Genomic DNA, 56227 nt, shown 5'->3' with positions numbered 1-56227 from the left:
GTATGAGCATGGCGCCGCCTACGCGCAGGTCAGCGTCGCGGGCCAACAGACGATTCTGCACAAGGCTGCTGCGCTGCTGGGCCATCTGCCCCCCGGCTGGTCCGCTTTATCAGCCGGCCAGTTGCCGGGATGGGCGGGCTGGCGGGCAGTGCTGCCGGGGCGTCTTCCGGCCGTGGGTCCCGTGGGCCATGCTCCGGGCCTCTGGCTGGCCGCCGGCTATGCCTCGCGAGGCCTTACGTGGTCGGCACTGGCGGGCGATCTGATCGCTGCGTGCCTGCACGACGAGCCTTTGCCGCTGCCGTCCGACCTGCTGGCGGCGGTGGCGCCCCGGTAAGACGGAAGCCGCCGCGATGCCGGACGATGCCCGGGAAACGGCGTTTTAACGGTGGCGTACGCCTCAGTGCGTCCGCGAAGTAAGTGGTTGCTGCGCTTCAAACCGCGACCATTTGCCGATAATTGCGGGAACGAATTCGGTGCAAAAACAGGGACCGAGTTTATTTCGGGGGCCAAATCCGTCAAAATAGCGTCTTTTAATTGGTTTTGGCTTAAGCCGGGGGATGCTCTGTGCCGCCCAATTTCGACTATGCCCATACTACCCAGCTCGAATCTGTCGAGTTGTTGACGTCGCGCCCGAGCCGCATTGACTTCGATGCTGGCGACGGGCTGCGCCTGGTAGTCGAGGCGCATGCGCCTGGTGTGTTTCGCCTGCGCTGCGGCGAGGCGAATCTCCTTACCGACGACAAACTCGGTGCGCGTGCGCGCGCCATCACCGAAATGCTGTTGGCGCGCCAAGAGGCCGTCGGTGAATGCACCATCGTGCCGCGCGATGACGGAAACGGCTGGCGAATCGCCCAAGGCGACGTCACGCTCGAGGTCCAGTCCCATCCGGTGCGCGTCGCCTTGTATCGTGGCGAAGCGCAGGTGCTGGCATCCGACGTGTCGGCGCATGAACCTGCCTTCGGCTTCAATGCGCTCGATGAAATCGAACACGCCGTCTGGAATGCCAGCTTTGCACTCCAGTCCGGCGAACGCGTCTTTGGCCTGGGCGAGACACCGGGCGACCTGAACCGCCGCGACGAAACCGTCGTGTCGGACGATCCCGAGCATCGTGCGCTGCCGCTGGCCTGGAGCCCGCGCGGCTGGGGCGTCTACGCCAACACGTTGCATCGCGTGCAGCATGCCGTGGGCGTGGCCCCGGTCGATACCGCCTACCACCTGTCGGTCGAAGACCCGGTGCTCGACCTATTCCTGTTCGCAGGTGAACCCTGCGAAGTGCTCAACCAGTACACCGCCCTGACGGGCCGCGCTGGCCAACCTGTGCTGTGGGCCATGGGCGCGTGGCTGCAGCAGGCCGATGGCGAGATGGCCACGGATACCGCCGCGCTGGTGGCACAGATGCGTGAGCTGCAGTTGCCGCTCGACGCTGTCCGGCTGGCGGGCCCGGCGGCCTGGGGCTTCCAGGCCGACAAGCCCGTATTTGAATGGGACGCCCAGCGCTTTCCGGATGCGCGTCAGATGCTCGCGCTGTTTCACAAGCACCACGTGCACGTGGCAGCCATCGGATTTCCTGGCGTCATCAAGTCCAGCCCCCTGTTCGAAGAACTCGAAGACCGTGGCTGGCTGCTCACTCGCGAAGACGGCAGCGCGCAGGTCTTCGATGGCAATGCCGCTTCGGGGGGGCGCCCTTATGGCCTGCTCGACCTTACCTACCGCGACGTCTACAACCTCTGGATCGAGCGCCACCGGCAACTGCTCGAAGACGGTCTGGACGCGCCGATCTGTGATACGCAGATTGCCATTCCCGACGGCGTAAGCGCCCGCAATGGCGAAACCGGCGCAGCGCTGCGCACGATGTATCCGCTGCTGGCGCGCCGCGCGCTGTTCGATGCCGTGGCCGGCCACAAAGTCCCGCCCGAAGGCGTGGTGCCCAGCACCGACCTGTTCCCGGCCGCGCAGCGCCTGCCTTGGCAGACCGGCCCGCAAGTCACCAATGACTGGGACGGCCTGCAGCACACCCTGCGTACCGCGCTCTCCATAGGGGCGAGCGGTGTGCCGGTTCAGGTGCATTCCATCGGGTCGGCCACCGCGCCGCTCGACAGCATGACGTCCGAGCTCTACCTGCGCTGGCTGACGGCGGGCGTGTTCTCGGCCAACTTCTGCTTCCAGGGTGTTCCCGCGCTGATGCCATGGTCTTTTGGTGACGCCGTGCTCGAACAGGCTCGCACCTGGCTGCAGTGGCGTTACCGGCTCATCCCGTACGTGCTGGGCGCGATCGAAGACTCCGTACGCACAGGCTTGCCGGTACAGCGGTCGATGGCCCTGAGCTTTCCGCATGATCCCGACGCCCACGACTGGGACCTGCAATATCTGTTGGGCCCTGCGTTGCTGGTTGCGCCGGTGACACAGCCGGGCGACAGCGTGCGCGTATACCTGCCCAAGGGCGATGCCTGGTGGGATCTCAACACGGGGCATCGTTACGAAGGCGGCACCACCTGGACCATCGAATGCGGCACCGACAAGTTCCCGGTGTTCGGGCGCGAGGGCCATATGCTGTGCCTGGGGCCGGTGGCGCAACATGCGGGCGAATTCAATTCGGCCCGCATTCTCGACGAGGTCTGGATGTTCGGCATGCCGGTCCATAATCCGGTCGTGATGCGCAACAAGATCCGCGTCATGCAGATGCAGGGGTCCAGCTACATCAAGGGGTTGGAAGGGCTGCGCATACTTCCGTCCGAGGGTCTCGAGGTCAAGCGGCGCGGCGCCGAGGTGCGCATTTCGCGGGCACGGTAAGCCTCGATTCAAATCGCGCCGCGCACATTCCCGGATCGGGGAAGCGCGCTGCCGGGCTGGCCTCGGCGGCCCCGCCTGGGCAGTGCTGCCTCGGCGGCCCCACCTAGGCGGCCCCACCTGGGCGGCCCCACCGCGTTGCTGCTGCCGTGGCGCGTGGACAATTCGGACGTGCCCCCGTATTGTCGTTTTATATAACCGGCGGTTATTAAAAAGAGAGCAAACAGTCGTTCTCTTTGGTTGGCCGGTCCCCCACAATCGCACCGATCATGATTCACATCGAAAACCTCTCGAAGAGCTACGCCACTCCGACTGGCCGCTTTGAGGCATTGCGCAACATCAATCTGCAGATCGAGCAGGGCGAGGTGTTCGGCATTATCGGCCCCAGTGGGGCCGGCAAAAGCACACTGGTTCAATGCATCAACTTGCTGGAACGACCCGACAGCGGCGAGATCACCATCGGGGGTACTTCCCTGACCGGGCTGGACGAAGCGCGACTGCGCAGCCAGCGTCGCCGCATCGGTATGGTGTTCCAGGGATTCAACCTGCTGGCACGCCGCACGGTGTATGGCAATGTTGCGCTGCCGCTGGAAATCGCCGGCGTGTCACGTGCACAGATTCCGGCCAAGGTGGAACGCCTGCTGGCGCTGGTGGGGCTGGAACACCTGCGCGACCGCTACCCCAGCCAGATCAGCGGAGGCCAGAAGCAGCGCGTGGGCATTGCGCGTGCCCTAGCCAACGACCCCGACGTGCTCCTGAGCGACGAAGCGACGTCGGCGCTGGACCCGGAAACCACGCACAATATTCTGGCTTTGCTGCGCGACATCAATCGGCAGACCGGTATTACCGTAGTGATGATCACACACCAGATGGAAGTGGTGCGCGAGATCTGCGACCGCGTGGCAGTGCTGTCGCACGGCGAAGTGGTGGAAATGGGCCGCACGCAGGAAATTTTTGCCAGCCCGAGGCATGAAGTCACGCGTTCGATGGTGTCGGCCGCTACCGCTTCCGACCTGACCGACGCAACGTTGGCCGCCACACGCGAGCGCATCGCCGCATTGCAGGCGGCAAGGCCGGACTCTACGGTGCGCCTGCTCCGGGTGCGCCTGGCCGGCGGTGCATCGGCGGGCACGCTGCTGTCCGACTTGACTCGTCAACATGCGTTGGACGTCAGCCTGATCCAGGCGCGCGTCGAAGATATCCAGGGCGTCGCCGTCGGCACGCTTTTCCTGCTGGTGCAAGGCAGCGCCGCGGCGGTAAGCCAGGCCCTGGCCGCGCTGGCAGCCCAAGACATACCTGTAGATGAAATTGCCCATGAACCCGCAACTGATCGAACTGCTCGCCAACTCGCTGCTTGAGACCTTGCTGCTGGTGGGTGTGCCCAGCCTCATCGCGGTGCTGGTGGGCATACCCATGGGCGTGGTGCTGGTCGTTACTGCGCGTGGCGCGATGCTGCAGAACCTGCTCGTCAATCGTCTGCTGGGGGGCGTGGTCAACGTGACCCGGTCGATACCGTTCATCATCCTGATGGTGGCCATCATCCCGTTCACGCGGCTGATTGCCCAGACCTCTATCGGAACCACGGCAGCGATCGTTCCCCTGTCGGTGGCGGCCATTCCCTTCATGGCGCGCATCGCCGAGAACGCGATGCGCGAGGTCGATGCCGGCCTTATCACCGCGGCGCGCGCCATGGGTGCCAGTCCGCTGCAGATCATCATGAAGGTGTTGCTGCCCGAGGCCCTGCCGGGCCTGGTGGCGGCCACCATCGTCACGATCATCAGCCTGATCGGCTATTCGGCCATGGCCGGCGCCATCGGCGGCGGAGGCCTGGGCGACCTGGGCATACGCTATGGCTACCAGCGCTTCCTGCCGGAAGTCATGCTGGCCGTGGTGGTCGTGCTGGTCGTGCTGGTGCAGGTCGTCCAAGGCCTCGGCGACTGGCTGGTGCGCCGTATGTCGCATCGTTGAGTTTTACGCGTACGTCTCTTACCGGAACCCTAGCAACATGAGCATCACATTCATCAAATCGCTGGCCGCGCTGACGCTGGGCGCCGCCATGTGCGCCCAGCCCGCGCTGGCGCAAGACAAGCCCTTGAAGGTCGGCGTGACTGCCGGGCCGCATGCGCAGGTGTTCGACGTGGTCAAGCAAGAGGCTGCGAAACAAGGGCTGAAGATCGATATCATCGAATTCAGCGACTATGTGCAGCCCAACGCCGCGCTGGCCGCCGGTGACCTCGACATGAACAGCTACCAGCACCAGCCGTACCTGGACGCCGCCAACGCCGATCGCGGCTACAAGCTGGTCAGCATCGCCAAGACCGTGATCTTCCCCATAGGCATCTATAGCAAGAAGGTCAAGAGCCTGGACGAGCTGAAGCAGGGCGCGTTGGTCGGCATCCCGAACGACCCCACCAACGGCGGGCGCGCGCTGCTGCTGTTGCAAGAGCAAGGTCTGATCAAGTTGAACCCCGACGCGGGCCTGAAAGCCACGCCCATCGATATTGTCGAGAACCCTCGCAAGCTGCGCTTTGTGGAACTGGACGCCGCGCAGTTGCCCCGATCGCTGGACGACACCGACGCGTCGGCCGTGAATACGAACTTTGCGCTTGAAGCGGGTTTGGATCCGAACACCGACGCGATCGCACGCGAATCCTCGGAATCGCCGTATGCCAATGTGCTGGCCATCCGTGAGCAGGACCAGGGCCGCGCCGACCTGCAGAAGCTTGTCAGCATCTATCAGAGCCCCGTGGTCAAGGCTTTCATCGCCGAGAAGTTCAAGGGCGCCGTGGTGGCCGCCTGGTAAGGCGATTTTGACAACCCGGCCGATGTGCGTCATAATTTCGCGCTTCGGTCGGGTCGTTAGCTCAGTTGGTAGAGCAGCGGACTTTTAATCCGTTGGTCGCGCGTTCGAGTCGCGCACGACCCACCACGAATACAGCGGTAAGAAAAGCGCCACCTTTGGGTGGCGCTTTTCTTTGGCGCTTTTCTTTGGGGCTTCGCTTCGAAGCCGTTTCTGGACTGTAGCGGCCGCGTACTACGAAGATTCCTGGCACCGGCGGCCATGATTGCCCCAGTGGGCATGGACGCAGTCCGGCCGGTGATGAGGCGGGCGGGGACTATTCCCCGCTCGTCGTACTACTTGATGTCGCGCAGCAACTGCACCAGATCGTCGGTCGGCATGACGTCGGCGTATTTGCTTGCCATGTCGAACAGATTCACCGCGTGCGACACCTGCGAACGGTCGTAGACCGCGTCTTGCGGCACCACGACTTTGTAATTCAGTGCGCAAGCGTCCACCACGCTGGCCCTTACGCAACCGCTGGTGGTGCAGCCGGTGACGACCACGGTGTCGATGCCGCGACCCACCAGGTAACTGGCCAGACCGGTGCCGTGGAAGGCGCTGGCCTGGTACTTCGGAATGCGGATATCGCCTTCCTGGGGGCTGACTTCTTTCACGAAGTCGTAGTCCGAGGCGGACACGGCCATCACATTGGGAACCTTGGCTTCGAACTGGCCGCGATCATGCGACTGCTTCGGCGCCACGTAGGGGTAGATGACCGGCGCGCCCATGTCATGGAAAGCGCGCAGCAGCTTGGCAATATGCGGCACCGCGCGCCAGCCGTGTTCGCCGCAGCTGGTGGGCATGGTTTCGATGGCCTGTTCGACAGGCTTGGGCTCGTAGCCCATCGAACGGTACTGCACGTCGATGACCAGCAGCGCGGGGCGGCGGCCGATACCGGCGGGGGCGCCCCAGCCGGCTTTCTGATAGATGGCGATCTCGCTCTCGGGAATGATTCCGTCCCACGGCCGCGGACGCTTCGTCTGGACTTGGGTCATGGCGTCAGATCTCCACCGTGGTGGCGTCGTACTGCAGCAGCCAGTCGTATCGCTCGCGCACGGCAGCGGTGGACCAGTTCTGTTCGATATACGGCCATGCCGTTTCGGGTTCGTTCAATGCCGGGCTGTGGAATATCTTCAACATCTTCAATGATTCTGCCTTGGTGCGATTGGCGCGCTCGATGCGCGCGCGGTCATAGCGTTGCAGGGCTGCCGGAATGTCGTCTCCGCCGGCCTCGAGGCAACGGGCCAGGACGTAGGCGTCTTCCATGGTCATGTTCACGCCCATGCCCAGATATGGGGTCATCGAGTGGCAGGCGTCGCCGACCAGCGTGACTTGGCCCTGGGACCATGCGTCGAGCGGGTCGCGTACGAACAAGCCCCAGCGGAACAGGTTCTCGGATCCGATGAAGAGATCGAGGATGTCCTGATGCCAGCCTTCGAAGTCTTTGAGCGCATCGGCCAGTTCGCCCTTCTCGGACCACGACTCGGTATGCCACGTATCGCTGTCGACTTGCGCCGAGAAGCTGACGAACATTTCGCCGTTGCGCTGTACCGGGTACGTGGTGACGTGGGCGGTGGGGCCCACCCAGGTCGACGCCAGCGGTTCGCGGTGTTGCGGCTTGAGCTTGCTGATGGGAGTAAGGCCACGCCAGGCCAGCGCATCGGTGTAACGGCTCGGTGCGGGGCCGAACAGCGATTGGCGCACGCGCGAGTGCGCGCCGTCGCAGCCCACCACGACGTCGCCCTCGACGAACTGCCCATCGTCCAGCAGCAGCCGGGCGCGTCCTTCGACGGTTTCGGCGCCGGTGGTCCGCATGCCGAAATGAACCGCGCCGGGCTTGATGCTGATGACGGCCTCATACAGTACGCGCTGCAGTTCCGCACGCAGCACCTGAACCAGCGTGTGGTCGGCCTTGGGCGAGGCGTTGGAAGGAACCACGGATTTCGATTCGCCGGTTTTCCAGTAGCGGATCAGCCGGTCGCGGGGCGGCAGATTGATCTTCTGCAGCGACTCGGACAGGCCCAGTGCATTCATGACCTTCGAACCGTTCGCCGAGATCCACAGGCCGGCGCCCACTTCGCGAAGTTCTGGCGATTGCTCGTAGACGTCGACGTCAAAGCCCTTCTTGAGCAGGGCCAGGGCCAGGGTAAGCCCTCCCATTCCCGCGCCCGCGATAAGCACGTGGCGGCGCCCTTGAGTACTTCTGGAATCAGACATGGGTACCTCTATTGATACTTGGATGGGTTATGGATGAGGTCCATGATGGCCTCGAGAATCTTCACGTACCCGGTGCAGCGGCAGATGTTGCCGCGCAGGTAGTGGCGCACAGTGTCTTCGGACGGCTGCGCGTGGCGTTCAAGCATGGATTTCACGGCCAGGATCATGCCGGGCGTGCAGAAACCGCATTGCAGGGCGCCGTGGGCGATGAACGCGCGTTGCACCGGATGCAGCTGCTTGCCATTGGCCAGGCCCTCGATGGTGGTGACTTCGCGTTCGTGGGCGTCGGCGCACAATGTCGTGCAGCTGGAGGTGGGTTTGCCATCCACGAGAACCGTGCACGCGCCGCACACCTGCACATCGCAGGACCGTTTCGTGCCTTTCAGCTGCAGACGGTCGCGCAGCACGTCGATCAGCATCTCGCGCGGCTCGACTTCGACGGAAGCGGGTGCGCCATTGAGCTTGAAGTCCACGCGCATCAGGGGAACTTCTTGAGAATTCTGGCTCATGATATGCATGCTTTGATAGCCCGTTCGGCAAGCACCGAAACGAGATGGCGTTTGTAGTCGGCGGCGCCGTGCAGATCGTCGTGGGCCTCGATGCCTTCGGCATCCGCCGCAACGGCTGCCTGAAGGTGGCTCCACACCTGTGCCGCGTCGTGTACGCCGGTGAGGGCGCCGGCGGCCTCTTCAGCGCGCTCGAGCCTGACCGGCCTGGACGAAATTGCGCCCGCCCACAGCTGCAGGCGCTGCGGGTTGTCGGTAGACCAGACCGCCGCAACGCCCACCGCCGGACGCTCGGTATGGCCGAAGGCGCGATAGGCGGACCGCGTGCCTGCAGACTGCGGGGCGATGTTGATGGAAACAAGGATCTCGTCTTCGCCCCGCGCAGTGGTGAACTCGCCGAGATGGAAGTCGCGGGATGGGATTTCACGCGTGCCGTCGGGCCCCGCCAGGACCAGCCAGGCGTCCAGCGCGGAAAGCATGGTCGGGGCGTCGGCATGCGGTTCGCCGAAACACAGCACGCCGCCCAGCGTGCCGGCAATGCGCACGCGGATATTCGCCACGTTTTCGCTCAGTTCGGCATAACCCGGCAGGCAGGCGCGCACGATGGGATCGTTGGCGATCGTGTCATGCGAGGTCAGGGCTCCGATGACGATGGAGTCATCGCTCGCCCGCCGTACGCCGTTCAGTTCCTTTATGCGCTTCAGGTCGATGACATGCTGATACCGCAGCACATGGGCTTTCAGCGCGATCAGCAGCTCGGTTCCGCCGGCATGGAAGGTGGCAGAGTCGCCGTGTTCCGACTTGAGCGCCAGCGCTTCTTCGAGGCTTTCGGGGCGGTGCAGGAAAAACCTTTCAGGGCGCATCAGGCACCTCGCTTGCCCAGGCTGGCCGCCACGCCCAGAAGCGGCGCGGCCAACCACCACCAGGGCGATTGGCCCAGCGCGACGGCGCCGTGGGCCACCCCCACGGCAACGGCCACGTTGATTCCCAGCCGGGGCCACAGGAAAACGAGTTCGGTGGCGCCGCTCTTGCGCGCGGGCTCGGGGGGCGGCACGTGACCGTAGACCGCTTGCGGCGATGCGGCAGGCTGGGGGTGGGCTGCAGGCTGGCCCGGTTGCGCCGGTGCGCCGGCCGGTATGCCCGCGACCGACTGCGCCGCGCCACCCAAAGGTTCGGGCGTCGTCACGCCGGGCGTCGCCACGGCGGGCGTCGATGCGTTGGCCTCAGGCGCTGCGGCCAGCGCCCGCGGCCCGCCCACGTTCGCCAGCTCGTTGCGCAGGCGCTGTTCGAACTCGGCGAACAGCTGCTCGGATCGTTTGCGCACGATGGGGTAGCCCAGGGACGCCAGCCGGCCAGCCACCTGCATGCTGGCACTGACGTCCAGCTTGCACATGACGCTGTCGCCCTGGCGCAGTTCTTCCAGGTTGACCACCATGCCCACGTCTATGGTGGTGCCGGTGGCCTTGTCGCTGCCCATGGCCTTGAGGGCCACCTGCCGTTCAACATCATGAGAAGTGATGTGGATGACGGTGGGCACCTCGAGCTTGAAGGGGCCGATTTTTTGCCGCATGACCGCCGAGAATTCCTTGAGCTTCTCGACCTCGACCACGTTCTCGCAACCGGGTATGAGCGAGGCGACGCGCTTGACGTCGAAGAAAATGGCCCACAACTGCGCAGCGGTGGCCGGGAGCAATGCGTCGATTCTGAAATCCATGGCGTCGTGTTATCGGTTCGTTGAGTTTTTGTCGCGTAGCGCGCGCCAGACGCGCTCCGGCGTGAGTGGCAGCTGTTTCACCCGGATGCCCCATCCCTTGAACAGGGCGTTGGCGATTGCAGGTGCAGCGGGAAGAATCGCTCCTTCGCCGCCGCCGCGTGCGCCAAACGGGCCAGGGCCGTCGCCGCTTTCGATCAGCGCGGTGCCGACGTGGTGCGGAACTTCATCAATGGTGGGCACCTTGTAGTCGAACAGTGTGCCGTTGACGACTTGCCCGTCTTCATAGAGGTATTCTTCAGTCAGCGTATGCCCCAGCGCCATCACCATGGCGCCTTCGTCCTGGCCTTCGGCGGCCTTGGGGTTGATGACGCGACCCAGGTCTGCCGCGCCGCCCACGCGCAGCACCTGGATGGCGCCGGTGTCTTCGTCGAGACCGATTTCAAAGGCTCCCGCGCCGGTTTCCCAGAACAGCGGCTGCAGTTTGAACTGGCTGTTCTTGGTATTGGGGTTGACGCGGCCCACTCCCAGGAATTCGCCCGCGGCCATGCCGTTGAAGCGGCGCAGCAGTTCGATCAGTTCCAGCGAGCCGTCCGGGCCCGCCACCGCGTTCTCCACCAGTTGGTAATCGGCCGGCGAGCCGCCCAGCACTTGCGCGGCGGTGTCGCGCACCTGCTGCAGAATGTCTTCACAGGCCAGCTGCACAGCCAGGCCGATGATGACGGTAGACCGGCTGGCGCCGGTGCCCCAGTCGTACGGGGCCTGCAGTGTGTCGGGTTCCGCCACGGCGATCTTTGCGAGCGGCTGGTTCAGTACCTTGGCCGCGACGATGCGCAGCACGCCCCGGCTGCCTTGCCCGATTTCGACCGTATTGGCCGATACGCTGACCGAACCGTCGGCGCGCAAGCGCACGATGGCGCCGCCTATGGGCATGATGCCTGGGTCGGTGGCGCCAACGGCCACGCCCACCGCACGGCGCCCTTCGTGGCGCGGTTCGGGCAATTGTTCCAGCGTGTCGAGCGCGGCCCGCAACGAGCGGCGCATGTCGACGTCGATGGGCCGAAGGTCATGCTTGATGGTCTGGCCTTTCTCGGCCAGGTTGCGCATGCGCAGCTCGACCGGATCGATGCCGAGTGCGTCCGCAATGATGTCCATCTGGGATTCGGTGGCCCATACGGCCTGCGGACCGCCTATCGACCGGAATGCCGCGCCCGGCACGGTGTTGGTATATACGCCAATCGCTTCGAGCTTGAGGTTCGGAATGTGGTACGGGCCGATGGCGCGTATGGCAGCCTTGACGGCAATGGCCGGCCCCGTGTCGGCGTAGGCGCCGCCGTTCAACACGGCGCGTATCGACTTGGCCACGATCTGGCCCTGGGGATCGACCGCGGTTTTGAGTGTGATCTCGGCGTCGAGGCGGCGACAGGTAAGCATCGATTCGGCGATCGTCAGGCAGACCCGTACCGGCGCGCGGGCCTTCCAAGACAGAGCCGCCACCAGGGGGTCGATCTTGACTGATGCCTTGCCGCCGAAGCCGCCGCCCACATACGGCGAGTGCACGCGCACGCACGCCAGCGGTACGCCAAGGATTTCGGAGCACACTCGCTGGATGGCGGTGGGAGTCTGGCCGCCGCTCCAGATTTCCAGCGATTTGGGTGTCCAGTGCGCAATGCAGACGTGCGGTTCCATGGCGTAGTGAAAAACCATAGGGAAGGTGAAGGTATCTTCGAAGATCTTCACGTCGCCCTGGAATGCGCCGTCGACGTCCCCGCTTTCGTAGTTCCATTGCTGGAACTGGTTGGTGCCCGCGACTGGGGTGCAATGACCCCTGAAGTAATAGTCTTTCAGGACATCCATGTCGTCATGGACCAGCGCAGCGCCTTCGGCAAGCGCCTCTTGCGCCGTCGTTGCATAGGGCAGCGGCTCATACGTGACATGGATGGCATTGACCGCTGCTTCGGCAGTGGCCTCGTCTACCGCCGCCACGGCGGCGACAGGGTCGCCGACGTAACGGACTTTTTCCAGCGCAATGACAGGCCGGTCACGCAGCGAAAGACCCCAGCGGATTTCCGTGCCCGGCAGATCTTTGAGATCGTCGCCGGTGAGAATGGCTACCACTCCCGGCATGGCCAGCGCCGCGCTGGTATCGATGCTGACGATACGGGCGTGCGGCACTGTGCTGCGCAGGATCTTCCCGTGCAGCATGTTGGGCACCGTGATGTCGCTAGCATAGACCGCGGTGCCGGTGACCTTCTCCAGGTAATCGGCACGCGGTTCCTTGCTGAGTGAAAGAGGGGGCGTCGAGTGCATGACCAGGCCTGGTGCTTCAGTTTTCGAGCGAGATGTTCGAACGGGTGATCACGTCTTTCCACATGGCGGTTTCAGCAGCCTGGCGTTGGGCGACTTCCTCCGGCGTGCTGGACGTGGGTTCAACGCCCACGGCGCCCAGGCGGGCTTTGACGTCCTTCGAGGCCATGGTCTTGGCGACCTGCGGCACTACCTTGTCGATCACCTCTTTCGGCATGCCCTTCGGGCCGTAGAGCGCGAACCAGGTCACGGCTTCGAAGCCGGGCAGCACGGTCTCGGCCAGGGTGGGCACGTCGGGCATGGCTTCGGACCGCTTGGAGGTGGTAACGGCCAGCGCCTTCAGTTTTCCGGCCTTGATGTGCGACAGCACGGCGGGGCCCTGTTCGATGGCCATTACCACGCGGTCGGCTATCAGGTCGATGACCATGGGGCCGCTGCCCTTGTACTGCACGGGGAACACGTCGACGCCGGCGCGCTGCTTAAACAGTTCCATGAAAACGTGCTGCGACGTGCCTGCACCCGCCGAACCGTAGCCGAACTTGCCCGGGTTGGCCTTCAGGTACGCGATCAGTTCCTGGATGGAGTTCACCGGTAGCGTCGCGGGCACCACCACATACGACGGGTTGAAGCCGAGCAGCGACACCGGTTCGATCTTCTCGTAGACCTTGTTCATGCGATCGCTGAGCAGGGGCAGCACGGAGAACATCGACGACGCACCGATAAGCATGGTGTGGCCGTCGGGTTCGGCGCGCGAGGCGTAGTCGGCCCCGATGATGCCCGATGCGCCTGCGCGGTTTTCAACGACAACGGGTTGCCCCAGTGCTTCCAGGCCGGCCGCGACGGATCGGGCGTAGAGATCGGTTGCGCCACCCGGAGGGTAGGGGGCGACCAGGGTGATGGGCGTGCTCGGATAAGACTGGGCCTGAGCCCCGCCGACAACGCCCAGCCCGCAGACAAGCGCGGCGGCAAGGCTCTTCCATTTGACGTTCAGCATTTGTGTAACCCCTGTGTTTTATGAAAAAGGAAGGAAACCGTTGGGCAGCATGACTTCAGCTGCGTTCTGTTCGTAGGAACGCTATTCTGTAGAGCAGTACGCTACAATGTCAACTAGTAAAAGCACCAGACCGAGACAAAAATGTCGGAAGCACCGGATAGCGATACGAAATCGGGCGGGGGAGTGGCCGCGGTAGAGCGCGCTATCGCCGTCCTGAACGCGTTCCAGGCGGGCGACAGTTCGTTGTCCTTGAACGAGCTCGCGCGCAGGACGGGGATGTACAAAAGCACCATCCTGCGGCTGTTGTCGACGTTGGTTCAAGAGCACTGCATCGTGCGCCTGGACGACGGGACCTATCAGCTGGGCTCGATGCTGCTGCATTGGGGCGGTCTTTATCAGGCAGCCCTGCGCCTGGACGACCACGTGCCGCCGATCCTGCGCAGACTGGTGCAGGAAACCGAAGAGGGCGCGTCGTTTTTCACGCGCGAGGGCGGCCACCGGGTCTGCCTGTTCCGGGTCGATTCACCGCGCTCCATCCGCGACCACATCCGTACCGGCGATCTCGTGCCGCTCGACAAGGGCGCGGCGGGGCGCGTGCTGATTGCCTTTGACGCGGCCACGTCGCCCGAGGCGCAGCCACCGGTGCAGCCCTACATCATCACCATAGGCGAGCGCGAGCCCGACATCGCCGCGATAGCCGCGCCGGTGTTCGGGCCCCAGAAACGCCTGCGGGGCGCGTTGGCGCTTTCAGGTCCGGCGGCCCGCTTTTCCGCCGACCTGATACCCGCGATGTCCGCCAGCTTGCTGGCGGCCGCCGCCGACCTTACGCGCAGGCTGGGCGGCGATACGTCATTGTTCGAAGCCTGGGAGGCGGCGGGCCGGAACGCCGCCTAGAGCGACGCGGCCCCGCCTGCATCAGGCGTGGCGTTCGACGCGCATGGCGGGGTGGATCACTTCTCCGTTCTGCAGTATCTGCGTGCCGTCCAGCCATAGATTGCACAGGCGCATGGGCAGGTCCAGGTGGCAGGCCGTATCGTTGTCGCCGCCCACTTCCAGGTTGGGCCCGAGCGAGAACAGCACGTTGCCGTAGAACGACAGCGCATTCATGACATGTTCGGACTGCAACTGGCGCGTCACGGCGAACTGATACCAGCGCGCTTTTTCATTGAGCCCCCAGCCAATGTGCGAGATCGCGTAGGCACGGTCATCGTTGAAGCTCTTGATGTAGCTGTCGATCAGGGCCGCATCGACACCAGCCCCGGAGATATCGACAACGTAGCCATCTTTGATCTTCAGGGTGACGGGGGATTCCACGTAGCGCTTGAACGCGCACAGAATGTCGCCGGGCTGCAGCACCACGGTGCCGTTCACTCCGCCGTCGTTGCCCTGGGTAAAAGCAAAGCCTGATGGGAAGTGATCCCAGCGACCGGGCTCATACGTGTATCCATACTCGGAGATCACCGGATACTGGCCCAGCTGATACGTGACATCGGTTCCGGCGTCGGACGTGAACCGCAGTTCCCGGGCCTGTTCGAGCATCCCCTTGGCGTGCTCGACGCGCCGCCGCAGGTCTTCGGTGGGAAACATCTGCTTCAGTACATGGAACGGTTCCATCACTCGCAGGATGCGCACGCCGGCCGCCTGGATTTCAGCTTGCTCGCGCGAAAACAACAGGCCCACCATGTCGATGACCAGGTGCGCGGATTTCAGCGTGCGCATGGCCAGCTCATTGCCCACCAGCGGATGCCTGCCCTGCACGCCTACGGCATTCTTCTGTCCGCGCCGTACGTTCAGGTTGAACGTCGTGGCGCCCAGGCTCTGGGCGGCAGCCATGAATGCGTTCGCGTTCTCTTGCCATTCGTCGTCGGCCGTCAGCACGACGACAGTCTCGTCCGGGGTGACCCGGCAGAGTTTCAGTTCTTCTATGAACAGGTCCAGTACTTCGGCGTCGGTTTTCAATTGCGGTGCCTCTCGATGTCCTGCGGTGGGGCGGTGAGAATTCCGTCCAGCGCCTGTATGAATACGTCGAAACTCTCTGCCTGCATCTGGTGGCCGACATCCGGCAGGCGCGTCACTGCCATGTCCGGCCGCGACTGCCGCATTTCAACCAGGTCTGCATCGGACACCACATCGCCCTTGCCCGCGCAGAGCAACGCTATGGGTTCGGTCGTGCGTGCCAGGTCGGCAAACATGTCCCGCTCGTGGAAATCGTCGTACGTAACGTGCACGGCGCGTTCGTCGCACGTGCTGAGCCATTGGGCGCGCAGCTGCTGAAGGGGTTCTGGCCACGGCGCGGCACTGCTTTGCCGAATGGCTTCGAGCGCTTCGCCGCGATGCGCGGCACGCAGCAGACCCAGCGTTCGCGCCTTGGGTACGGGATAAGGCCTGCGGCCAGGGCCGCTGGTGGGCGGGTCGACCAGCACGATCGAGCCTATTTTCCCAGGCGCCAGCGCGGCCGCGCGCAGCGCGATCCGGCCGCCCATGGAATGACCGATGACGATGGGTGATGCCAGCCCGGCCTGCGCGATGAACGCGATGACGTCCTGCGCGCAGGCGTCTACCCCGTAATCGAGATGGGCGCCGGATTCGGACAGGCCCCGGCCGCGGACGTCGAGGATGTAGCAGTCATAGCGACCGGCGAGCCATTGCCCGACATGCTGCCACAGCGCCGCCGGACTGACGATTCCCGGCACGATCAGTACGCTGGGGCCGGGGCCAGGAAAATGCAGATAGTGCTGGCGTATGCCGTTCGCGCGCAGATGCGATCCGTATCCGGGTTTCACGCGGGCTCCTTGAAGCGGGCATTCATGAGGGGCGAATTGTTTCGTCTAACAGAATCGTATTCTATCAAGAAGAACGTGACGGTCAAGCCTGCATTACGGAAGAGTACAGGCGAGGGCGCCGGCGAGCGCCTAGAGCGGCGTCAGCATGCGGCGATAGGCATCGTGCCAGGGGTGCCGGGCCTCGAAGATGGCGGCGGCTTGATAAATCGACGCCTCTGCAAAGCGCCTGCCGATGATCTGCGCGGAAAGGGGCATGCCCGTCGTGCGCGAGAAACCGGTGGGCAGGACGAGCGCCGGATGTCCGCTCATGTTGAAAGGCATGCGCGCCTGGCGATGGTAGGTGGCCAGGAACCCAGCGTGGTCATCCACGCGTGGCGTGGCGTCGTATTCCGACGCGGTCACCAACAGATCGGCGGGTTCCAGCAGCGCGTCGATTTCGCGGACGTAGCGGTGCCTGAGTTGCTGCAGCCTGGCGTAGTCGGCAGCGGACAGCAGGGCGCCCTGCAGCAGGCGGGCCAGGCACCGGCTGCCATAGCGCCCCGGCGTCGACTTCAATAAATGCTCATGGGCGGCATAGGCTTCGACGCTGAGCAGCAGCCGCGAAAGGCGGTTGTAATGGTCCAGCGCATCGATCCGTACTTCGTGAACGCTTGCGCCGGCGTCTTTCAATACCGATACCAGGGTTTCGATGCCTGCGGCGTGTTCGGGATCGCACCCCGGGTTCTCGGTATAGACATTCCGAGCCACGGCAACCTTGACGCCCTGCAGGTGCGAGGAATATTCCAGGAAGTCGGGCCGGGGTTGCCCCAGCGTGGCGGGGTCATCCGGGTCGGGGCCTGCAATCGCCTGCAGCACCAGCGCGTTATCCCGCACCGTGCGGGTCATGGGGCCGACGTGATCCATGCTTGGCGCCAGCGGAATCACTCCCGCGCGGCTGACGCGCCCGTAGGTCGGTTTCATGCCCACCAGCCCGCAGCGGGCGGCGGGGTTGCGTATCGAGCCTGCCGTATCGGTGCCCAGCGAGGCGGGCAGCATGCAGGCCGCCACCGCCACCGCGCTGCCGCTGGACGACCCGGCCGTAATGTAATCGGCATTCCACGGGTTCACGGGCATGGCCCATGCGCTGTCCGAAGGGTGTCCGCCGCAGGCGAATTCATCGGTGGCGAGCTTTCCCAGTAGCACGGCGCCTTGCGCCTTCAGCCGCTTGACCACCCCGGCGTCGCGCGAGGCGATGTGTCCGTCGAGCAGGCGAGACTGCGCGGTGGTGCGGACCCCGGTAGTCGATGATGTCTTTCAGACCGTATGGAACGCCGTGCATCGGCCCTTTCCAATTGCCGGCGCGAATCTCCCGCCCGGCCTCCTCGGCCTGCTCAATGGCGAGGTCAGCCGTGAGCGACACGAAGGCATGCAGCTGCGGGTCGTGCGCCGAAATATGGCTCAGCAGCGCCTGGACGTAATCGGCAGGCGCAAGCGCTTGCGAGCGGATCATGCCGGCGGCGTCGGCAAGCGATAGTCCCGCCAGTGGGTGGCCTGTCATGACAGGGGCCAGCCGGGCTTCTGCGCGTCGTCCGCGGCCTGCAGCTCGGCGCCGAGCTCCGCCAGATGCGCGCGCGTAATGCGGGTGGCTTCGATGAGCTCTTTCGCGTGGTGTTGCGCCACCAGGTCCAGGCCCGATGCCCTGGCCTGCTGCAGGACCCATTCGGGCAGTTCATCTTCGGGCGGGCGCAACACGGAGGGGATCATGGTGTTCTCGATGGGGGACAGGCAAGGCGCAATGGAGCCGCCCGATGCCGGCCTTGCGAAGGGGGCGCCGGGCGGTAGGGGGAGCTCAGTCAGCGCTGCTGGCGCCGGACGCCTTCACGACCTTGCCCCAGGTATCGACCTCGGCCGCGAGGAATTCGCCGAACGCCTCGGGCGACATGGGGGCGGGCACCGCGCCCAGGCCTTCGAAGCGCTGGATGACCGAGGGCATGGCCAGCACTTCGCCAATGGCCGAATTCAGCGTGGCGATGACCTCGTCGGGCGTGCCCGCGGGGGCGACCAGCCCGAACCAGGCCGACACGTTGAAGTCAGGAAAGCCCGACTCTTTCATGGTGGGCACATCGGGGGCGCTCTTGGAGCGATCAGCCGTGGTGACGGCCAGCGCCCGCAACTTGCCGCTCTGCACGTGCGGCCATGCCGACGGCATGTTGTCGAAACTCAGTTGAACCTGGCCGCCTATCAGGTCTGTCATGGCCGGCGCGCTGCCCTTGTACGGCACGTGAAGCATATCGATGCCGGCTTGCAGCTTGAAGAGTTCGCCCGCCATATGCGTAGAGCCGCCGGTGCCCGCCGAAGCGAAGGCGAGTTTGCCCGGGTTTTTCTTGGCATAGGCCACCAGTTCCTGCACGTTGTTCACCGGCAACGACGGGTTCACGACGAGCAGGTTGGGCGATTGGATGAATCTCGCTACCGGCTTGAAGTCCTTGACGACGTGGAAATCCAGGTTCTTGTACAGCGTCTGGTTGATGGCCAGCGTGACCGGGATGACGAACAGGGTGTAGCCATCGGCTGGCGCCTTGGCCACGTAAGAGGCCGCGAGGTTGCTGCCGGCGCCAGGCTTGTTCTCGACCACGAATGAACGGTTCAGCTTATTGCTGAGTTCGCTGGCAACGATGCGCGCCGCGACGTCCGTGGTGCCGCCGGGCGCAAACCCGACCACGAGGTTGACCGGTTTTTCGGGGTAGGCCGCCAGCGCTGTGCCGGCACAGCCAAGGGCAACCAGGGCGGCGCCAACGCAGCGCATAATCAGGGAAGAGCGGAGTCGAGCAGAATGGAGCATGGTAGTTTTCCTGTTTGTTATTGCCACCGCGAGGAGTACTGCTGAATCGGTTCGAACAATCTGTACTGATCATTCCTGCAAGGCGCAAAGCGCCAGGCATTTGCAGGCTTCGATGAAGTCGGCGGTTTCCATCGACTCCTGCGTGTTGTGACTGCCGTGCTGGTTGCGCACCAGGATCATCGCAGACGGAATGCCCAGCTGCGCAAACATGGCCGCATCATGTCCCACGGTGGGCATGCGGTGGCTGGCCAGCCCAAGCGACTGCGCGGCGTGTTCGGCGCTGCGCATCAATGCATCGTCGAGCGCCACGGCGCGCGTGCCTACCTTCTGGCCGAAGTCGAACTTCACGCGGCACGCAGCCTCGATGGCGCGAGCCTGCGCCATGATGTCGTCGTAAAGGCGTTCCAGCACCTCGTTGCGCGTCGCGGCCAGCACGAAGCTGAACCCGACTTCGCCGGGCACCTTGGTCATGGCATGTTCTTTGGGGTTGGTGCAGAAGATGCCGAAATTGGCGATCACATCGTCGTTGCCGCCCTGGTCGATCAAGTCGCGCCACCGTTCGTCGGCGTGCACCACCAGCCTGGAAGTGGCGGTGACCGCGTCGCCGCGCAGATGTCGCGGACTTGCCGAAGAATGGCTGTAGGCGCCCAGGCACTTCGCGTAGGGGTGGCGGATATTTCCTCGTACCGCGGTTGCGATGCCGATGGGCACCCCCATGGCTTCGAGCACCGGCCCCTGTTCGATATGCAGTTCCAGATAGGCGTGAACCTGGCGGGGGTGCAGCTTGCGGGCCTGTATGGTCCGATCGTCGGCGGCCGCGCCGATATCGTGCAGGTGGTCGGCCAGTGAGCGCCCGTTGTGGACATGAACCATGCTTTGCAGGGCGTCATTGGCAAGCAGGCCCAGCGCGAGCTTGCTGCCCAGGTAGGCGGTGCCGAACCAGGGGCTTTCTTCGCCCCGGAAGCCATAGGTGCGCAGTCCACGCGGCGGGGTGACGCCGGCGCGACGGCAGGCCGCCTGCACCACCACGCCGGCGACGACGCCTGCCAGGCCATCGAAATTGCCGCCCAGCGGCACAGAATCAAGATGGGACCCCATGACCACCAGCCGCTCGTTGTCGTGGCCCGGCAGGTCGTAGCGGAAGTTGCCTACGTGGTCGGTGCCGGCTTCCAGCTGCTCCGACCTTGCGAAGTCGGCCAGCAGCCTGCCGGCTTCGGTTTCCTGGGCTCCGTACGCCGAGCGGGTAATGCCATCTCCATCGCGCGAGGCGTTGGCGATGGAGGCGAACAACTGGTCGACCGCGCCTGCCATGCGGTCGATTTCTTCCATCAGCCGGGGCGCCGGCATCGGGCCAGTCATGGCGCACTCCCGGCCTGGACCAGGGCGCGGTCGACGGCGTCCAGGATCTGGGCCACGTCGTCATCGTTCATGGGACTGGACAGCGCCATCAGGCCATAGCCCGACGCGAGTACGCCGTTGGCCAGCAAGGCATCGTTGAATCGCTGCAGCCTGGCTGATTCGGCAGGGCCGGGGTAGACGCTGCGATAGTTGGTGGGTTCACCATCGGTGAAATGCACCTTCACGAGCGAGCCCATGCCCACCGCCTGGCCGGGCAGACCCAGCCGGCGCAATGACTGGTTGATGCCCGCCCTGACTTGGTCGCCGATTTCGTCCAGATGCCGGAAGCAGGCGTGATCGAGCTTTTCCAGGGCAGCCAGGCCCGCATGCATGGTGATAGGGTTGGCGGTGAAGGTGCCGCCGTGAGGCAGTGCCGGCTTGCCGCGCGTGGGGTCGAACACCGCCATGACCTCGCGCCGGCCCGCCACGGCGCCGACCGGAAAGCCGCCGCCGATGATCTTGCCCAGTGTCGTCAGGTCGGGCTGGATTCCGAAGACGGATTGGGCGCCGCCGTAGGCCAGGCGGAAAGAGATCACTTCGTCCAGGATCACCAGCGCGCCCGCCTTGCGCGCGCCTTCGGTCAAGGCCTCGAGATATGCCGGCGTCGCGGGAATCAGCCCCACCCGATTGGGCAGCGGATCCAGCAGAATGGCGGCCAGTTCGTCGGCATGTTCAGCGATCAGCGCGGCGGCCTTCGCGGGATCATTGAATGGCAGGATCACCACGTCGCTCAGCACCGTGGCGGGCGTGCCATGCGCATACGGTACCGATGCAGGCGTTTCTGCGCCCCACTGTTCGGGCGTGGAATCCAGGCTTATCTCGGCGTAGTCGTAGCTGCCGTGATATGCGCCTTCAACCTTGGCGATCTTGGGCCGGCCCGTGTACGCGCGAGCGGCCTTGATGGCCATCATTACCGCCTCGGTACCCGAATTCGTGAAGCGCACCTGGTCGGCCCCTTCGATCCGTCGCGTCAGTTCCGCAGCCAGCAGCACCTCGGACTCGGTGGGCATGCCAAAGCACGTGCCGCGGCCCAGTTGCCGGGTCACGGCCTGAGTAATGTGCGGATGCGCATGGCCGTGAATCATGGCCGTGAAGTTGTTGATGCAATCGATGCGCTTGTTGCCGTCTTCGTCCCAGATGTAGCAACCCAGGCCCTTCGACGCGTACAGGGGGTAGGGCTTCTGGAATACCGTCGTGCGCGTGTTCCCGCCCGGCAGCACCTGCCTGGCCTGCTGGTAAAGCGCGTGGGATCGGGGGTAGGTGGATTCATCGAACATAGGGGCTGGTTCCGTGTCGTGGCGTGTGTCGGGATACGCGTGGGCTGGCCGGCTCAGGACGCCCGAAGCCGAAAGGCGGGGTCTGACCGGGCGGGCGTCGCACAAAGATGATCCACCGCGTTCTTCAACAGAGTGGAAATGCTGTTGTCGTAATTGTTCCAAGGCAGGCTGCCGCAGAACGTGATCGAGCCCACCGAGAACACGGCGCCGCCGCGCGCGTTCTCGTAATAGACGATCTCGGCCCGCACCAGGGCGGCGGCCTTGTCGCCTTGTTTATAGGCGGGCGGCGCAATCAGCTCTTCGAGTGTTGCGCCGAAAGTCGACGAATGCCCTTCCGAACGGCAGAGTATGGTGGTGTTGGCCGGCGTACCCAGCAGCGGCTCGGCCCGATCCAGTTCGAAACCGGCCGCGCCCCCGCCGGAAAAGCCGAAATCGCCCAGAATCTCCTCGGACTCGACTCCCTTGAAGAGCCAGGCGAATTGCGGGTCATAGGACGCCGGCAGGCGCCGGTAGTAAGACCCCTCGAACTTGCCTTGCGCGCAGAAACCGATGCCCACCAGGGCCTGTGGGGCTCTTCCCTGGTTGCGCCACAGCCCGCCGTAACAGCCGTCGAGCGCGTGGTAGTACTCGCCCGGTGGCGCCACCCAGGAACGCACGCCGTTTTCAGCGCGGCGCACTTCGAGCATTCCCGGAACTTTGTCGCTACGCGCAATGCGCCAATAGAACCCGTTGCCCCCCAGGTAGATGAGCCGTCCGCCATGCGCCACATAATCACGATGCGTTCAGGGTGGCCAGGGTCTGGTATTCGGGATGCGAGCCCGTGAGCACGACGGCATACGGTTCGAGCGCGGCAAGGCCGGCGTGTTCGATATAGTCGTCCGTGATCACGTCGTAGTCGATGCCCTTCGCGTCCATCCAGGACAACAGATGCATGTCGGCCGAGAAATGACGTATGCCCGAACCCCTTTGATCGACGTAGGCGAGCGCGCCGGGACGCATGGTCAGTATCGGCCGTTTCGCGGAAGAAAATGCGACGCCGCTGCCATCGGCATGATGGTCATAGCATGAAAGGCCGAACTGCTTGTTCTCGGCCGGATGGTGCGGGTAGGCGTTCCATTGCGCGACTCGCGCGCGGAAGGCGTCGTCATGATTGTGGCGATCGTAGTTGGCGTAGATCTGATAGGTGTACGTGGACATCACCACCGCGACGCGCGGGGCCGGGGCAGCGGGGTCGCGCCGGATGAAAACCGGTATCACGTCTTCCGCGCCGCCGCCCGTGCCGGGGTGTTCGCGCAGCCGGATTCCATAGACGCCGCTCGCCAGGCCGGCCGGAACTTCCATCACGAAGTCGTCCTGCCATGCGCAATCGTAAAGATCATCGGCATGGAAATGCACGGCCGCGTATTCGTCGGGCGCATCTTTCCAGCGCATGGCGTGGCCCGTCCAGGACGGGCCCCTGACGCCGCGCGTGGGCAGGTTGCGCATGACGCCATGCCAGCCATAGGGCCCGCGGTCGGTGATGGCAAGCGAGTCGATGTCCAGGCTGAAGTCCCACCATGCGAGCAGCGCCGGGCGCGCGATTGCGGCAGGGTCCAGCAATTTTGCGGCATCATGGATGCCCGCGAGAAAGCAAGGGTGCTCGAGCCGGCCATTGAAGTGGGCGGCATACTGCCCGGGCAGGGCGCCCGGCGTGGCAGCCAGCACCACATCGCTCAGGTGGGTGATCGGTTCGGCCAATTGAATTTCGGCCGTGGCCGCGGCGGCGAGCCCGCTGTCCGCGAGTGCCGCTCGCGCCGTGCCCGCCGTGCACGCCTGATCGAGCGGCAACTGCATGATGCGCATCGTGGTGCCGTCTGCCACCAGCCGCAGCTCGTACCATTGGCGTTCGATCATCCCGGCCTGCACCCGGCAGCGAGCACCGCCGACGCGTAGTTCGCAGCCGTGGCGCGACACCAGCAATTCCAGCTGCAGGTCCTTGCCAAAACTGAGAACTGCCTGCCCTTCGTCCAGCAGCCAGGGCTGCACGCGCACGCTCGCGGTCCAGGCGTGGCCCAGGGTCAGTGTGCGGCCGTCGATGACGCCGCAGGATCCCGAATGGACAGCCTGGGCCCGCGAAGGGTATTGGCCGGCGAAGTCGCATGGAATCGGCTCCAGGCGCATACCCGGGCCCGCCGGGTTCGGATCGGCGCTGCGTATGCGCACCAGGTCGGCATGGTATGGGGCGGCCAGGCTGCTGGACACTTTCACGTGAATCTTTTCGCCCGGCGCTGCCGAGAACCTGTCCGTGTATCCGACGAGCGGAATCATTCCCTGTGTTCCTTGCAGTGATTGGTTATTGCTCAAGCGGAATCCTAGATGATTGACTCCAACTTCAAAATTTTTGGAGTAAATTCTCCATTTCTAAATCACGATGCCGGGCGGAGGACCCATGCCATGACATCCGGACTCTCACCGCTGGACCGCCTGGTGCGCGAACGCTATGACGATTTGTCGCGTGTTCTGCGGCGCACCGCCACCTGGGTGCTGCAGAACCCCGCGCAGGTGGCCACGCGCACGCTTGAAGAGCTGAGCGAGTTGTCGGGATGCTCTGGTACATCGTTCATCCGGCTGGCCCAGGAACTGGGCTTCGATGGCTGGCGCGCGTTTCGCCATGGCTTTGCCCAGCAACTGCGCGACGGCCACGGCCAGGGCATGTTTGCCGAACGCCTGGCGGCCCAGAGTTCACCCATCACGCGCGACAACATGCTGCGCGCCGAGGTGCGCAACTTGCAAAGCTGCTTCACTGCCGACAACGCCGAGGCGGTCGACGAAGCCGTTGCTCGCATGGTCCGTGCCCGCACCATCGCTCTGATTGGCCGCCGTTCGTGCACCCCGGTGATCACCTGGCTGCACTATCTGCTGCGCATCACTTTCCCGCACGTGGTGCTGGCCGATGACCGTGGCGGCGCGTTCGGGCTGGACTTGTTCACGGTGGGGGAGTCCGATGTCGTGATCGCGGCGTCGTTCGTGCCCTGCAGCCAGGACACCGTGTCGGCGACGCGCCGCGCCCGCGAGGCCGGGGCCTGGACATTGGGCATCGTCGACGTACCCCTTAACGCCCTGGCCCGGTCGACCGACCGCAACATCATCGTTCGCAAAGAGTGCGATGCATTCTTCGATTCGATGGTCGGTGCAATGGTCGTGGTGCAGTGGCTTGCGTCCGCGGCGGCCACGCTGCGCGGACCCGAAGCCCTGCAGCTGGCCAAGGCCCATCGCCGCATGATGGTGGAGACCGGTGCGTTCGTCGCCGAAGAATGAGGCGTGATGCGGGGATCTTCCTGTACACGAGCGCTTTTCGTAGGGGCTCGAGTCGGGTTGGCCCGCGGGCCTTGCGCTGTCGCGTCGGGTCGAATAGCGATAATATTCAGCCTTTAGTCAGCTTGGGATGCTTCGGCGGCGACGTCACCGTCCGCCGATGATTCGTCCCTTTTTATGTCAACAGAACCTCCAAGTACCATCGCGCCGCGCATCCTGCATTCGCGGCGCCTCCTCCGAAGCGATCTCCTCCTGGGCCTGCCACGGGCGTGCCGGTGTTGCTGCGCGGCGCCCCGGCGGCCGCGCCGTGCGCACCGGCCTGCCGCGCAGCCGCTGGTTCCCTACTACGCCGGGCGCGCAATGCAGCGCAACAGCCCACTCGTTTCCACATCGTTTCTTCATGCTGGGCGCCGTTGCGCCGTCACGCCCAACTTTTCCAATTCTGGATCGCTAAATGATTTTTGACTGGATGGCCGACCCGACCGCGTGGCTGGGCCTGGCGACGCTGATCATTCTTGAAATTGTGCTGGGCATCGATAACCTGGTGTTCATTGCCATTCTGGCCGACAAACTGCCGCCAGAGCAGCGGAACCGCGCCCGCATCATTGGGCTGACCCTGGCCATGCTGATGCGCCTGGGCCTGCTGGCAAGCATTGCCTGGGTGGTGACGCTGACCGCGCCGTTGTTCACGGTGTTCGGGCTCGAAATCTCCGGGCGCGACTTGATTCTCATCTTCGGCGGCCTGTTCCTGCTGTTCAAGGGCACCATGGAACTGCACGAACGGGTCGAGGGCAGGGCGCACGGGGAGTCGCAGAAGGTGCAGCACGCCGTCTTCTGGCAGGTGATTCTGCAGATCGTCGTGCTCGATGCCGTGTTTTCGCTGGATTCCGTCATTACGGCGGTGGGTATGGTGCAGGAACTGAGCATCATGATGATTGCGGTGGTCTTCGCCATGGCAGTCATGATGCTGGCCAGCCGCCCCCTGATGGCCTTTGTCGGCCGCCATCCGACCGTGGTCATCCTGTGCCTGGGCCTGTTGCTGATGATCGGCTTCAGCCTGGTGGCCGAAGGACTGGGCTTTCATGTGCCCAAGGGCTATCTGTACGCGGCCATCGGTTTCTCTATCGTGGTCGAGGCGTGCAACCAGCTCGCGCGACGCAATCGCAGCCGGCGCAGTCATGGCCTCAGTGGGCGCCAGCGCACGGCGCAGGCGGTCTTGCGGCTCTTGAAAGGGGGCAAGGCTGGCGGCCATAGTCCGGTCGAGGATGTGGCGGCCCTGGTCGACGACGCCGGTGACGACGCGCTCGTGACGCCCGAAGAAAGCAGCCTTATCGAGCGGGTACTGGCCGTGGGAACGCGCGATGTCCGGTCGATCATGGTGCCGCGTGGCGAAATGATCTGGCTCGACTTCAAGGATACGACCGAAACCATCGTGCAGAAATTCTCGACCGGGCATGCACGCCTGCCGTTGTGCGATGGAGATGCGTCCAACGTGATCGGTGTGCTGCACTTCAAGGATGTGCTGCCGGCGTTGCGGCGGCCGGGCGCCATCGATCTGGTGGAATTGGCGCGCAACTCTCATTACGTCATTGAAACCACCCCGGTGTTCAAGGTGCTGGAGGTGTTGCGCCAGTCGCGCGAGCACATGCTTATCGTGGTTGACGAACATGGCAGCTGCGAAGGCCTGGTGACTCCGCTGGATGTGCTGACTGCGGTGGGCGGCGAGTTGCCTGAACACGCGAACGAGCGCCCGCAGGCGACGCCTCTGGGCGACGGCGCCTGGCTGCTGGAGGCCAGCATGTCGATTGACGAGGCGCGCCTCGTTCTGGCGGGGGCCGAGCTGGACGGCCCGCTGCCTGACGCTACGCTGGCGGGCGCACTGCTACGCGTCTGCGGGCACCTGCCCGCCGTGGGCGAGACCATCCGATGGGGCGACTGGGAATTCGAGGTCGTGTCGCGCGACGGTCTGCGCATAGGCCAGGTCCGCGCGCAACGGCAAGCCGGGTCCGACCTGGCGCCGTCGCTTTCGTAAGCGCCGGCGTACGAATCGGGGATGCACGCCCGGCGGGCCTGCGCCATGCGGTGTGCGCCGCGGCCGGGCCGTGCAATGCCGCTTGCGTCGCGATGATGGGCTGAGGCCCGGCGCGGGTCCGGTCAGCCGTCCGACGCCGGCGTTCGCGCCGACCTTACCGCGAACACGGCATTCGCCTTCAGCATGACCTTGCCTTCCGCTTGCAGCAGGCAGGTGGCATACAGCAGGCGGCGGCCTTGCTTGTCGATGTGGACGTGGGCCTCGAGCCAGTCGCCGGGCTTCACGGCGTTCAGGTATTCCACGGACATCTGCACGGTCACCACCGAAACCTGGGCCTGTTCGGCAATCGAGAAACCCAGCGCGCTGTCGGCCAGAGTGGCCAGAAATCCGCCATGCGCGATGTGGTGCATGTTGGTGTGGGCTTCGCCCACGCGCAGGGCCAGCACGGTGCTGCCGGTGCGGCGGTACAAAGTGCCCAGATTGGCCAGGTGCGCCATGAAAGGACTGCTGGGCGACCAGGGTTCAAAGCCGGCGGGTAGGGTGTGGTTCATAGAGGCGTTAGTGATTCAAGTGGCGGGCGGGGCGCACCCGCGGCAAGTGCACAGTATAAAAAGCCTTGCGCCGCGTGCTGAATCGGGAGGCCTTGCCGCGTTCCGGACGGTGGGCCCGTCAATCGTTATATAGTGCGCTTCTTGGCAACTGCTACGCCTGCGCATGGGGGCTTGTACATGGCCGTGATCCGTCTGCTTGTGAGTCTGGGCGCCGCAATGGCGGCGGCCGGGGCGGCCGCAGCCGAAGTGCAGGTCGCCGTCGCCGCCAACTTCACCGCGCCCATGCAGGCCATCGTCCGCGCCTTCGAGCAGGACACCGGACACAAGGCCGTGGCGGCCTATGGCGCCACCGGACAGTTCTACGCGCAGATCCGCCACGGCGCCCCCTTCGAGGTATTCCTGGCGGCAGACGACGCCCGGCCGGCCCGCCTCGAGGCCGAACAGCTGATCGTACCCGGGTCACGATTCACCTATGCGGTCGGGCGGCTGGCCCTGTGGTCGGCCGAACCCGGCTACGTCGACGACCAGGGGGCCGTGCTGAAACAAAACCGGTTCAGGCATCTGGCCATTGCCAATCCGAAGACCGCGCCATATGGCCTGGCCGCAATGCAGGTGCTGCAGGGCCTGGGCCTGGCCGACGCCGTCAAGGACAAGATCGTGGAAGGCCAGAGCATCGCGCAGACCCATCAGTTCGTGACCACCGGCAATGCCGAGCTGGGCTTTGTGGCCCTGTCCCAGGTGTATGACGACGGCAGGGCTACGTCCGGCTCGGTGTGGCGCGTGCCTGCCCGGTTGCACGATCCCATCAGGCAGGACGCGGTCATCCTGGCGCGCGGCAGCAACAACCCCGCCGCCCAGGCTTTCGCCGACTATCTGAAAGGCCCCCGGGCCGCGGCTATCATCGCTTCGTTCGGCTACGAGTCCGCCCCGCACTGATCCGCCTTCTTCGCGCGCTACGCATGCCACTGGATTCCTCCGACCTTGCCGCCATCTGGCTCACCTTGCAGCTTGCATCGTTGACGACGCTGCTGCTGCTCATCATCGGGACACCCATCGCCTGGTGGCTCGCGCGCACCCGGTCGCGCTGGAAAGGCCCCATCGGCGCGGTGGTTGCCCTGCCGCTGGTGCTGCCGCCCACGGTGCTGGGCTTCTACCTGCTGGTGTCGATGGGGCCGCAGGGGCCGGTGGGGCAGGTCACCCAGGCTCTGGGGCTGGGCGTGCTTCCGTTCACGTTCGCCGGGCTGGTGGTCGGGTCCGTGGTGTATTCGTTGCCGTTCGTGGTGCAACCGTTGCAGAATGCCTTCGAGGCCATCGGACGCCGGCCGCTTGAAGCGGCGGCCACGCTGCGTGCCAGTCCGCTCGATTGTTTTTTTTCTGTGGTGCTTCCGCTGGCGCGGCCCGGGTTCATCACCGCGGCCATTCTGGGTTTTGCGCACACCGTGGGCGAATTCGGGGTCGTGCTGATGATAGGCGGCAACATCGAAGGGCGCACCCGCGTGGTGTCGGTACAGATCTACGATCATGTCGAAGCGCTCGAATACGCGCAGGCGCACTGGCTTGCGGGCGGTATGGTGGCGTTCTCGTTCCTGGTGTTGCTGGTGCTGTATACCCGGCGCCGCGTGGCCACGCTATGGTAGGCGCCATGCGCCCGGCCGATCAGGTCTCCGTCATCGAGGCCCGCTTGCGCGTGGACTACACCGATTTTTCACTGGACGTGGCGTTGCGGCTGCCGGGCCGAGGCGTTACTGGGCTGTACGGGCCGTCGGGCTCGGGCAAGACGACATTGCTGCGCAGCATTGCGGGCCTGGTTCCGGGCGCGCGTGGTTTTCTCAGCGTGAACGGCCAGGTCTGGCTGGATAGCGCCGCGGGCGTGCACCTGCCCACGCACCGGCGCGCGCTGGGCTATGTGTTCCAGGAAGCCAGTCTGTTTCCCCACCTGAACGTGATGCGCAACCTGCAGTTCGGCCTGAAGCGGGTGCCACCCTCCGCACGCCGGGTCGACCTCGATCAGGCGACGCAGTTGCTGGGCATCGAGCATCTGCTGCACCGCATGCCCGCCGGACTGTCGGGGGGCGAGCGACAACGCGTGGGCATGGCGCGTGCGCTGCTCACGAGCCCCCGCCTGTTGCTGATGGACGAGCCGCTGGCGGCGCTGGACAACGCCCGCAAACAAGATGTTCTTCCTTATCTGGAACGCCTGCACAGCGAGCTGGACATTCCCGTGCTCTATGTGAGCCACGCACCACATGAGGTCGCGCGACTCGCCGATCACCTGGTGTTGCTCGACGAGGGGCGGGCGGTGGCCAGCGGACCCATCGGGCACATGCTGTCCCGCCTGGATCTGCCGCTGGCCATGGAAGACGACGCGTCGGTGGTGGTGGCCGGCACAGTGGCGGACTTCGATGCAGCATACGGTCTGCTGTCGGTGCGGTTGCCGGACAGCAGCATCTGCCTGCGCACCGCGCACGCGGAAATCGCGACAGGCCGGCCGGCGCGCCTGGCCATCAAGGCGCGCGATGTCAGCGTGGCGCTCGCGCCGGCGCAGGGCAGCAGTATCGTCAACGTGATACCGGTGCGCGTGCACGACCTGGCGCCGGCAGACAATCCGGACCACGTGCTGGTGCGGCTGGATGCCGATGGCACGCCGCTGCTGGCGCGCATTACCCGCTACTCGCGCGACCAGCTCGGGCTGGCGGCGGGTGTGCAGGCATGGGCGCAGGTCAAGGCTGTATCGGTCCTGGGATAACCAGCGGCGGTAAGGTCAGGCGAAGAGCGCTTGCATGTCGAGGCCGCGGATGATCTCGGCCGTTGCGTTCACCAGCGAGGGCAGGGGGTGGCGCATCGGCGTGGCCAGTGTCAGGTTGTTCATGATGGTAGGGTCGACGATGGCCGAGCATGCCAGATGGTCCTGCCCCGGCATATCGTGCAGCGCCGAGCGCGGCAGGATGGTGTAGAGGCTGTCCTGGGTCAGGGTTTCCAGAATGGTGTGAACCACATCGACTTCTGCCGCGATGTTCAGCGCCACGTCGAGGTCGCGGCAGGTCTTGTCCACCAGCGCCCGGATGGTATTGGGCGCGCTGGGCAGCACCAGCGGATACCGGCCCAGGTCGCGGGCGCGCACCCGTGCGGGCGGCGCCGGTACGCACGCTTTACCGTAGGTCAACACCAGGTCTTCGCGGTACACCGATTCGAACTGCAGCAGCGTTGAAGGTGGAGGGTCATAGAGCAACGCCAGGTCGATGCGGTCTTTCACCAGCCATTCGTTCATTTCCGAACTAAGACCTTCGGCCAGCGTCAGGGCAGCGCCCGGGTGCTGCCGCCGGAACATCTGGACGATCTGTGGCGCGAGGCGGCGAGCCACACGGTGCGGCATGCCCAGCCGCACCTTGTCCTGGACGGTGGAGGCATAGGCCCGCATGTCTTGCCGGGCATGCTGCGCCAGCGCATCCAGTTCCTTGGCGTGCGCGAGAAAGCGCAGGCCTGCCGGCGTCGGTTCGACCCCGCGGCCGGTGCGGATCAGCAGGTGGTGGCGCAGTTCGGTTTCGAGCAACTGGATCTGGCGGCTGAGCGAGGGCTGCGAAAGGCCCAGCACCTCGGCCGCGCGGGACAGGCTGCGCATCTCGCACGCCATGATGAAAGAACGAATTTGTTTCAGATCCATACCCTAATGGTATACGTTTTTTCTATATCAGAAGTCAGGGTTCCGCCATTGCCGGGGGCGCCCGGCGTGCGCATGATGCAGGGTTCATGCCTCCACCTGCCTCGCCATGACCGATTGCCGCCCGCCCTTGGCCCAGATAACGCCGCCCTGCCAGCCGCTGCCGGCCGACGCCTGCGATAGCCACTTTCATATATTCGGACCCGCCGATCGCTTCCCGTATGCCGAACGGCGCCCGTATACGCCGCCTGATGCGCCGTTCGAGCAAATGCGCGCGCTGCACCAGCAGTTGGGGTTCAGCCGTGGGGTCATCGTGCAGCCCGGCTGCCATGGCTACGACATGTCGGCCACGCTGGACGCACTGGACCGGGGGGCGGGCCAGTACCGCGCCGTGGCGCTGCTCGCGCCAGACGCCTCGGCACGATCGATTGCCGAGCTCGATCGGCGCGGTGTGCGCGCCGTGCGCTACAACTTCGTGTCGCACCTGGCCAATGCCGGCTGGGATGAACTGGCGGCCATGGCGCCGCGCATCGCCCCCTTGGGCTGGCATGTCTGCGTGCATGCCGAGGCTGGCTTGCTTGCGGGCCTGCTGGAACGCCTGCGTACCTTGCCGGTGCCATTTGTCATCGACCACATGGGTCGCGCACCCGCCGACCAGGGCGTGGACGGCGAGGCGTTCCAGGCCCTGCTGGGATTGCGCGACCACCCGCATGCCTGGGTGAAGATATCCGGGCTGGACCGCGTTTCCACGCAGTCCAGACGCCCGTTTGCCGATGGTGAGTCGCTGGTGTCGGCGCTGCTCGACGCCATGCCGGATCGGCTCTTGTGGGGCACCGACTGGCCGCATCCCAATGTGGCCGGCGACATGCCCGACGACGGTGAACTGCTCAATACGTTTTTGCGCCTGTGTCCCGACGCCGACCTCCGGCGGCGGATATTGGCAGATAACCCGCACCGCCTGTACCGGTTCGGGGCCTGATGATCGTACGACCGAGTGAGGCCTGCATGAAGCCGATGTTGATCAAGATTCCGGATAGCGCTGTCGCGCCCAGCACGCTGCGCGCCTTGCCGGGGGCCGGCCAGGGCGAGTTGCGCGTGTTCCATGCGGCGGACCACGCCGAGACCTATGCCTTGCTTTCCGGGCCGGCGAACCCGCAATTGCTCGGCGCCGCGTTGCGCGAACACCATCCGGACGCGCGGGCGATTCCACTGAGCCCGGTCACCGACGTGCCGGGGCAGGCCGCGGGCCACCCCGCGCCCTGGTTCTATGTGGTCGAGACCGACATCAAGCCCGAGGCGCGCGAAGACTTCGAGCGCTGGTACGAAGAAGAGCACCTGCCGGGTCTGGCGGCCGTGCCGGGCACCGTGCGGGCGCGTCGCTACCTGGACCTGGAGGGATCGCCGCGTTACTACGCCTGCTACGACCTGGCCAGCCGCGAGACTTTCGGGTCGCCAGCCTGGCTTGCGGTGCGGGGTTCCGACTGGAGCAGCCGAGTACGGCCCAATTTCATCAACAGCAAACGCACCATGTTCCGTCTCGCGGCGGACCAGGAGTAACTCTTATGCCACGTTTGAATCCTCCCGATCCGCAGACCATGTCGGCGCACCAGCGCCGCATCCATGATGCCATCGCCAGCGGACCGCGTGGCCGCGTGCGCGGGCCGCTCGCCATGTGGCTGCATCGGCCGGGACTGGCCGAACATGCGCAGGCCCTGGGCCAGTACTGCCGCTACGACTCCAGCCTGCCGCCAAGGCTCTCGGAACTGGCCATTCTGACCATGGCGGCCTGGTGGCGTTCTTCATTCGAGTGGTGGGCCCACCAGCCTATCGCCGTGCAGGCTGGCCTGGATGCCGCAGTGGCCGAGCAGATCCGTGCCGGCGAAGATCCTGCGTTCAGCCAACCTGACGAGTCCGTGGTGTACCGCTTCGTGAGCGCGCTGCTCGAGACGCGGCAGGTGCCCGATGCGCTGTACGAAGAGGCGGTGCAGGTGCTGGGCGCGGATGGCGTGGTCGACCTCGTCGGTATCGCCGGCTATTACTCCTTGATCTCGATGACCATCAATGTCTTCGAAATCCAGCCGCCCGACGGCAGCACAGTGACTTTCGGCCGCTGAGGCGCGGCAACATCCTATGCACAGAACAACGGAGACGAAGCAATGACAGGTCGATTGAAAGGCAAAGTGGCGATCGTGACCGGCGCGGGCAGCGTCGGCCCGGGCTGGGGCAACGGGCGCGCCATCGCGTATCGATTTGCCCAGGAAGGCGCGCGCGTATTCGCCGTGGACATGAACGCCGACGCCATGGAAGAGACCGTGGCGCGCGTGCGCGAAGCCGGGGGCGAGATCACCACCTGGCAGGCCGACGTGACCGATTCAACTGCGGTGCGGGAGCTGGTCAGCGCCTGTGCCGAGACATGGGGGCGTGTCGATATCCTGGTCAACAACGTGGGCGGCTCGCGCAAGGGCGGCCCGGTGGGGCTTGACGAGGCCACCTGGGACAAGCAGATCGATTTCAACCTGAAAAGCGTCTATCTGGGGTGCCGCCATGTATTGCCGCTGATGGAAGAGCAGGGCGGGGGCGCCATCGTCAACGTCTCGTCGACCTCGGGAATACGCTGGACCGGGTCGGCGCAAGTGGGCTATGCCAGCGCCAAGGCAGGCGTCATCCAGCTGTCGCGGGTGGTGGCCCTGGAATATGCCAAGAAGAACATCCGCTGCAATACAGTGATTCCGGGCCAGATGCATACCCCCATGGTCGAGGTACGCCTGGCCGGCCAGCGCGCGGGTGGCGACGTCGCGCAATTGCTGGCCGAGCGGCAGTCGCGCATTCCGCTGCCCTTCATGGGCGATGGCATGGATACCGCCAACGCCGTCCTGTTCCTGGCCTCGGATGAGGCGCGCTTCATCACCGCTACCGAAATTGTCGTCGACGGAGGCATGAGTGCACGCTGCGACTGAATCGGGGCCGCCTGCCCGCTATCCCGACCCGGCGGTCATCGCGCTGGATGCGCGCTTCGAGAAACTGGTGCTGCCATTGGCCGCGGTCGAACGGCTGGCCACGGGCAGCCGCTGGGCCGAGGGGCCCGTGTGGTTCGGCGATGGCCGCTACCTGCTCTGGAGCGACGTGCCCAATGATCGCATCATGCGCTGGGACGAAGTCTCGGGCCAGACGCATGTCTGGCGCCACGGTTCGCAGCACGCCAACGGCAATACGCGCGACCGGCAGGGCCGACTGATCACTTGCGAACACCTGGGGCGGCGCGTGACCCGCACCGAGCACGATGGCCGGATTACGGTGCTCGCCGACAGCTACCAGGGCAAGCGCCTGAATTCGCCCAACGATGTGGTGGTGAAGTCGGACGGTTCGATCTGGTTCACCGACCCGCCCTTCGGTATCGTCGGGTACTACCAGGGCGAGAAGGCGCCCCAGGAGCTGCCCGCGGGCATCTACCGCATCTGCCCTGACACCGGCACCGTGGCACTCATGTGCGACACCGTCAATGGGCCCAATGGCCTGGCTTTTTCGCCCGACGAGCGGCATCTGTATGTCATTGAATCGCGCGCGCGACCGCGTAACGTGCTGGTATTCGATGTGGCTGATGACGGCCTGAGTCTGGGCCCGTCGCGGGTGCTGTTCGATGCGGGCGAGGGTACCCCCGACGGTTTCCGCGTCGACGTGGACGGCAACCTTTGGTGCGGTTGGGGAATGGGCACGGCCGAGCTGGATGGCGTGCGGGTCTTCTCGTCCCACGGAGAGCTGCTCGGCCGCATCGCGCTGCCGGAGCGCTGCGCCAACCTGTGCTTTGGCGGGAAGCATCGCAATCGCCTGTTCATGGCGTCGTGCACATCGATCTATTCATTGTTCGTCAATACGCAAGGGGCCGCAGTCCCCTGATTACCCATCGCACACAGAGGAGAACTCCATGTATTCAAAATTGATCAAGGCCCTCGCCATAGGCGTGTTCTGCCTGGCCGCCATCGGCGCGCAGGCACAGTCCAGCACCAGCCTGGTGGTGGCGTTTCCGGCCGGCGGTCCGGCCGATTCGCTGGCGCGGATCGTCGCGGCGCAGCTGGAAAAAGAACTGAAGCATCCGGTGCTGGTCGAGAACAAGCCCGGCGGCAACGGTGCGATCGCCGCCACGTATGTCGGCCGCGCCAAGCCCGACGGGCAGACGCTGTTCTTGAGCTCCGTCGGGGCCATCTCCATCAATCCGTCGCTGTACCCCAAGCTGATCTACGATCCCATCAACGACTTCCTGCCGGTGTCGCTGCTGGTGTCGGTGCCGGAAGTCCTGATCGTGGGCCCGGGCAGCGCCACCAAAGACGCCAAGGCTTTCGTGGCCAAAGCCAAGAGCGAAGGTGTATCGATGGCGTCGTCGGGCGTGGGCAGCATGCCTCACATGGCCATCGCCCAGTTGAAGAAGGCCACCGATTCGAAGATCCTGCATGTGCCCTACAAGGGGGCGGCGCCCGCCATCACCGACACCATTGGCGGGCAGGTCGACGCTTTCATTGGCGATGTGTCGGGCCTGATGCCGCACATCAAATCGGGAAAGGCGCTGGCGCTGGCCATTGCGGCGCCCAAGCGCTCGCCCGTGCTTCCCGATGTGCCTACCTTCGACGAACTGGGCGTTCCCAACGTCTACGCCAACAACTGGTACGGTGTATTTGCCCCCAAAGGCACGCCTGCCGAGAAGATCGACGAGTTGAACAAAGTGTTCGCCAAAGTGCTGGCCTCGCCGGAGCTTCAAGCCTACGAGGCGTCCACCGGCGTCGAACTGTCTCCCACGTCCGCCCAGGAGTTTCGCGACATCGTGCGTGAAGACGCACAGAAATGGGGCGATCTGATCCGGGCGGAAGGCATCACGATGGACAACTGATTCAGCATCATTGCAGGGGCCGGCGGCCAGGCGGGCGGCCCCTGTTCGAGAATTTCGGGGCGGCTCGAAATTCGCTAGAATCGTGCGGCCACTTTCTGCCGCCACGACGCTTCCATGTCGCGCCTGCCAGTCCTGCCCATCGATATCGTCTCGCCGGCCACCCTGTCCGGTCGCGACGCCGCCAACCCGTGCCTGAACTGCGGTGCGTGTTGCGCGCATTTCCGGGTGTCTTTTTATTGTGGCGAGGTGGCCGGCCCGAACGGCGGCACGGTGCCCGAAAACGTGGTTCGCGTCATAAATCCCTTGCGTGTGTGCATGGCCGGCACCGAGTACGGCGGGGGCCGCTGTGTCGCATTGCGTGGCGAGCTGGGTCAGCCGGGTATTCACTGCGCCATTTCTCCGCTGAGGCCCACACCTTGCCGCGATTTCGAAGTCTGGCAGCCCGACGGCTCGGTCAACCCCGACTGCCAGCGACTGCGAATGGCCCTGGGCCTTCCTGCCCTGTCGCCTCGGCCGGATGCCGAGAATGACCCCCAGGGTCCCCAGCACCCCCATCAACCCGCGGCTGCCTAGCCACGCGCCAGCGCCTGACGCCGGAAGACGTCCGTAGTAGCATCGGCGGCACGGCGTTCAGGAGCGGGCACATGGCGGTACGCGACGACTTCACGGATGGACTGGCGCGCTGCGCCTGGGTCGACGACTCGTCCATCTATCAGCAGTATCACGATGCCGAATGGGGGCGTCCGGTGGCCGACGACCGGGGCCTGTTCGAGCAACTCAGCCTTGAGGGGTTCCAGTCGGGGTTGAGCTGGCGCATCATCCTGAACAAGCGCGAGGCCTTCCGGCGCGCGTTCTGTGATTTCGAGATCGACCAGGTGGCGCGATTCGGCGCGGCCGAGGTGCAGGCGCTGGCGGCAGACCCCGGCATCGTCCGCCACCGCGGCAAGATCGAGGCGCTGATCCACAACGCAAACCGGGCACGCGATATGCGCGCCGAATACGGCACGCTGGGCGCGTACTTCTGGCCCTACGAGCCGTCACCCGAGTCCGGTGGCGCGGTGGCGCGGGCCCGCTCGGTCCTGCTGTCCGGCGACCTGAAAAAACGCGGCTGGAAATTCGTGGGGCCCACCACGGTGTATGCGTTCATGCAGGCAATCGGCATGGTCAATGACCACGCGGTCGGCTGTCACCGGCACGTCGCCTGCCAGCTGCAGCGGGCACGATTCGTGCGTCCCGGCTGAGAGCAGGGCAGCCAAATCTGGAAAGATCCGCACACATTCCTTGTCATCCTCCCGCGGGTCCGCCTATACCCTGTTAGCAGGCCGGGCCGTGCCCGGCGGGCAAAGGAACCGTGATCATGACGCGCACGAAGAAGATACTGATCGCAGCGGCCGGCGGCCTGACATTGCTGGTCGCGGCACTGGTGGTGATTGCGCTGTTTGACTGGAACCAGCTCAGGCCCACCGTGAACGAGCGGGTATCGGCCGCCATCGGACGGCCCTTCGCGATCAACGGCGACCTCGACATACAGTGGCGCCGTCCCGAAGCAGAAGCGGGCTGGCGCGGCTGGGTGCCCTGGCCTCACATCAGCATGGACGACGTCACCATCGCCAATGCCGAGTGGGCCGAAGCTCCGCACCTGGCGACCCTGAAACGCGCCGAGTTCACCCTGTCGCCGCTGCCCTTGCTGACGCGCCATGTCGTGATTCGCCAGATCCAGCTTACCGGGCCCGCGGCCAATCTGCAGCGCCTTGAAGATGGCCGAGCGAACTGGGAATTCACCCTGCCGGAAAGCGGCGAACCCTCACCCTGGGTCATGGATATCGATCAGATCGGCTTCGATCAAGGGCAGGTCAAATTCCAGGACGAAACCCTGCAGGCAGATCTGCAAGCCCAGATCGACCCATTGGGCAAGCCCATTCCGTTTGCCGACATCGCCGGGCAGCCCTCTGGCCAGGCCGTTTCGGCGAATGCCGAGCCAGAGCGCGCGGCCGCTGACAACGCCGAAGGAACTTCGTCGGCAGCTCGCGAAGATCAGGCGCAGGCTGGCGGCGGCGCCGCGCCGCCCGCCTATGTGTTCGGCTGGAAAGTCGATGGCCGATACAAGGGCATGCCGACCAAAGGCGAAGGCAAGCTCGGAGGCATGCTGGCGATGCGCGACGCGACACGGCCGTTTCCCTTGCAGGCGGAAGTGTCCGTCGGCGATACGCGTATCGCCCTGGCAGGGACGCTTACCGATCCCGCACAGTTGGGCGCCCTCGACCTGCGTCTGGAGCTGTCGGGCGCCACCATGTCCGACCTTTTCCCTCTCACCGGGGTCACTCTGCCCGATACCCCCCGCTACGCCACCGACGGGCGGCTGATCGCGCGTCTGAACGAGCCGGGCGGTTCGGTGTTCCACTATCGAGGCTTCAATGGCAAGGTGGGCGCCAGCGACCTGCATGGTGACCTCACCTACACCAACGGCGAGCCCCGCCCCAAGCTGACGGGCACGCTGCAGTCTCGGCTGTTGCGCATGCGCGACCTCGGCCCGTTGGTCGGCGTGCCGCCCGACGAGCAGGGAAAGTCGCGGAAAAGCGATGCGCCCAAGCCGCCACCTGGGGGCAAGGTGCTGCCCACCCAGGAATTCCGGACCGACCGTTGGCACGTCATGGACGCCGATGTGCGGCTCCAGGCCGACCGCATCATCTACGACGAAGACCTGCCCATCACCAAGTTCAATGTGCACCTCGTGATGCAAGACGCCGTGCTGACGTTGGACCCGCTGCGTTTCGGCCTGGCGGGCGGCACGATAGGCACCACCTTGCGCCTGGACGGCCGCCGAACCCCCATGGACGGGCGGGCCAAAATATCGGCGCGCGGCCTGCGCCTGAAGCAGCTGTTTCCCAAAGTTGAGGCGATGCAGCGGGCGCTGGGTCAGTTGAATGGCGACGCCGAGCTCAGCGGTTCTGGGAACTCGGTGGCGGCGCTGTTGGGAACCGCGAGCGGCGACACCCGGCTGCTGGTCAACGATGGCGTGATCAGTCGTGCCCTGATGGAAATCGCCGGGCTGAATGTGGGCAACTACGTGATCAGCAAGCTGTTCGGCGATGAGGAAGTACAGATCAACTGCGGCGTTGCCGACCTGCAGATGAAGCGCGGCACGATGACGCCGCGCCTGTTCCTGTTCGATACCGAAAATGCCGTCGTGCAGATCGAAGGGACGGTCAATTTCACGGACGAGACGCTGGATCTGGATATCAAGCCGGAAAGCAAGGGGGTGCGCGTGTTCTCTTTGCGTTCGCCGCTTTACGTGCGCGGTACGTTCGGCAACCCGGATGCCGGCGTACACATGCTTCCCCTGGCGGCGCGCGGCGCGGGCGCCGTGGCCCTGGGGGTATTGTTGACCCCGGTCGCGGGCCTGCTGGCGCTGGTGGCGCCCAGTGCCGGCGAAGACGACAACCAGTGCGCTGCCTTGCTGAAACAGATGCAGAAGCCGCAGGCGCCGGCCGCGTCGGGCCGTGCCGGTGATGGCAAGAAGTAGCGGGGCGGGGCGCCGCCGGCGCGCTCAGGCCGTGGCGCGGGCCAGCGCATCCCATGCCAGCATGGCCAGCCGTGCCGTCTGTACGAGCGTCTTGCGAGGCACACCGTCGCGCGCCTGGATCGCCATGCCGTGCAGCACCGTGACGTAGTACGTCGCCAGGGCAGGCAGGTCGGCGTCGGCCGGCAGTTCGCCCTGGCGGGCCGCCAGGCGCAGGCGCTGCAGTATCAACCCCTGCATCTGCCGTCGGTCTTCACACAGCATCTCGCGCACGGGCAAATGCCCTTCGTCGCCTGCCGGGGCGCTCAGCACGATCATGCACCCCAGCGGCCTGCCCGGCTGCGTACCCGATTTCGCGGCCGCGACAAGCATGTTTTCGATGCCGTCGCGCACGGTGGCGGCACCCAGGAGTTCGGACACGGTGATGCCACCCACGCCGGACTTATAACAATGCACGGCTTCACGGAATAGTTGCTCTTTCGAGCCGAACGCCGCGTAAAGGCTGGGCGCGTTGATTCCCATCGCCGCCGTCAGGTCGGCCAGCGATGTACTTGCGTATCCCTTCTCCCAGAACAAGTCCATGGCCTTCTGCAAGGCGGCGTCGCGGTCGAAAGAGCGGGGGCGTCCTCGTTCTGCCATGACGCCGATTCTACTCTTTGCAATTGGGGCTTGACTCGCAAGACCCATCGGGTGATTATATTTGTATTGGTCACTACAAATATGGATTCATCATGTCAGATCTGCAAGGCAAAATCGCATTCGTCACCGGCGGCAGCCGTGGCATCGGCGCAGCCATCGCGCGCCATCTCGCCGCCCGCGGCGCCCATGTTGCCCTTACCTATGTCAGCAGTCCCGATCGTGCGCAGGCGCTGGTCGAGTCCGTGCGCGCCGCCGGCGGGCGCGCCCAGGCTTACGCCGCCGATGCAGCGCGCCCGGAACAGATACGCGCGGCCGTCGACCAGGCCGCCAATGAATTCGGTGGGCTCGACATCCTGGTCAACAACGCCGGCGTATTCATCCCGGGCGATCTCGCCACGCTGCCGCAGGCCGATTTCCAGCGCACCATGGACATCAACGTGGGCGCGGTGTTCGCCGCCATGCAGGCGGCGCTGCCGCACCTGCAGCGCGGCGGCCGCATCATCAACATAGGCAGCTGCCTGGCGGCGCGCACCGGCGATGCCGGGCTGGCCGTCTACGCGGCCAGCAAGTCGGCACTGATCGGCCTGACCAAAGGCGCAGCCCGCGACCTCGGTACGCGGGGCATCACGGTAAACCTGGTGCATCCCGGCCCCATCGACACCGACATGAACCCGGCTGACCGCGAAGGCGCAGCCGAAGCCGCGGCCGGGCTGGCGTTGCAGCGCTATGGCCAGCCCGATGACATCGCCGCTATGGTGGGCTATCTGGCCAGCCCGGCCGCGAACTACGTCACCGGCGCCGAGTTTTCGGTAGACGGCGGCTTCAGCGCGTGAGGGCCGCCGGTTCGAACGGAAGTTGTCCACGGCCTATGCACAGGGTTATGCACGCCGTTTCCACTGGGCTATCCACAGGCTTGTCCCCAGGCTGGCGGGGCCGCTGCGGGCCTTCCCGGGCACGCCCAAAAAAACATGTATAATTTCGGTCTTCCTCGCGGCAGGGCAGGTTTTGCAAGACGCCACGCAGCGGGTGCGGGCTGTTAGCTCAGTTGGTAGAGCAGCGGACTCTTAATCCGTAGGTCGAGTGTTCGAGCCACTCACAGCCCACCAGAATTTTGCGAAAAAAGCGCTTGTGCAACGGCACAGGCGCTTTTTTTCGTCCGATTCGAAGGCGTATGGTTTTTCGGCGGAAAGGCTGCGAGGCAGGGGGCGGATGCAGCTCATGCCTTTGAATAACGGGCTTCCCCGCGCGTAGCGTGTGCCTGTTTCCCGCTGCCAGGAATAAACCGTGCGAATGTGGAACAATAGACAGGTTTACTTAACCGAACCAGAGAGATTTTCATGGGCAAAAAGATCGTTACTGAAGCCGACCGCAAACGCACCCCCCCGCCTGTTGCTCCTAAGGGAGTGACCTTTACGAAACAAGGCGGCGGTCAACGCTCGAGCCTTGAGCGTGGTGCGCATACCCACCACAAGAAAAATCCCGGCAAGCGCCCGCACTCGGGTTGATTTCTGGGGGCATTTCGCCCCCAGCGTACTTCTGGCGGCCGGGTGGTGGTGTTGACCGTGCTTGGTTTTTTTGCGCGTGTCAGACCGACAGTAGCGGACCCTGATTCCCCGGCAGCCCCTTCCTCAGAACTTCCGCATCCGCATAGCCGCCCCGTTTGCAGGGTGGGCCATTGCACCGCTCATTCCCGTTATCGACATCTGCCTGGGCGCTACCCGGCCAGTACCTGCGCGACCCCGTCGGCGTGCGCGTCGCGACCTTCTGTAGCCACACGAATCAAATTAAATAAAATCGTGACAATAAGATATACTTCGTAATATTACATCCATTGGCCGTCATTCCATGTCCGTCGATGATCCGCACCGCACAGCGCTACGCCTGCTCAACGGCCTCTACGATGGAGTGGCCTCGCCGGATCAGTGGGCCCCGGCGCTGCGGCAGGTGGGACAGGCCCTGGGGGGATGTGGCGTCGCGATTGTCAGCCAGCACCAGCCGACGGGGCAATTATCGATCGAAGATGTGGGGACGATGCGGCCGGGCCTGGAGTCGGGTTTTGCTGACATGAGCGACATCGACCCGGCGCGGGCCGCCACCCCCATGCTGGCGGCGGGCCACGTGTACGTCGACCATGAGTTTCATGAACTCGCCAGCCTGCGGCGCATGCCGTTCTATCGCGATTTTCTGTACCCCCTGGGCATCGGCCACTACGCACTGCTGCCGTCGGGCAATGATGATCAGCATATTCATGTCATGTCGGTACAGCGCGATCTCGACCGTCGCCAATTCAGTGCGCAGGAACGCGAGTTGATGCGTGTGGTGCAACCGCATTTGCGTCATGCCATCAATCTGCGGCAGCAGATTGGCCGTGGCCAGGCGCGTACCCGAATGCTGGAAAGGGCGCTGGACACCCTGACTTTTCCTATTGCGATAAGCACGCCAGCCGGTAGGGTTGCTGCGGCCAATAGCGTGGGCGAGCGGTGGCTGGCGCAGCCAGATTGTCCGGTGGCGCCCAACGCCACGACGACTCCGATCCTGAGGCTGCTGGCCCAGGCTTGCGGCATCGGCGTCGAGGTTCCCTGTGCGGGCTCCATGATGCTTGCTGACGGCGATGTGATGGTGGTGCTGCCTTTTGTGAATCAGGCTGAAGCGGGTAGCGGGGCCATGGCATTGGTGGCGATTCAGGGCGTTAAGTGGCGGCCAGTGGCGCCGGGCGACATGCTGCGTACCCTGTTCGGCCTGACGCCCGCCGAAATAAGGCTGATACATCATCTTGCGCTGCACGATGAGCCCTTGACCGTGGTCGCCGGACAATTGCAACTGTCGCTGAACACGCTGCGCACTCAACTGAAGTCGATTTTCCAGAAGACGCATACCCGCCGGCAATCGGATTTGGTGCGACTGGTCGGCCAATTGGGCCTGCTCAGACCCGCCGGCCCATGAACCCGGCATGGGATGAGCCGGCCCGTCTGGCGGGCCGGCTGCCGGCTATTGCCGTGTTCCGCGTGAACTTCCCGTGCACACCTGCTTCGGCTTCTGGCAGCGATACGTCGCATTGCACGCCCAGGTGCTGGGACGCTCTTCGCGAGTGAACTTCAACGGGTTGCCAGGCACCGGGACCTTCATGTACTGCTTTTCCTCCTTGCACTGCATGCTGAGCACCATTCTTCCGCGATTGGGCGCACACATGCGCAGCTTCGTATTGGATTCTGCGGCGGCGCGCGTGGGGCCATAGCCGTAGGCTTTCTGTTCCCCGTCATCGACATAGCGGCATGAGCTGGAGCTGGCCGGTGTGTAGCCCGGCGCCGCAGCCGCGGTCCGCGCTGATGCAGAGCTGGACGATGACGCTTGCGACGATGCGGCGCTGGCGGAACGCGTTGACGAGGCGGTCGCGGACGTGCGCGGCGCGGCCGTAGGGGTCCGGCTGCTGGATGCCGTCGTCGGTGTTGCGCTGCTGCTCGTCCGGGGCGCGGGTGACGCTGTCCGGGATGCGGCTGCGCGCGCGTTGTTCTGTTGCTCGATGGCGCGCACCTGGTTATTGATCCTGCGTTCAAAATCCCGCGTGCTTTGTGCCTGCTGCGCAGAGACCTGCCGCGCCTGCGCGAATCCGCTGCTCAACCCTGCGATAAATGCAGCCTGGTTAGCCTGGCTTCGCGCTGCTCTTGCCTCAGCCGCTTGCCTGCGGCGCTCGCTCAGCCGCGCCTGTTCAAGGTTATAGGCCCGGGCGGCCTGGAGTCGCTGCTCGGTGATCGGTTCATAGATTCCTATGATCAATCTGCGTTCGCTGTCCCGCCATTCCTGATGGCTGTTGCGAAGGATGCGGTCGCCGCGCGGTACGAACGCGTGCGCGAAGCTGCCTTGGTAGAACAGCGCGGAAATGTTGGCGTCGTAGTATTGAAGCAGCAGGTGATCGGCGCCGGTCATATGAACCGACGTCGTGCCGGGCTTCTTCGTTTCGGGAGCAGCGAGCACCCGCATGTCGGGCGGCGGCGAAATGACGGCTCGCACCGGGTTTTTATTGGCCAGGTTCGTGTAAGTCAGCACCAGGTTGCCCGCGTCGTCTTTGCTTACGGTAAGCAAATTGCCGATGTCCTTGCCCACGAAAGTTCTGCCCACATGATCTTCCCAGGTGCCGAATGGCTTACCGGCCCTGAGCTTCTGATATTCAGAATCAGGTTCATATGTGACCGGTATGGGTTTGCCCTTCGGCGGGACGTACATATCGCGCATGAAGGGACGGGGCTTTATGAGACCGAAGGCGATTTCAGCCTTCCGAGCGTTGATGCTGAAACGTAAGCCGTCCAGGGACTTATCCAGCACATGCCCTTGTCCGTTGCTGTCGATGCGCAGCCTGCCGGTCGCTCGCCCGGTCCAGCCCCTGGTAGGCGTCGTGACAACATAGGTGTTGGGTGTTTCGGTAGGCTGGAGCCTGAATCGACGGTGACTGTATTCGGCAAGATTTTCATCGAGATACAGGTCGAGGTCCAGGCCGCCCTCTAGGTATGCCGGCCGGATGTACAGAAAACTTCCCGCGCTATTGATGTACTGCTGCGATATGTACGGCGCCAGGACGCCCCAGTCGATATTGGCAAATGCCTCGCGGGCGGCCGCGATCTGCTCGGGGGATGCGGGCGGGGTGGAGACGGCACACCCGGCCAGTGCCGCGCACAGGGCAGGCGCTGCCAGCAGCTTGCGGAAGCGTTTGATCATGATGTGGGTCATTGCAGCGTTGCCAGAGTCAATGACGCCGCATTGTGCGACAGCCCCGCGTCGCCCGCATCACCCGAAACGGTGATGCGCCTCAATGGCATGGCCGCGCTGCCCGGCGCGCACTATCATGCATGGACGCCCGCCATGCACGGGTCTGCCGTCCGCCATCCAAGGAGCTCCTGTATGTCTACCGCCCAACGCATCGTCCTGGCCAGCCGCCCCGACGGCGAGCCCACGCCAGCCAATTTCCGCCATGAAACGTTCGAGCCTGGCGAGGCCGCGGAGGGGCAGGTGGAACTGCGCACCCTGTATTTGTCGCTCGACCCTTATATGCGCGGCCGCATGAGCGATGCGAAGTCGTATGCCGAGCCCGTTCCCATCGGCGGCACGATGCAGGGCGAAACGATTTGCGAAGTCACGCGGTCGCACCACCCGCAGTTCAAGGCCGGAGATCTGGTCCGGGCGCATACGGGTTGGTGCACCCATGCTGTCATGGATGGCGGCGCGGTGACACCGGTGCAGACGTTCGGCGCGCCGTTGACGACGGCGCTCGGCGTGCTGGGCATGCCAGGGTTCACGGCGTACAGCGGAATGAAGCTCATCGGCCAGCCGAAACCTGGCGAGACGGTGGTTGTGGCCGCCGCATCGGGGCCGGTGGGATCTTTGGTGGGACAGCTGGCCCGTATGGCGGGCGCGCGCGCCATCGGTATTGCGGGCGGCGAGCAGAAATGCGCCTACGTGACCCAGGATCTGGGCTTCGATGCCTGCCTGGACCACCGCTCTCCAGAGTTAGAGAGCCGCTTGCGCAGCGCCTGCCCGCAGGGTATCGATGTTTATTTTGAGAACGTGGGCGGACGCATCTGGGATCTGGTGTTCCCCTTGCTCAACCAGTACTCGCGCGTTCCCGTCTGCGGGCTGGTCGCCCAATATTCCGTGGCGGACACGTCCGGGCCTGACCGCCTGCCCGCCCTGATGGCTGCGGTCTTGCGGCGCAGTATCCTGCTGCGGGGTTTCATCAACTATGAGTTCGCGCGCGAGCATTACGAGGCTTTCCAGCAGGAGCTCGGGCCACGCGTGGCGGCCGGCGACATCAAGTATCGCGAAGACATCGTCGAGGGGCTCGATAACGCGCCCGAGGCATTCATAGGAATGCTTTCGGGCAGGAACTTCGGCAAGTTGATCATCCGGGTGGACTGATTCCTGGCGTGACGCGGTGCACCCACGCGAGCGAGCCGGCCGAGCGACGGCGGCTGTGGCCTTTGTCTAGGCGCGCGCGCTGTCCCGGACGGCGGCCGCCTCGGCCGCCCGTTGCCGCAGACCCGCGCGGTCGACCTTGCCCGTGGATGCCAGCGGTATTTCGTAGACGCCGCGGCCGCTGGCCAGCAGCTTGTCGGCCTCGTCAAATATCTGCGCCTCGGCGGCCGCAAGCTGTCCGCCGGCCTTGATCACGCGGCCCACGCAACGAAGATCGAGCCGCAGGGCAGACGGTAAGACGCCCGAGCCGCATAAACGGGCTCGGGCGTGCGGCCGGCGGCGCGCCGCGCGGGAAGGCATGCGCGGATCAGAGGTCGCGTGCGCGCCCCCCTATCGTGGCCGCAAAACTGGCGACGAAGGCGCCGATCAGTAGCGACGCAAATGCCCAGAGCGAGAAGGCCGCGGCCGCTTTGCGCGCGGCGTCGGCGGCCTCACGCGCTTTCTGCTCAGTCTGTTGGGCGGCCTGACGGGCCTGGTCCTGGATCTGCGTCAGGCGCTGCTGTGCCGCGGTTTCATCCATGCCCGTCTGCTGGGCTATTCGTTTCACGAGATAGGTCTGGTCGGGGTCGGAGATCTCACCGCTGGCGAGGCTGCGGGCCAGAATGCGCGACACTTCGGCGCGTGCGTCGGTCTGGCCAGTCGACATGGCGGGGTCGGCCGGGCGCAGCAGCGCATCCGTGAAGTAGTCCAACGGAGATTCGTCCGTGGCTCCCTGCGCGGCCGACCCCGCTGCGGAGGCAACCGCACCAGCCCCGGCGCCCGCCATCGCGGCCCCGGCCTTGGCCGTGCCCGAGACAATCGACGCCGCCGCGCTCGTCAGGAGCACCAGGCTCACGACGGCGCTCAGCGCCCAAACCAGGAAGCCGTGGGCCGTGTCGCGGAAGTAGATCTCATCGCTGGCGGCGTCCGTCCATTTGGTGCGCAGTCGGCCCGCCACGTAGCCGGCCACGCCATATGCGATAACCTGAGACACCAGCAGCCAGATGATGGAACCCACGGCCAGGGTGGTGCCCGAGGCGCCATCGTCTCCCCAGGGTGACATGGACAAAAAGCCGAGGCCCGTGCCGCCCGTCAGCAGCATGGCGGATACCGCGGCTGCAATGACCGCGCCGGCGATGACTGCGCCCCACGACACTGCGGATCGGGAAGACTCTATAGGCAGGGCAGCGGCGCCTGGATACCCGACGTTAGGCTGGATGTTCTGCATGGTGTTTCCTTGTCGAAATCGTGAGTGGCCTACATCAGAAGATCAGCGCGATCAGGATGATGATGGGGATAGGAACGCCCAGTAGCCACAAAAGTATCGATCGCATATTGCCTCCTTGCATCTGTTGAACTCGCCATGCCCCTGCGTCGGCGCCGTGCCGACGGGCATGGTGTTGGGTCTATGGGCCTGCTGCACGCGGGCGCGGAAAAAGCGCGGCACCGACGACCGCGGCCGGGCCGCCGGAGGGCGCGCCTGAGGCGAGGCCATCCGGGTGCCAGGGGCCCGGTGTACTCATCGCTGGCGGCACCAGATGGCGTCCTGCGCGGGGCGGCATCAAAGGGCCTCGGACGGTCGCAATGCAGACAGCCTTCGCGAACAACCTGCTGCGTAGCGCCTTGTGCGGTTGGCCCTGTGATGAGCGTCCGTACCGGACGCCTTGTGGGCCGTACAGCGCGGGCCGCCCTGGGCAGGGCGTCAGCTAGCCTTTTCCTGGATTTTCTCGCCGCCGCGCTCGATGTCCTGGCCGGCCCCATGCATGGTGTTGCACCCCGCAGTGACGCCGGCAACGAAGAGGGCCAACACAATCATTTTCAGCTTGCTGGTCATTTTTTATCTCCTAATAAAGTCGGCAATCCGACGTAACGCAACCCAGCAAGCGCCGTGCCTGAGGTGGTCTGAGCCTCCCCGGGTGGGCACGCAGACTTGTTCCGGACTGGCTCGGCGGCGCATCACCGCCGTGCTCGTGGACGCGCGCCGAGCGGCCGCGCCTCGTTCTTCAGGCAGCGCTTGCGCCCGTATCCTGGCGCGGCGGCATGGCACGTGCCAGGCTGGCGGCCGTGATGACGGCCAGAAGGGCCGCGGCGGCCACGATCAGTGCGGCGGCCTGCCATCCGTACACGTCGATGGCGCGGCCCACCGCGACGGGGCCAACGATCTGGCCCAGGTTGTTGCCTTGCATGATCAGACCCAGTACGACGGGGGTCAACCCGGCGGCGGGCGCGGCCAGCGGTGCGCCGGACAGCAACGTGGCGGGAACCACGCCGCCCACGGCAGAGAATGCCACGCAGAGGATGAAAGTCAGCGTATCAGGCAGCACGGGCAAGAATATTCCCCACGCTGCCGCGCCCATGGCGAGGCAGGCCAGGCCCAACAGTATCGGCCGCCGTGCCCCTCGCGTCAGCAAGTATCCCGCCGTCAGATTGCCCGCGACGTTGGCGCCGCACGCCAATGCGCTCAGCAGGCCCGCGGTATATAAGGTCACGCCCATGCGCTCGATCAGCAGTACCGGCAGAAAGCTGAACAAGGCAAAGAACATCAGGCTGTAAAGCGCAAAGCCGCCCGCGAGCAGCAGGGGAGCCCCGGCGCGCAACACGCGTGCAGCGTCCTGCCGAGTGCGGTCCCACTGCCACGGCGAGCGGACGTCACCGGCAGGAACCGCAATCCATGCGGCGAGCGCCGCGAGCAGGGCAAGCGCGGCGCCCGCCCACCACATCGGGCGCCAACCGTCGAACATCGGCCCTGCCAGCATGGCAATGGCCATGCCGGTCGGCATGAAACAACTCCAGTACGCAAATGCCTTGTTGCGTTCGGCGCGGCGCACCACATCGCCGCGCTGCAGAACCGAGGGCGCCGCGACGGTTATGCACAGAAAGCCGGCGCCCTCGATCACGCGCGAGGCGAGCAACCATGCGTAAGCGGGCCCAGAGGCGCCCAGCATGCTACCGGCGGCCATCGCCAGCAGGCCGCCCACCAACACGCTGCGACTGCCGGCGCTGGCCACCAGTGCGCCAGCGGGGATCCCGGCAACGACACCCAACAAGGCAAAAATGCCGGTTACCCAGCCCAGGGCGTCCAGGCTGATCGCCAGGTCGGCCTGCAACAGCGGGCCGGCAATGGCGGCCTTGCCTACCTGCAATGCGGCAACGACGCCGCAGATCACCATGACCGCGACGGTGGACCAGCGTGTGCGGACATCGATGACAGGCGTGGAGTCCATGATTGGGCAGGAAAAAGGCGATACCGCATGGTAGCGTCGGCGCCTGAGCAGCACGAGTGACATAATTCAGATGGTTTTGATCATCTGAAACGATCATGCTCGATGCCCTGACGCTGGACCAGATTCGAACCTTCGTGGCCGTGGCCGAAGCGGGAAGCTTTCGCGCGGGCGCCGCCCGGCTTCGCCGCGTACAGTCGGGCGTCAGCGCCAGCATCGCCAACCTCGAGTCGCAGTTGGGCGTCGCGCTGTTCGACCGGGCGGGCCACCGCCCCAGCCTGACGCCCGAAGGCCGCGCGCTGCTGGTGAACGCGCGCGACATACTGTTGCGCGTGGATGCCATGCGGGCCCGCGCCCGCGGCTTCGGCGAAGGGCTGGAGCTCCAATTGGCCGTGGCGGTCGATACGCTTTTTCCCTTGCCTTTGTTGGGCGCGGCCATCGCGCAGCTGCAGGCGGCGTTCCCGTCGGTGGAACTGCGGATCGACATCGCGCCACTGGGTGCGCCGCTGCAGGCCCTGCTCGATCGGCGCTGCACGCTGGCCGTCATGGCCGGGGAAGACTTTCGCGATCCGCGCATCGTCTTCGAGGCGCTATCCGCCGTGAGCCAGGTGGCCGTGGTTGCGGCGGCGCATCCGCTGGCGGCGCGGGGACGAGCCTCGCGCGTGGGCCCGGCAGAGCTGGCCGACTATATACAGATCGTGCTGGCGGATCCCTCTGCCTTGTCCAGCGGGCGCGATTTCGGTGTGGTGTCGCCGCGCACGTGCCGCGTGACAAACCAGGAGGCCAAGCACGCCCTGATATTGGCGGGAGCGGGTTGGGGGCGCCTGCCCGCATGGCAGGTGCAGCACGATATTGACGCGGGCCGCCTGGTGCGAGTGCGCACGCCCGCATTGGGCCGTCATGGCGCCGTCAGTTCAGAGATCTATCTCGCGCACCGGCTGGACGCGGCATTGGGGCCGGCCGCGCGTGCGCTCGCGGCGATGCTGAAGGAGCTGTGCGCACGCTGAACGCCAGCGGGGGGTCGCCATGGCCGCAGCGGTGTGGATCCTTCCCGCGCGATTGCTTGGCGGCGCACCAGAAACTGTCTAGTATCGATGGCTGTGGCAGCACACCAACAACAGGCAACCCGCGCCGCTCATCCGGGCGAGCCCCCAGGAGACACTATGCTACGCATCAGACAAGCTTTGTTCACGCTGGCCATCGCGGCGATGCCGATATGGGTTTCGGCCGCGCCGGCCAAGGTCATGGCGCCGGGCGGCCCGGGCGGCGGGTACGACGCCGCGGCGCGCGTGCCCTTGCAGGTCATGCAGGAGGCAGGCATTTTCACCGACGGGTTCCAGGTCACCAACAAGGGGGGCGCCGGCGGCACCATCGGGTTGGCGGAATTCATCAACACCAGCAAGAACGATGACAACGCCATTATGTCGATGGGCGCGATCCTGGTGGGCGGCATCATCCTGAACAAATCGCCTGTCAACCTGGACACCGTCACGCCCCTGGTGCGTCTTACCGATGACGCCGATGTGCTGGCCGTGCCCATGAATTCTCCCATCAAGACCGTCGACGACGTGGTCGCGGCCCTGCGTGAAAACCCGGGCGCGCTTGCCATCGGTGGCGGATCGGTGGGCGGCGTCGATCATGTGGCGGCTGCGCTTATCGCCCAGGCCGCCGGCGTGTCGCCCGGCAAGCTGAACTACATACCCTATCCCAGCGGCGCAGAAGTGGTGCCGCTGCTGGTCAGCGGGCAGCTGAAACTGGCTTTGTCGGGACTGTCCGAATTCAAGCCCTACGCCGATCAGAAGCGCCTGCGCATCATCGCCGTCACCTCGGCGCAACGCCTGCCTGGCGTAGATGCACCCACCTTGAAAGAGGCGGGCGTCGACGTGGTGATAGGCAACTGGCGCGGCATCATCGGCGCGCCCGGCATGAGCAAGGAAGGCCGCGACATGTGGCTCGACCGCTACAAGAAGCTGCATGCCTCGCCTCAGTGGAAAAAGAAGCTGGCCGAGCAGGGCTGGGATGATGCGTATCTCGCGGGCGACGACTTCGCCCGGTTCCTCGACGAAGAGAAAGTGCGCCAGGAAAAGGTGCTGAAAGAATTGGGACTGGTCAAATAAGCCGAGGAGACCGCAATGTCCGCGCACCCGCAGGGCCGCCGCCCGTGGTGGCTGGGGTTGGCCGTGATCGCCATCGGCGCGGTCTGGCTGCAGCAAGGTTACGGGCTTCCCGAGGCCTCGGGCTATGCGGGCGTGGGCCCGGGCCACTTCGTGATGCTGGTGGGAGCCGCCCTGATGGTGCTTGGGCTGGCGCTGCTGGCGCAGATTGCGCGCGGCGAATCGTTCCAACCCCAGGAAGCCGAGAGTGCCGAGGCCGGTGCGCCCCCTTCGCGCGCGGGCCTGCTCTTCGCCGCGGCCGGCGCCGCCATTCCCTTGCTGACGATGCGGCCTTTGGGCTTTCCGCTCACGGCGATGGTGTCGTTCGCCTTGGTCACCCACGCGTTCGGCTCGCGCCGGCTGGTATTTGATTGCCTGATCGGTCTCGTCCTGGGCACCTTGTGCTGGCTGGGCTTCACGCGCCTGGGCGTCAGCCTGGGAGGCGCGCTACCTCTGGCGGGATGGTGACATGGACGCCTTCGATTCCCTGATGGCCGGGTTCGGCGTGGCGCTGCAGCCGTCGCACTTGATGTGGGCGTTCGTGGGCTCGTTGCTGGGCACCGCCATCGGCGTGCTGCCCGGTATCGGGCCTGCGCTGACTATCGCGCTGCTGTTGCCGGTAACGGTCAAGGTCGCGCCGACGGCGGCGTTCATCATGTTCGCGGGGGTGTTGTACGGTGCCATGTACGGTGGATCCACCACATCCATCCTGTTGAACACGCCTGGCGAAAGCGGATCCATGATGACCGCGCTCGAAGGCAACAAGATGGCGCGTTCCGGCCGTGGTGCCGCCGCGCTGGCCACGGCCGCCATCGGCTCTTTCGTGGCCGGAACCCTGGCCACACTGGCGCTCACATTCCTGGCGCCCGCAATCGCCGAACTGGCTTTCGTCTTCGGGCCGGCCGATTACTTCGCGTTGATGCTGCTCGCATTCACATCCGTATCGGTGGTGCTGGGCACATCGCGGGTGCGCGGATTCATTGCACTGTTCCTGGGCCTGGCGATGGGCGTGGTGGGCATCGACGGTCCATCGGGCCAGGCGCGCCTGGCCTTCGGTTCTCCCGATCTGCTTGACGGGGTCGACATCACCGTGGTGCTGGTGTCCCTGTTCGCCGTGGGTGAAATTCTCTATGTGGCCAGCCGCTATCGCCACGCGCCACCCGCCGTGAACCCGTTGTCAGGCGGCAGCTGGATGACGCGTGAAGATTGGCGGCGCTCCTGGAAGCCCTGGTTGCGCGGCACTTTCCTGGGTTTTCCCATCGGCGCGCTTCCGGCGGGCGGGTCCGAAGTGCCCACCTTCCTGTCTTACACACTTGAACGCCGGCTCAGCCGCCATCGAGACGAATTCGGCAAAGGCGCCATTGAAGGTGTTGCCGGGCCCGAGGCAGCGAACAATTCGGCGGCCGCCGGCATTCTCGTGCCCTTGCTCACATTGGGGCTGCCGACCTCGGCCACGGCCGCCGTGCTGCTGGCGGCGTTCCAGAGTTATGGCCTGCAGCCCGGCCCCTTCCTGTTCGTCAACAGTGCGGACCTGGTGTGGGGCCTTATCGCGTCGCTATATGTGGGCAACCTGATGCTGCTGGTGCTCAATCTGCCATTGGTTGGCCTATGGGTGCGTCTGCTGCTCATTCCGAGGCCCTATCTGTACGCGGGGATCCTGGTGTTCGCAATGGTGGGCATTTGGGGCGTGGGCACCTCATGGATGGACCTGCTGCTCATGTTCGTCATCGGCTTGGCGGGTTACGTGATGCGCGTGTATGACTTTCCCATTGCGCCCGTGCTGATCGGCCTGATCCTGGGGCCTATGGCTGAAACCCAGCTGCGCCGCGCGCTTTCCATCGGGCAGGGCGACCCGATGGTGCTGCTTTCTTCGCCATTGGCGGTGACATTGATCGTGCTGGCGTTTGCCGTGCTCTTTCTGCCGGGCCTGCTGCGCAGGTTGCGGGCTGCGGCTTAGCGGGGCGCATGTCGTTGCTGGCGCGTTGTCGTCGCACCGGCCTGCGCGGCAACCGTGACCAGAACCGCGCGCGTGTCCACATTGGGGTACAAAATGTTGCAGCGCTGCGCACCTGCCTTGCTAGGATGGGCGAGCCGGGCAGTCCCGGTAATGAACCCCAGCACCAGGAGGCCGCCATGCAGGCAAGAACAGCAAGAACACACTTTCCCCGTATCGCCGCGATGACGGCTGCCGTGGTGTTGATGGCGGGTTGCGCATCGCCCCAGCAGACGAACACCGCCGTGGGCGCCGGGGCGGGGGCCGCGGCGGGCGCGGGCCTGGGAGCGCTCATCGGCGACGGCCGGGGCGCGGCCATCGGTGCGGGCATTGGCGCCGTGGCGGGCGGCCTGATCGGCTACAACTGGTCCGGAGTGAAAAAAGACGTGCAGCAATCGGGTGCGAGTTCGCTGGGCATCGACGTCGTCGAAATGCCCGATGGCAGCCTGAAGGTCAACATTCCCAGCAATGTGTCGTTCGACACCGACAAGACCGTGCTGAAGCCCGCACTGCTGCCCGTGCTGGACAGCGTGGCACGCGCGCTGGGCCAGCACCCCGAGCTGCGCGCCAAAGTAGTGGGCCATACCGACAGCACCGGTTCGGCCGCGCACAATCAAACCCTGTCCGACAATCGTGCCCGCAGCGTCACGACCTACCTGGCTCAGCAGGGCGTGGCGCAGGACCGCATGACGATAGAAGGGCGCGCCGCGCGCGATCCGATTGCCGACAACGGCACCGCCGAGGGTCGGGCAGCCAACCGTCGCGTTGAAATCTACTTGTACGCGGTTCGACAATAGCCATGCGGCGGCCACGCCGCCCGCGTGGCCGCTCCTTGCGGAGACAGGCAATGAATAAACCAGCGCGCCTGGAGGTGCCGGCCGTCCTGGCGGAACTGGCTGGCTGGCAGCCTCAGGTAGGAAGAGAGGCTATCCGGAAGACCTTTCGTTTCCCGGATTTCAATGCGGCTTTCGGGTTCATGGCGCGCATCGCCCTGTACGCCGAGAAGCTGGACCATCATCCCGAATGGTTCAACGTATATAACCGGGTCGACGTCGTGCTGACCACGCATTCGGCGGGCGGTGTCACCGAGCTCGACGTACAAATGGCGCGCCTCATGGACGAAGTGGCCGCGCCGGCTGGCGCGGTTGGCTCGGATGGACGCTGATGTGAGCGCCGTGACGCGTCAGCCGCGCACGTAATAGATGCGCATGGCCTGCTGGCGCTCGGCAGGATCCAGCACCTGGATACGCACCGAGCGGGGGGTGAACCCTTCAGGGATGTCGGCCGCACCTTGTGCCACCTGGTAGCGGCCCAGGCTGACGCTGATGGGGTCGAGTTCAACCGTGCCCGAGCGTCCGTTGCGGTAGACGCCTTGCACCGCCAGGTGCAGGGTGCCCTTGAACGCGGCACCCTCATGCTTCTCGCGCATCAGCAGCACCTGGTAATTCAGCTTGCCTGGCTCGCGGGTGAACAGGCCCGACCGCACGCCTATATCGGTGCCACGCGGATCGGGCGGAATCGCGTCCTGGAAGATCTGGAATTCCTGGTTCATGGCCTGAATCTGGGCGCGCGCCTGCTCGAGCGCCGTCGTGGCCTGGTCGCGCGTGGCCTGGTTGGCGTCGCGCTGCTCGGTGGCCTCTGTCAGTTGAACCCGAAGCCGCTGGCGGTCGAGATTGGCGGCATTCAATTCTGACTGCAGTTGTTCAGACTGCTCGGCCGTCAGGCGCTGTGGTCCGTAGTTGGCCTGAAGGAACAGCACGCCGCCCGCGCCGAGCCCTATTCCGACCAGCAACAGCACCAGCCAGCGCGGCATGCGGCGCGTGCGCTTGCCCGGTTGGTACACCGAAGGTTTGAAAACAGCCCGTTGCGAGCGTCCGAACATCCCCATGCGAGATAAGCCCCGTATTGATTGCGGCGGCCGGCAGATTACCGGCCAAACCCTAGAGAATACCGTGTCCTGGCACCTACAGGTTACGACAGATAAGTCTGGTTGCGTACGTACGGCCTGGAAACAGTTTGAATTATTCGTTGCGCGTGGCCGTAAGGCGTGCGTTCAGGGCGTCCAGACGTTGGGGGGTGCCCACGTCGGTCCAGTAGCCGGCATGACGGTCCCCGAGTACTGAATTGCCGGCCATGGCTTGCCGCAGCAACGGCGCCAGCGGCGCGGGTGTGCCGGGCGCCAGGCCCGTGAATAGGCCGGGGCGGTACACCCCGATGCCGGCAAAGGTGAGGCGGTGCGCGTCACCGGTGCCGACGTATCCGTCCGGTTTCAGGACGAAATCGCCCTGCGGATGGTGCTCGGGATTGCCCACCAGCAGCAGCCAGGCATTGCCGCCGGCCAGGTTCAGCCGGGCGGCGGCCTGCTTGGCCTGCGAGGGGTTCCAGTCGCACCAGATGTCGCCATTGATGACCAGGAACGGGTCGGGGCCCAGCATCGGCAGGGCCTGCACGATGCCGCCCGCGGTTTCGAGGGCGTGGGGTTCGCTCGAATACGCGATCCGGGCGCCATAGCGGCTGCCATCGCCCAGCCGGGCCGGCAATTGCTCTCCGAGCCAGGCGAGGTTGATGACGATGTCGCGTATGCCAGCGGCCACCAGTTTTTCAATATGCCAGACGATCAGCGGTTTGCCGCCGGCCTCCAGGAGCGGCTTGGGCGTGTGGTCGGTCAGGGGCCGCATGCGTTCGCCGCGTCCGGCGGCGA

General features: G+C 65.1%; 54 protein-coding genes, 2 tRNA genes and 1 pseudogene (2 of these 57 cut by a window edge). 31 read left to right on the top strand and 26 right to left on the bottom strand.

Translation table 11 applies throughout. The features are described 5' to 3' along the window. The 6 genes from mnmC to ACV17W_RS09535 form a co-directional block, all read left to right on the top strand. Positions 1-334, top strand: partial view of a bifunctional tRNA (5-methylaminomethyl-2-thiouridine)(34)-methyltransferase MnmC2/FAD-dependent 5-carboxymethylaminomethyl-2-thiouridine(34) oxidoreductase MnmC1 gene (gene mnmC, locus ACV17W_RS09560; RefSeq protein ID WP_462596185.1) — the end only. The gene continues 1559 nt to the left of window position 1, outside the view; only the last 334 of its 1893 coding nucleotides appear in the window; the start codon falls outside the window, past its left edge; its stop codon occupies positions 332-334. A gap of 230 nt (positions 335-564) precedes the next feature. Continuing rightward, positions 565-2790, top strand: a complete 2226-nt coding sequence (locus tag ACV17W_RS09555; protein WP_462596184.1) for a glycoside hydrolase family 31 protein — start codon at positions 565-567, stop codon at positions 2788-2790. A 266-nt stretch (positions 2791-3056) separates the two neighbouring features. Next, positions 3057-4145 carry a methionine ABC transporter ATP-binding protein gene (locus ACV17W_RS09550; protein ID WP_462596183.1) on the top strand — a complete coding sequence of 363 codons (1089 nt, stop codon included), beginning with the start codon at positions 3057-3059 and terminating at the stop codon, positions 4143-4145. Continuing rightward, positions 4102-4755 (top strand): methionine ABC transporter permease, encoded by a 654-nt coding sequence (locus tag ACV17W_RS09545; protein WP_462596182.1) that lies wholly within the window; start codon positions 4102-4104, stop codon positions 4753-4755. Before ACV17W_RS09550 ends, ACV17W_RS09545 begins: the two co-directional genes overlap by 44 nt. Before the next feature lie 37 nt (positions 4756-4792). Then, entirely contained in the window at positions 4793-5590 is a 798-nt protein-coding gene (locus ACV17W_RS09540) for a MetQ/NlpA family ABC transporter substrate-binding protein (RefSeq protein ID WP_462596181.1), read from the top strand. 50 nt (positions 5591-5640) lie between these two features. Then, positions 5641-5716: transfer RNA gene (locus ACV17W_RS09535), tRNA-Lys, on the top strand. A gap of 206 nt (positions 5717-5922) precedes the next feature. On the opposite strand, the gene ACV17W_RS09530 is transcribed toward ACV17W_RS09535, so the two are convergent. The 7 genes from ACV17W_RS09530 to ACV17W_RS09500 are packed head-to-tail and all read right to left on the bottom strand — an operon-like array spanning position 5923 to position 13364. Next, positions 5923-6624, bottom strand: a complete 702-nt coding sequence (locus tag ACV17W_RS09530; protein WP_462596180.1) for an isochorismatase family protein — start codon at positions 6622-6624, stop codon at positions 5923-5925. A gap of 4 nt (positions 6625-6628) precedes the next feature. Then, positions 6629-7846, bottom strand: a complete 1218-nt coding sequence (locus tag ACV17W_RS09525) for an FAD-dependent oxidoreductase (RefSeq protein WP_462596179.1) — start codon at positions 7844-7846, stop codon at positions 6629-6631. A gap of 8 nt (positions 7847-7854) precedes the next feature. Beyond that, positions 7855-8355 (bottom strand): (2Fe-2S)-binding protein, encoded by a 501-nt coding sequence (locus tag ACV17W_RS09520; RefSeq protein ID WP_462596178.1) that lies wholly within the window; start codon positions 8353-8355, stop codon positions 7855-7857. Then, on the bottom strand, positions 8352-9215 hold the full coding sequence (locus ACV17W_RS09515; protein ID WP_462596177.1) for an FAD binding domain-containing protein: 864 nt from the start codon (positions 9213-9215) through the stop codon (positions 8352-8354). Before ACV17W_RS09515 ends, ACV17W_RS09520 begins: the two co-directional genes overlap by 4 nt. Further along, the gene (locus tag ACV17W_RS09510; protein ID WP_462596176.1) at positions 9215-10066 is read right to left on the bottom strand and encodes a CoxG family protein; all 852 of its coding nucleotides are present in this window, start codon (positions 10064-10066) and stop codon (positions 9215-9217) included. The genes ACV17W_RS09515 and ACV17W_RS09510 overlap by 1 nt, the downstream gene beginning before the upstream one ends. A 9-nt stretch (positions 10067-10075) precedes the next feature. Further along, positions 10076-12373, bottom strand: a complete 2298-nt coding sequence (locus ACV17W_RS09505) for a xanthine dehydrogenase family protein molybdopterin-binding subunit (RefSeq protein WP_462596175.1) — start codon at positions 12371-12373, stop codon at positions 10076-10078. A gap of 16 nt (positions 12374-12389) precedes the next feature. Then, positions 12390-13364 carry a Bug family tripartite tricarboxylate transporter substrate binding protein gene (locus tag ACV17W_RS09500; RefSeq protein ID WP_462596174.1) on the bottom strand — a complete coding sequence of 325 codons (975 nt, stop codon included), beginning with the start codon at positions 13362-13364 and terminating at the stop codon, positions 12390-12392. A 141-nt stretch (positions 13365-13505) separates the two neighbouring features. Between ACV17W_RS09500 and ACV17W_RS09495 the strand changes: the two genes are divergently transcribed. Then, complete coding sequence (locus ACV17W_RS09495) at positions 13506-14258, top strand: IclR family transcriptional regulator (RefSeq protein ID WP_462596173.1); 753 nt, start codon at positions 13506-13508, stop codon at positions 14256-14258. Between the two features lie 21 nt (positions 14259-14279). Here ACV17W_RS09495 and ACV17W_RS09490 read toward each other — a convergent pair whose 3' ends face one another. The 9 genes and pseudogenes from ACV17W_RS09490 to ACV17W_RS09450 all read right to left on the bottom strand — a co-directional run bounded on the left by ACV17W_RS09490 (position 14280) and on the right by ACV17W_RS09450 (position 23950). Next, positions 14280-15323 carry a M29 family metallopeptidase gene (locus ACV17W_RS09490; RefSeq protein WP_462596172.1) on the bottom strand — a complete coding sequence of 348 codons (1044 nt, stop codon included), beginning with the start codon at positions 15321-15323 and terminating at the stop codon, positions 14280-14282. After that, on the bottom strand, positions 15320-16147 hold the full coding sequence (locus ACV17W_RS09485; protein WP_462596171.1) for an alpha/beta fold hydrolase: 828 nt from the start codon (positions 16145-16147) through the stop codon (positions 15320-15322). The genes ACV17W_RS09490 and ACV17W_RS09485 overlap by 4 nt, the downstream gene beginning before the upstream one ends. A gap of 129 nt (positions 16148-16276) precedes the next feature. After that, a pseudogene (locus ACV17W_RS09480) lies at positions 16277-17636 on the bottom strand (amidase). Between the two features lie 44 nt (positions 17637-17680). Beyond that, entirely contained in the window at positions 17681-17890 is a 210-nt protein-coding gene (locus ACV17W_RS09475; RefSeq protein WP_462596170.1) for a hypothetical protein, read from the bottom strand. A gap of 85 nt (positions 17891-17975) precedes the next feature. Then, complete coding sequence (locus ACV17W_RS09470; protein ID WP_462596510.1) at positions 17976-18932, bottom strand: Bug family tripartite tricarboxylate transporter substrate binding protein; 957 nt, start codon at positions 18930-18932, stop codon at positions 17976-17978. Positions 18933-19037: 105 nt separating this feature from the next. Beyond that, positions 19038-20327: a hydantoinase/carbamoylase family amidase gene (locus ACV17W_RS09465; protein ID WP_462596169.1), complete on the bottom strand. Its 1290-nt coding sequence runs from the start codon at positions 20325-20327 to the stop codon at positions 19038-19040. Further along, positions 20324-21643 carry an aspartate aminotransferase family protein gene (locus tag ACV17W_RS09460; protein WP_462596168.1) on the bottom strand — a complete coding sequence of 440 codons (1320 nt, stop codon included), beginning with the start codon at positions 21641-21643 and terminating at the stop codon, positions 20324-20326. The genes ACV17W_RS09465 and ACV17W_RS09460 overlap by 4 nt, the downstream gene beginning before the upstream one ends. A gap of 53 nt (positions 21644-21696) precedes the next feature. Then, entirely contained in the window at positions 21697-22410 is a 714-nt protein-coding gene (locus ACV17W_RS09455) for a N,N-dimethylformamidase beta subunit family domain-containing protein (protein ID WP_462596167.1), read from the bottom strand. 4 nt (positions 22411-22414) lie between these two features. Beyond that, positions 22415-23950, bottom strand: a complete 1536-nt coding sequence (locus tag ACV17W_RS09450; protein WP_462596166.1) for a N,N-dimethylformamidase beta subunit family domain-containing protein — start codon at positions 23948-23950, stop codon at positions 22415-22417. Positions 23951-24076: 126 nt separating this feature from the next. Here ACV17W_RS09450 and ACV17W_RS09445 point away from each other — a divergent pair, with 126 nt between their 5' ends. Both ACV17W_RS09445 and ACV17W_RS09440 read left to right on the top strand, forming a co-directional pair. Next, positions 24077-24940, top strand: coding sequence for a MurR/RpiR family transcriptional regulator (locus ACV17W_RS09445; RefSeq protein ID WP_462596165.1), 864 nt, complete (start codon positions 24077-24079; stop codon positions 24938-24940). A gap of 451 nt (positions 24941-25391) precedes the next feature. Then, a complete protein-coding gene (locus tag ACV17W_RS09440; protein WP_462596164.1) occupies positions 25392-26969 on the top strand; it encodes a TerC family protein in 1578 nt (525 codons plus the stop codon). Between the two features lie 122 nt (positions 26970-27091). Here the strand turns inward: ACV17W_RS09440 and ACV17W_RS09435 are convergent, their stop codons facing one another. Continuing rightward, positions 27092-27520: a PaaI family thioesterase gene (locus tag ACV17W_RS09435; RefSeq protein WP_462596163.1), complete on the bottom strand. Its 429-nt coding sequence runs from the start codon at positions 27518-27520 to the stop codon at positions 27092-27094. 177 nt (positions 27521-27697) lie between these two features. On the opposite strand from ACV17W_RS09435, the gene modA reads away from it, so the two are divergent. The 3 genes from modA to modC are packed head-to-tail and all read left to right on the top strand — an operon-like array spanning position 27698 to position 30266. After that, positions 27698-28456 carry a molybdate ABC transporter substrate-binding protein gene (gene modA / locus ACV17W_RS09430; protein ID WP_462596162.1) on the top strand — a complete coding sequence of 253 codons (759 nt, stop codon included), beginning with the start codon at positions 27698-27700 and terminating at the stop codon, positions 28454-28456. 23 nt (positions 28457-28479) lie between these two features. After that, positions 28480-29157 carry a molybdate ABC transporter permease subunit gene (gene modB, locus ACV17W_RS09425; protein WP_462596161.1) on the top strand — a complete coding sequence of 226 codons (678 nt, stop codon included), beginning with the start codon at positions 28480-28482 and terminating at the stop codon, positions 29155-29157. Between the two features lie 5 nt (positions 29158-29162). Then, positions 29163-30266: a molybdenum ABC transporter ATP-binding protein gene (gene modC, locus ACV17W_RS09420; RefSeq protein WP_462596160.1), complete on the top strand. Its 1104-nt coding sequence runs from the start codon at positions 29163-29165 to the stop codon at positions 30264-30266. Between the two features lie 15 nt (positions 30267-30281). Here modC and ACV17W_RS09415 read toward each other — a convergent pair whose 3' ends face one another. Continuing rightward, a complete protein-coding gene (locus tag ACV17W_RS09415) occupies positions 30282-31181 on the bottom strand; it encodes a LysR family transcriptional regulator (protein WP_462596159.1) in 900 nt (299 codons plus the stop codon). A gap of 106 nt (positions 31182-31287) precedes the next feature. Here ACV17W_RS09415 and ACV17W_RS09410 point away from each other — a divergent pair, with 106 nt between their 5' ends. The 9 genes from ACV17W_RS09410 (at position 31288) to ACV17W_RS09370 (ending at position 39580) form a co-directional block, all read left to right on the top strand. Further along, positions 31288-32157, top strand: a complete 870-nt coding sequence (locus ACV17W_RS09410; protein WP_462596158.1) for an amidohydrolase family protein — start codon at positions 31288-31290, stop codon at positions 32155-32157. A gap of 26 nt (positions 32158-32183) precedes the next feature. After that, positions 32184-32735, top strand: coding sequence for a hypothetical protein (locus ACV17W_RS09405; protein WP_462596157.1), 552 nt, complete (start codon positions 32184-32186; stop codon positions 32733-32735). A gap of 5 nt (positions 32736-32740) precedes the next feature. Next, on the top strand, positions 32741-33292 hold the full coding sequence (locus ACV17W_RS09400; protein ID WP_462596156.1) for a carboxymuconolactone decarboxylase family protein: 552 nt from the start codon (positions 32741-32743) through the stop codon (positions 33290-33292). A gap of 42 nt (positions 33293-33334) precedes the next feature. After that, positions 33335-34135 (top strand): SDR family NAD(P)-dependent oxidoreductase, encoded by an 801-nt coding sequence (locus tag ACV17W_RS09395; RefSeq protein WP_462596155.1) that lies wholly within the window; start codon positions 33335-33337, stop codon positions 34133-34135. Continuing rightward, on the top strand, positions 34119-35072 hold the full coding sequence (locus tag ACV17W_RS09390) for an SMP-30/gluconolactonase/LRE family protein (protein WP_462596154.1): 954 nt from the start codon (positions 34119-34121) through the stop codon (positions 35070-35072). The genes ACV17W_RS09395 and ACV17W_RS09390 overlap by 17 nt, the downstream gene beginning before the upstream one ends. Positions 35073-35100: 28 nt before the next feature. Then, the gene (locus ACV17W_RS09385) at positions 35101-36057 is read left to right on the top strand and encodes a Bug family tripartite tricarboxylate transporter substrate binding protein (protein ID WP_462596153.1); all 957 of its coding nucleotides are present in this window, start codon (positions 35101-35103) and stop codon (positions 36055-36057) included. 114 nt (positions 36058-36171) lie between these two features. Further along, positions 36172-36630 carry a YkgJ family cysteine cluster protein gene (locus tag ACV17W_RS09380; RefSeq protein ID WP_462596152.1) on the top strand — a complete coding sequence of 153 codons (459 nt, stop codon included), beginning with the start codon at positions 36172-36174 and terminating at the stop codon, positions 36628-36630. A 71-nt stretch (positions 36631-36701) separates the two neighbouring features. Then, entirely contained in the window at positions 36702-37298 is a 597-nt protein-coding gene (locus ACV17W_RS09375; RefSeq protein ID WP_462596151.1) for a DNA-3-methyladenine glycosylase I, read from the top strand. A 116-nt stretch (positions 37299-37414) separates the two neighbouring features. Further along, a complete protein-coding gene (locus tag ACV17W_RS09370; RefSeq protein WP_462596150.1) occupies positions 37415-39580 on the top strand; it encodes an AsmA family protein in 2166 nt (721 codons plus the stop codon). Positions 39581-39604: 24 nt separating this feature from the next. On the opposite strand, the gene ACV17W_RS09365 is transcribed toward ACV17W_RS09370, so the two are convergent. After that, the gene (locus ACV17W_RS09365) at positions 39605-40216 is read right to left on the bottom strand and encodes a TetR/AcrR family transcriptional regulator (RefSeq protein WP_462596149.1); all 612 of its coding nucleotides are present in this window, start codon (positions 40214-40216) and stop codon (positions 39605-39607) included. A gap of 92 nt (positions 40217-40308) precedes the next feature. Between ACV17W_RS09365 and ACV17W_RS09360 the strand changes: the two genes are divergently transcribed. The 3 genes from ACV17W_RS09360 to ACV17W_RS09350 all read left to right on the top strand — a co-directional run bounded on the left by ACV17W_RS09360 (position 40309) and on the right by ACV17W_RS09350 (position 43159). Continuing rightward, positions 40309-41049 (top strand): 3-oxoacyl-ACP reductase family protein, encoded by a 741-nt coding sequence (locus ACV17W_RS09360; protein ID WP_462596148.1) that lies wholly within the window; start codon positions 40309-40311, stop codon positions 41047-41049. A gap of 197 nt (positions 41050-41246) precedes the next feature. Further along, positions 41247-41322, top strand: a tRNA-Lys gene (locus ACV17W_RS09355). Positions 41323-42061: 739 nt separating this feature from the next. After that, positions 42062-43159 carry a helix-turn-helix transcriptional regulator gene (locus ACV17W_RS09350; RefSeq protein WP_462596147.1) on the top strand — a complete coding sequence of 366 codons (1098 nt, stop codon included), beginning with the start codon at positions 42062-42064 and terminating at the stop codon, positions 43157-43159. A gap of 45 nt (positions 43160-43204) precedes the next feature. Here the strand turns inward: ACV17W_RS09350 and ACV17W_RS09345 are convergent, their stop codons facing one another. Next, positions 43205-44938 (bottom strand): hypothetical protein, encoded by a 1734-nt coding sequence (locus tag ACV17W_RS09345; RefSeq protein WP_462596146.1) that lies wholly within the window; start codon positions 44936-44938, stop codon positions 43205-43207. A gap of 171 nt (positions 44939-45109) precedes the next feature. On the opposite strand from ACV17W_RS09345, the gene ACV17W_RS09340 reads away from it, so the two are divergent. Then, a complete protein-coding gene (locus ACV17W_RS09340; protein WP_462596145.1) occupies positions 45110-46123 on the top strand; it encodes an NADP-dependent oxidoreductase in 1014 nt (337 codons plus the stop codon). Between the two features lie 66 nt (positions 46124-46189). On the opposite strand, the gene ACV17W_RS09335 is transcribed toward ACV17W_RS09340, so the two are convergent. The 4 genes from ACV17W_RS09335 to ACV17W_RS09320 all read right to left on the bottom strand — a co-directional run bounded on the left by ACV17W_RS09335 (position 46190) and on the right by ACV17W_RS09320 (position 49383). Continuing rightward, positions 46190-46384 (bottom strand): hypothetical protein, encoded by a 195-nt coding sequence (locus ACV17W_RS09335; protein WP_462596144.1) that lies wholly within the window; start codon positions 46382-46384, stop codon positions 46190-46192. Between the two features lie 103 nt (positions 46385-46487). Beyond that, positions 46488-47387 carry a hypothetical protein gene (locus ACV17W_RS09330; RefSeq protein ID WP_462596143.1) on the bottom strand — a complete coding sequence of 300 codons (900 nt, stop codon included), beginning with the start codon at positions 47385-47387 and terminating at the stop codon, positions 46488-46490. Between the two features lie 474 nt (positions 47388-47861). Next, complete coding sequence (locus ACV17W_RS09325; protein ID WP_462596509.1) at positions 47862-47975, bottom strand: entericidin A/B family lipoprotein; 114 nt, start codon at positions 47973-47975, stop codon at positions 47862-47864. Between the two features lie 187 nt (positions 47976-48162). Then, on the bottom strand, positions 48163-49383 hold the full coding sequence (locus ACV17W_RS09320) for an MFS transporter (RefSeq protein WP_462596142.1): 1221 nt from the start codon (positions 49381-49383) through the stop codon (positions 48163-48165). A 95-nt stretch (positions 49384-49478) separates the two neighbouring features. On the opposite strand from ACV17W_RS09320, the gene ACV17W_RS09315 reads away from it, so the two are divergent. From ACV17W_RS09315 to ACV17W_RS09290, 6 genes are all read left to right on the top strand, one after another. Further along, positions 49479-50387, top strand: a complete 909-nt coding sequence (locus ACV17W_RS09315; RefSeq protein ID WP_462596141.1) for a LysR family transcriptional regulator — start codon at positions 49479-49481, stop codon at positions 50385-50387. A 156-nt stretch (positions 50388-50543) separates the two neighbouring features. Then, positions 50544-51497 (top strand): Bug family tripartite tricarboxylate transporter substrate binding protein, encoded by a 954-nt coding sequence (locus tag ACV17W_RS09310; RefSeq protein ID WP_462596140.1) that lies wholly within the window; start codon positions 50544-50546, stop codon positions 51495-51497. A 15-nt stretch (positions 51498-51512) separates the two neighbouring features. Further along, positions 51513-52001 carry a tripartite tricarboxylate transporter TctB family protein gene (locus ACV17W_RS09305; protein WP_462596139.1) on the top strand — a complete coding sequence of 163 codons (489 nt, stop codon included), beginning with the start codon at positions 51513-51515 and terminating at the stop codon, positions 51999-52001. 1 nt (position 52002) lies between these two features. Then, a complete protein-coding gene (locus tag ACV17W_RS09300; RefSeq protein ID WP_462596138.1) occupies positions 52003-53490 on the top strand; it encodes a tripartite tricarboxylate transporter permease in 1488 nt (495 codons plus the stop codon). A 176-nt stretch (positions 53491-53666) separates the two neighbouring features. Next, the gene (locus ACV17W_RS09295) at positions 53667-54323 is read left to right on the top strand and encodes an OmpA family protein (protein ID WP_462596137.1); all 657 of its coding nucleotides are present in this window, start codon (positions 53667-53669) and stop codon (positions 54321-54323) included. Positions 54324-54373: 50 nt separating this feature from the next. Further along, positions 54374-54691: a 4a-hydroxytetrahydrobiopterin dehydratase gene (locus tag ACV17W_RS09290; RefSeq protein ID WP_462596136.1), complete on the top strand. Its 318-nt coding sequence runs from the start codon at positions 54374-54376 to the stop codon at positions 54689-54691. Between the two features lie 18 nt (positions 54692-54709). Here the strand turns inward: ACV17W_RS09290 and ACV17W_RS09285 are convergent, their stop codons facing one another. Beyond that, complete coding sequence (locus tag ACV17W_RS09285) at positions 54710-55408, bottom strand: DUF6776 family protein (protein ID WP_462596508.1); 699 nt, start codon at positions 55406-55408, stop codon at positions 54710-54712. 139 nt (positions 55409-55547) lie between these two features. Next, on the bottom strand, positions 55548-56227 hold the 3' portion of the coding sequence (murU, locus tag ACV17W_RS09280; protein ID WP_462596135.1) for an N-acetylmuramate alpha-1-phosphate uridylyltransferase MurU. The gene runs 16 nt beyond the window's last position; only the last 680 of its 696 coding nucleotides appear in the window; its start codon lies off the right edge, out of view; its stop codon occupies positions 55548-55550.

This window comes from Bordetella sp. MIP270_01_BMS (genome assembly GCF_054958705.1).
Note: the sequence above shows the minus strand (reverse complement) of the source record. Positions and strands in the feature narration are given on the sequence as shown.

Coding starts and splice junctions, on each gene's coding strand:
- ACV17W_RS09550 (WP_462596183.1), top strand. CDS start 3,057: ATGATTCACATCGAAAACCTCTCGAAGAGCTACGCCACTCCGACTGGC.
- ACV17W_RS09545 (WP_462596182.1), top strand. CDS start 4,102: ATGAACCCGCAACTGATCGAACTGCTCGCCAACTCGCTGCTTGAGACC.
- ACV17W_RS09540 (WP_462596181.1), top strand. CDS start 4,793: ATGAGCATCACATTCATCAAATCGCTGGCCGCGCTGACGCTGGGCGCC.
- ACV17W_RS09530 (WP_462596180.1), bottom strand. CDS start 6,624: ATGACCCAAGTCCAGACGAAGCGTCCGCGGCCGTGGGACGGAATCATT.
- ACV17W_RS09525 (WP_462596179.1), bottom strand. CDS start 7,846: ATGTCTGATTCCAGAAGTACTCAAGGGCGCCGCCACGTGCTTATCGCG.
- ACV17W_RS09520 (WP_462596178.1), bottom strand. CDS start 8,355: ATGAGCCAGAATTCTCAAGAAGTTCCCCTGATGCGCGTGGACTTCAAG.
- ACV17W_RS09515 (WP_462596177.1), bottom strand. CDS start 9,215: ATGCGCCCTGAAAGGTTTTTCCTGCACCGCCCCGAAAGCCTCGAAGAA.
- ACV17W_RS09510 (WP_462596176.1), bottom strand. CDS start 10,066: ATGGATTTCAGAATCGACGCATTGCTCCCGGCCACCGCTGCGCAGTTG.
- ACV17W_RS09505 (WP_462596175.1), bottom strand. CDS start 12,373: ATGCACTCGACGCCCCCTCTTTCACTCAGCAAGGAACCGCGTGCCGAT.
- ACV17W_RS09500 (WP_462596174.1), bottom strand. CDS start 13,364: ATGCTGAACGTCAAATGGAAGAGCCTTGCCGCCGCGCTTGTCTGCGGG.
- ACV17W_RS09495 (WP_462596173.1), top strand. CDS start 13,506: ATGTCGGAAGCACCGGATAGCGATACGAAATCGGGCGGGGGAGTGGCC.
- ACV17W_RS09475 (WP_462596170.1), bottom strand. CDS start 17,890: ATGATCCCCTCCGTGTTGCGCCCGCCCGAAGATGAACTGCCCGAATGG.
- ACV17W_RS09470 (WP_462596510.1), bottom strand. CDS start 18,932: ATGCGCTGCGTTGGCGCCGCCCTGGTTGCCCTTGGCTGTGCCGGCACA.
- ACV17W_RS09465 (WP_462596169.1), bottom strand. CDS start 20,327: ATGACTGGCCCGATGCCGGCGCCCCGGCTGATGGAAGAAATCGACCGC.
- ACV17W_RS09460 (WP_462596168.1), bottom strand. CDS start 21,643: ATGTTCGATGAATCCACCTACCCCCGATCCCACGCGCTTTACCAGCAG.
- ACV17W_RS09450 (WP_462596166.1), bottom strand. CDS start 23,950: ATGATTCCGCTCGTCGGATACACGGACAGGTTCTCGGCAGCGCCGGGC.
- ACV17W_RS09445 (WP_462596165.1), top strand. CDS start 24,077: ATGACATCCGGACTCTCACCGCTGGACCGCCTGGTGCGCGAACGCTAT.
- ACV17W_RS09440 (WP_462596164.1), top strand. CDS start 25,392: ATGATTTTTGACTGGATGGCCGACCCGACCGCGTGGCTGGGCCTGGCG.
- ACV17W_RS09435 (WP_462596163.1), bottom strand. CDS start 27,520: ATGAACCACACCCTACCCGCCGGCTTTGAACCCTGGTCGCCCAGCAGT.
- modA (WP_462596162.1), top strand. CDS start 27,698: ATGGCCGTGATCCGTCTGCTTGTGAGTCTGGGCGCCGCAATGGCGGCG.
- modB (WP_462596161.1), top strand. CDS start 28,480: ATGCCACTGGATTCCTCCGACCTTGCCGCCATCTGGCTCACCTTGCAG.
- modC (WP_462596160.1), top strand. CDS start 29,163: ATGCGCCCGGCCGATCAGGTCTCCGTCATCGAGGCCCGCTTGCGCGTG.
- ACV17W_RS09415 (WP_462596159.1), bottom strand. CDS start 31,181: ATGGATCTGAAACAAATTCGTTCTTTCATCATGGCGTGCGAGATGCGC.
- ACV17W_RS09410 (WP_462596158.1), top strand. CDS start 31,288: ATGACCGATTGCCGCCCGCCCTTGGCCCAGATAACGCCGCCCTGCCAG.
- ACV17W_RS09405 (WP_462596157.1), top strand. CDS start 32,184: ATGAAGCCGATGTTGATCAAGATTCCGGATAGCGCTGTCGCGCCCAGC.
- ACV17W_RS09400 (WP_462596156.1), top strand. CDS start 32,741: ATGCCACGTTTGAATCCTCCCGATCCGCAGACCATGTCGGCGCACCAG.
- ACV17W_RS09395 (WP_462596155.1), top strand. CDS start 33,335: ATGACAGGTCGATTGAAAGGCAAAGTGGCGATCGTGACCGGCGCGGGC.
- ACV17W_RS09385 (WP_462596153.1), top strand. CDS start 35,101: ATGTATTCAAAATTGATCAAGGCCCTCGCCATAGGCGTGTTCTGCCTG.
- ACV17W_RS09380 (WP_462596152.1), top strand. CDS start 36,172: ATGTCGCGCCTGCCAGTCCTGCCCATCGATATCGTCTCGCCGGCCACC.
- ACV17W_RS09375 (WP_462596151.1), top strand. CDS start 36,702: ATGGCGGTACGCGACGACTTCACGGATGGACTGGCGCGCTGCGCCTGG.
- ACV17W_RS09370 (WP_462596150.1), top strand. CDS start 37,415: ATGACGCGCACGAAGAAGATACTGATCGCAGCGGCCGGCGGCCTGACA.
- ACV17W_RS09365 (WP_462596149.1), bottom strand. CDS start 40,216: ATGGCAGAACGAGGACGCCCCCGCTCTTTCGACCGCGACGCCGCCTTG.
- ACV17W_RS09360 (WP_462596148.1), top strand. CDS start 40,309: ATGTCAGATCTGCAAGGCAAAATCGCATTCGTCACCGGCGGCAGCCGT.
- ACV17W_RS09350 (WP_462596147.1), top strand. CDS start 42,062: ATGTCCGTCGATGATCCGCACCGCACAGCGCTACGCCTGCTCAACGGC.
- ACV17W_RS09345 (WP_462596146.1), bottom strand. CDS start 44,938: ATGACCCACATCATGATCAAACGCTTCCGCAAGCTGCTGGCAGCGCCT.
- ACV17W_RS09340 (WP_462596145.1), top strand. CDS start 45,110: ATGTCTACCGCCCAACGCATCGTCCTGGCCAGCCGCCCCGACGGCGAG.
- ACV17W_RS09330 (WP_462596143.1), bottom strand. CDS start 47,387: ATGCAGAACATCCAGCCTAACGTCGGGTATCCAGGCGCCGCTGCCCTG.
- ACV17W_RS09325 (WP_462596509.1), bottom strand. CDS start 47,975: ATGATTGTGTTGGCCCTCTTCGTTGCCGGCGTCACTGCGGGGTGCAAC.
- ACV17W_RS09320 (WP_462596142.1), bottom strand. CDS start 49,383: ATGGACTCCACGCCTGTCATCGATGTCCGCACACGCTGGTCCACCGTC.
- ACV17W_RS09315 (WP_462596141.1), top strand. CDS start 49,479: ATGCTCGATGCCCTGACGCTGGACCAGATTCGAACCTTCGTGGCCGTG.
- ACV17W_RS09310 (WP_462596140.1), top strand. CDS start 50,544: ATGCTACGCATCAGACAAGCTTTGTTCACGCTGGCCATCGCGGCGATG.
- ACV17W_RS09305 (WP_462596139.1), top strand. CDS start 51,513: ATGTCCGCGCACCCGCAGGGCCGCCGCCCGTGGTGGCTGGGGTTGGCC.
- ACV17W_RS09300 (WP_462596138.1), top strand. CDS start 52,003: ATGGACGCCTTCGATTCCCTGATGGCCGGGTTCGGCGTGGCGCTGCAG.
- ACV17W_RS09295 (WP_462596137.1), top strand. CDS start 53,667: ATGCAGGCAAGAACAGCAAGAACACACTTTCCCCGTATCGCCGCGATG.
- ACV17W_RS09290 (WP_462596136.1), top strand. CDS start 54,374: ATGAATAAACCAGCGCGCCTGGAGGTGCCGGCCGTCCTGGCGGAACTG.
- ACV17W_RS09285 (WP_462596508.1), bottom strand. CDS start 55,408: ATGTTCGGACGCTCGCAACGGGCTGTTTTCAAACCTTCGGTGTACCAA.